Origin of the sequence: Streptomyces sp. NPDC020996 (assembly GCF_040641355.1) — a bacterium.
Taxonomy (GTDB): Bacteria; Actinomycetota; Actinomycetes; order Streptomycetales; family Streptomycetaceae; genus Streptomyces.
Map to the genome: position 1 here is coordinate 1 of NZ_JBFADM010000060.1, position 51060 is coordinate 51060.

At 70.6% G+C, this 51060-nt stretch carries 48 protein-coding genes; 19 read left to right on the forward strand and 29 right to left on the reverse strand.

Translation table 11 applies throughout. The annotated features are described in order from the left end of the window. Window positions 1-690: non-reducing end alpha-L-arabinofuranosidase family hydrolase (locus AB0G63_RS30975; RefSeq protein ID WP_360756969.1), on the reverse strand; the 690-nt coding region annotated here is incomplete at its 3' end. 616 nt (window positions 691-1306) lie between these two features. Between AB0G63_RS30975 and AB0G63_RS30980 the strand changes: the two genes are divergently transcribed. The 3 genes from AB0G63_RS30980 to AB0G63_RS30990 all read left to right on the forward strand — a co-directional run bounded on the left by AB0G63_RS30980 (window position 1307) and on the right by AB0G63_RS30990 (window position 6860). Beyond that, the gene (locus AB0G63_RS30980) at window positions 1307-2740 is read left to right on the forward strand and encodes an endo-1,4-beta-xylanase (RefSeq protein ID WP_360756970.1); all 1434 of its coding nucleotides are present in this window, start codon (window positions 1307-1309) and stop codon (window positions 2738-2740) included. Between the two features lie 712 nt (window positions 2741-3452). Continuing rightward, the gene (locus AB0G63_RS30985; RefSeq protein ID WP_360756973.1) at window positions 3453-5870 is read left to right on the forward strand and encodes an SdrD B-like domain-containing protein; all 2418 of its coding nucleotides are present in this window, start codon (window positions 3453-3455) and stop codon (window positions 5868-5870) included. A 279-nt stretch (window positions 5871-6149) separates the two neighbouring features. Then, window positions 6150-6860 (forward strand): hypothetical protein, encoded by a 711-nt coding sequence (locus AB0G63_RS30990; protein WP_360756975.1) that lies wholly within the window; start codon window positions 6150-6152, stop codon window positions 6858-6860. Window positions 6861-6867: 7 nt separating this feature from the next. On the opposite strand, the gene AB0G63_RS30995 is transcribed toward AB0G63_RS30990, so the two are convergent. Next, window positions 6868-8205 (reverse strand): right-handed parallel beta-helix repeat-containing protein, encoded by a 1338-nt coding sequence (locus AB0G63_RS30995; protein ID WP_360756977.1) that lies wholly within the window; start codon window positions 8203-8205, stop codon window positions 6868-6870. A gap of 87 nt (window positions 8206-8292) precedes the next feature. Here AB0G63_RS30995 and AB0G63_RS31000 point away from each other — a divergent pair, with 87 nt between their 5' ends. Beyond that, a complete protein-coding gene (locus AB0G63_RS31000) occupies window positions 8293-9450 on the forward strand; it encodes a Dyp-type peroxidase (RefSeq protein WP_360756980.1) in 1158 nt (385 codons plus the stop codon). 622 nt (window positions 9451-10072) lie between these two features. Here AB0G63_RS31000 and snpA read toward each other — a convergent pair. Continuing rightward, window positions 10073-10765, reverse strand: coding sequence for a snapalysin (gene snpA / locus AB0G63_RS31005; protein ID WP_360756982.1), 693 nt, complete (start codon window positions 10763-10765; stop codon window positions 10073-10075). A gap of 182 nt (window positions 10766-10947) precedes the next feature. Between snpA and AB0G63_RS31010 the strand changes: the two genes are divergently transcribed. Then, window positions 10948-11973: a LysR family transcriptional regulator gene (locus tag AB0G63_RS31010; protein WP_360756984.1), complete on the forward strand. Its 1026-nt coding sequence runs from the start codon at window positions 10948-10950 to the stop codon at window positions 11971-11973. A 205-nt stretch (window positions 11974-12178) separates the two neighbouring features. Here the strand turns inward: AB0G63_RS31010 and AB0G63_RS31015 are convergent, their stop codons facing one another. Genes AB0G63_RS31015 through AB0G63_RS31035 form a run of 5 tightly spaced genes read right to left on the reverse strand, consistent with a single transcriptional unit; the run spans window position 12179 to window position 16089 of the window. Next, on the reverse strand, window positions 12179-13021 hold the full coding sequence (locus AB0G63_RS31015) for a siderophore-interacting protein (RefSeq protein WP_360756986.1): 843 nt from the start codon (window positions 13019-13021) through the stop codon (window positions 12179-12181). A gap of 11 nt (window positions 13022-13032) precedes the next feature. Next, complete coding sequence (locus AB0G63_RS31020; protein WP_360756988.1) at window positions 13033-13839, reverse strand: HpcH/HpaI aldolase/citrate lyase family protein; 807 nt, start codon at window positions 13837-13839, stop codon at window positions 13033-13035. Beyond that, complete coding sequence (locus AB0G63_RS31025; protein WP_360756991.1) at window positions 13824-14609, reverse strand: 2-oxo-hepta-3-ene-1,7-dioate hydratase; 786 nt, start codon at window positions 14607-14609, stop codon at window positions 13824-13826. Before AB0G63_RS31025 ends, AB0G63_RS31020 begins: the two co-directional genes overlap by 16 nt. Window positions 14610-14611: 2 nt before the next feature. Continuing rightward, window positions 14612-15337: a GntR family transcriptional regulator gene (locus AB0G63_RS31030; protein ID WP_360756994.1), complete on the reverse strand. Its 726-nt coding sequence runs from the start codon at window positions 15335-15337 to the stop codon at window positions 14612-14614. Continuing rightward, window positions 15334-16089 carry a hypothetical protein gene (locus tag AB0G63_RS31035; protein WP_360756996.1) on the reverse strand — a complete coding sequence of 252 codons (756 nt, stop codon included), beginning with the start codon at window positions 16087-16089 and terminating at the stop codon, window positions 15334-15336. Before AB0G63_RS31035 ends, AB0G63_RS31030 begins: the two co-directional genes overlap by 4 nt. A gap of 50 nt (window positions 16090-16139) precedes the next feature. Here AB0G63_RS31035 and AB0G63_RS31040 point away from each other — a divergent pair, with 50 nt between their 5' ends. Continuing rightward, window positions 16140-16799 (forward strand): GntR family transcriptional regulator, encoded by a 660-nt coding sequence (locus tag AB0G63_RS31040; RefSeq protein ID WP_360756998.1) that lies wholly within the window; start codon window positions 16140-16142, stop codon window positions 16797-16799. 12 nt (window positions 16800-16811) lie between these two features. Here AB0G63_RS31040 and AB0G63_RS31045 read toward each other — a convergent pair whose 3' ends face one another. The 5 genes from AB0G63_RS31045 to AB0G63_RS31065 form a co-directional block, all read right to left on the reverse strand. Continuing rightward, window positions 16812-18131, reverse strand: coding sequence for a DUF3500 domain-containing protein (locus AB0G63_RS31045; RefSeq protein WP_360757001.1), 1320 nt, complete (start codon window positions 18129-18131; stop codon window positions 16812-16814). Window positions 18132-18156: 25 nt separating this feature from the next. After that, on the reverse strand, window positions 18157-19203 hold the full coding sequence (locus AB0G63_RS31050) for an amidohydrolase family protein (RefSeq protein WP_360757003.1): 1047 nt from the start codon (window positions 19201-19203) through the stop codon (window positions 18157-18159). Next, window positions 19200-20738 carry a sugar ABC transporter ATP-binding protein gene (locus tag AB0G63_RS31055; protein ID WP_360757005.1) on the reverse strand — a complete coding sequence of 513 codons (1539 nt, stop codon included), beginning with the start codon at window positions 20736-20738 and terminating at the stop codon, window positions 19200-19202. Before AB0G63_RS31055 ends, AB0G63_RS31050 begins: the two co-directional genes overlap by 4 nt. A gap of 77 nt (window positions 20739-20815) precedes the next feature. Continuing rightward, the gene (locus AB0G63_RS31060; protein WP_360757008.1) at window positions 20816-21979 is read right to left on the reverse strand and encodes a substrate-binding domain-containing protein; all 1164 of its coding nucleotides are present in this window, start codon (window positions 21977-21979) and stop codon (window positions 20816-20818) included. Between the two features lie 82 nt (window positions 21980-22061). Next, the gene (locus tag AB0G63_RS31065; RefSeq protein WP_360757011.1) at window positions 22062-23105 is read right to left on the reverse strand and encodes an ABC transporter permease; all 1044 of its coding nucleotides are present in this window, start codon (window positions 23103-23105) and stop codon (window positions 22062-22064) included. 203 nt (window positions 23106-23308) lie between these two features. On the opposite strand from AB0G63_RS31065, the gene AB0G63_RS31070 reads away from it, so the two are divergent. Genes AB0G63_RS31070 through AB0G63_RS31095 form a run of 6 tightly spaced genes read left to right on the forward strand, consistent with a single transcriptional unit; the run spans window position 23309 to window position 28319 of the window. Then, entirely contained in the window at window positions 23309-24055 is a 747-nt protein-coding gene (locus tag AB0G63_RS31070) for a dienelactone hydrolase family protein (protein WP_360757014.1), read from the forward strand. A gap of 39 nt (window positions 24056-24094) precedes the next feature. Next, window positions 24095-25393: an FAD-dependent monooxygenase gene (locus AB0G63_RS31075; protein ID WP_360757016.1), complete on the forward strand. Its 1299-nt coding sequence runs from the start codon at window positions 24095-24097 to the stop codon at window positions 25391-25393. Continuing rightward, window positions 25390-25860: a nuclear transport factor 2 family protein gene (locus tag AB0G63_RS31080; RefSeq protein WP_360757019.1), complete on the forward strand. Its 471-nt coding sequence runs from the start codon at window positions 25390-25392 to the stop codon at window positions 25858-25860. Before AB0G63_RS31075 ends, AB0G63_RS31080 begins: the two co-directional genes overlap by 4 nt. Next, the gene (locus AB0G63_RS31085) at window positions 25857-26717 is read left to right on the forward strand and encodes a fumarylacetoacetate hydrolase family protein (protein WP_360757022.1); all 861 of its coding nucleotides are present in this window, start codon (window positions 25857-25859) and stop codon (window positions 26715-26717) included. The genes AB0G63_RS31080 and AB0G63_RS31085 overlap by 4 nt, the downstream gene beginning before the upstream one ends. Next, window positions 26714-27100, forward strand: coding sequence for a RidA family protein (locus AB0G63_RS31090; RefSeq protein WP_360757025.1), 387 nt, complete (start codon window positions 26714-26716; stop codon window positions 27098-27100). Before AB0G63_RS31085 ends, AB0G63_RS31090 begins: the two co-directional genes overlap by 4 nt. Window positions 27101-27110: 10 nt before the next feature. Beyond that, window positions 27111-28319: a DUF3500 domain-containing protein gene (locus AB0G63_RS31095; RefSeq protein ID WP_360757027.1), complete on the forward strand. Its 1209-nt coding sequence runs from the start codon at window positions 27111-27113 to the stop codon at window positions 28317-28319. A gap of 494 nt (window positions 28320-28813) precedes the next feature. Here the strand turns inward: AB0G63_RS31095 and AB0G63_RS31100 are convergent, their stop codons facing one another. Together AB0G63_RS31100 and AB0G63_RS31105 are read right to left on the reverse strand one after the other, a co-directional pair. Next, window positions 28814-29290: a MarR family transcriptional regulator gene (locus tag AB0G63_RS31100; protein WP_360757030.1), complete on the reverse strand. Its 477-nt coding sequence runs from the start codon at window positions 29288-29290 to the stop codon at window positions 28814-28816. Between the two features lie 40 nt (window positions 29291-29330). Next, window positions 29331-30464: an FAD-dependent monooxygenase gene (locus tag AB0G63_RS31105; RefSeq protein WP_360757031.1), complete on the reverse strand. Its 1134-nt coding sequence runs from the start codon at window positions 30462-30464 to the stop codon at window positions 29331-29333. A 679-nt stretch (window positions 30465-31143) separates the two neighbouring features. Between AB0G63_RS31105 and AB0G63_RS31110 the strand changes: the two genes are divergently transcribed. Continuing rightward, window positions 31144-31653, forward strand: a complete 510-nt coding sequence (locus AB0G63_RS31110) for a hypothetical protein (RefSeq protein WP_360757033.1) — start codon at window positions 31144-31146, stop codon at window positions 31651-31653. Window positions 31654-31780: 127 nt separating this feature from the next. Here AB0G63_RS31110 and AB0G63_RS31115 read toward each other — a convergent pair whose 3' ends face one another. Continuing rightward, on the reverse strand, window positions 31781-33142 hold the full coding sequence (locus tag AB0G63_RS31115; RefSeq protein ID WP_360757036.1) for a class I SAM-dependent RNA methyltransferase: 1362 nt from the start codon (window positions 33140-33142) through the stop codon (window positions 31781-31783). Window positions 33143-33196: 54 nt separating this feature from the next. Beyond that, the gene (locus AB0G63_RS31120) at window positions 33197-35245 is read right to left on the reverse strand and encodes an APC family permease (protein WP_360757037.1); all 2049 of its coding nucleotides are present in this window, start codon (window positions 35243-35245) and stop codon (window positions 33197-33199) included. Between the two features lie 392 nt (window positions 35246-35637). Here AB0G63_RS31120 and AB0G63_RS31125 point away from each other — a divergent pair, with 392 nt between their 5' ends. Together AB0G63_RS31125 and AB0G63_RS31130 are read left to right on the forward strand one after the other, a co-directional pair. Beyond that, entirely contained in the window at window positions 35638-36309 is a 672-nt protein-coding gene (locus AB0G63_RS31125; protein ID WP_360757074.1) for a TrkA family potassium uptake protein, read from the forward strand. Further along, entirely contained in the window at window positions 36309-36986 is a 678-nt protein-coding gene (locus AB0G63_RS31130; protein ID WP_360757039.1) for a TrkA family potassium uptake protein, read from the forward strand. The genes AB0G63_RS31125 and AB0G63_RS31130 overlap by 1 nt, the downstream gene beginning before the upstream one ends. A 91-nt stretch (window positions 36987-37077) precedes the next feature. Here AB0G63_RS31130 and AB0G63_RS31135 read toward each other — a convergent pair whose 3' ends face one another. The 6 genes from AB0G63_RS31135 to AB0G63_RS31160 form a co-directional block, all read right to left on the reverse strand. Beyond that, a complete protein-coding gene (locus tag AB0G63_RS31135; protein ID WP_360757041.1) occupies window positions 37078-37857 on the reverse strand; it encodes a DUF3159 domain-containing protein in 780 nt (259 codons plus the stop codon). A 3-nt stretch (window positions 37858-37860) separates the two neighbouring features. Beyond that, entirely contained in the window at window positions 37861-38259 is a 399-nt protein-coding gene (locus AB0G63_RS31140) for an OB-fold nucleic acid binding domain-containing protein (protein WP_360757043.1), read from the reverse strand. Window positions 38260-38471: 212 nt separating this feature from the next. Next, the gene (locus tag AB0G63_RS31145) at window positions 38472-39203 is read right to left on the reverse strand and encodes an ABC transporter ATP-binding protein (RefSeq protein WP_360757046.1); all 732 of its coding nucleotides are present in this window, start codon (window positions 39201-39203) and stop codon (window positions 38472-38474) included. A gap of 125 nt (window positions 39204-39328) precedes the next feature. After that, entirely contained in the window at window positions 39329-40087 is a 759-nt protein-coding gene (locus AB0G63_RS31150; protein WP_360757049.1) for a DUF3710 domain-containing protein, read from the reverse strand. Between the two features lies 1 nt (window position 40088). Further along, entirely contained in the window at window positions 40089-40640 is a 552-nt protein-coding gene (gene dut, locus AB0G63_RS31155) for a dUTP diphosphatase (RefSeq protein ID WP_360757077.1), read from the reverse strand. A 26-nt stretch (window positions 40641-40666) separates the two neighbouring features. After that, complete coding sequence (locus AB0G63_RS31160) at window positions 40667-41251, reverse strand: PaaI family thioesterase (protein ID WP_360757051.1); 585 nt, start codon at window positions 41249-41251, stop codon at window positions 40667-40669. Window positions 41252-41309: 58 nt separating this feature from the next. Between AB0G63_RS31160 and AB0G63_RS31165 the strand changes: the two genes are divergently transcribed. Next, the gene (locus AB0G63_RS31165) at window positions 41310-41774 is read left to right on the forward strand and encodes a DUF3093 domain-containing protein (protein ID WP_360757054.1); all 465 of its coding nucleotides are present in this window, start codon (window positions 41310-41312) and stop codon (window positions 41772-41774) included. A gap of 226 nt (window positions 41775-42000) precedes the next feature. On the opposite strand, the gene AB0G63_RS31170 is transcribed toward AB0G63_RS31165, so the two are convergent. The 4 genes from AB0G63_RS31170 to AB0G63_RS31185 form a co-directional block, all read right to left on the reverse strand. Then, window positions 42001-42918: a hypothetical protein gene (locus tag AB0G63_RS31170; RefSeq protein ID WP_360757056.1), complete on the reverse strand. Its 918-nt coding sequence runs from the start codon at window positions 42916-42918 to the stop codon at window positions 42001-42003. A 13-nt stretch (window positions 42919-42931) separates the two neighbouring features. Then, window positions 42932-43228, reverse strand: a complete 297-nt coding sequence (locus tag AB0G63_RS31175) for a DUF4193 domain-containing protein (RefSeq protein ID WP_003997302.1) — start codon at window positions 43226-43228, stop codon at window positions 42932-42934. A gap of 404 nt (window positions 43229-43632) precedes the next feature. Continuing rightward, on the reverse strand, window positions 43633-44865 hold the full coding sequence (locus tag AB0G63_RS31180; protein WP_360757060.1) for a HAMP domain-containing sensor histidine kinase: 1233 nt from the start codon (window positions 44863-44865) through the stop codon (window positions 43633-43635). 6 nt (window positions 44866-44871) lie between these two features. Continuing rightward, a complete protein-coding gene (locus tag AB0G63_RS31185; protein ID WP_010353034.1) occupies window positions 44872-45525 on the reverse strand; it encodes a response regulator transcription factor in 654 nt (217 codons plus the stop codon). A 415-nt stretch (window positions 45526-45940) separates the two neighbouring features. Between AB0G63_RS31185 and AB0G63_RS31190 the strand changes: the two genes are divergently transcribed. Continuing rightward, on the forward strand, window positions 45941-46105 hold the full coding sequence (locus tag AB0G63_RS31190) for a hypothetical protein (RefSeq protein ID WP_360757062.1): 165 nt from the start codon (window positions 45941-45943) through the stop codon (window positions 46103-46105). 205 nt (window positions 46106-46310) lie between these two features. On the opposite strand, the gene AB0G63_RS31195 is transcribed toward AB0G63_RS31190, so the two are convergent. Together AB0G63_RS31195 and AB0G63_RS31200 are read right to left on the reverse strand one after the other, a co-directional pair. Next, a complete protein-coding gene (locus AB0G63_RS31195; RefSeq protein ID WP_360757064.1) occupies window positions 46311-47126 on the reverse strand; it encodes an inositol monophosphatase family protein in 816 nt (271 codons plus the stop codon). An 8-nt stretch (window positions 47127-47134) separates the two neighbouring features. Beyond that, window positions 47135-48262: a ferrochelatase gene (locus tag AB0G63_RS31200; protein ID WP_360757067.1), complete on the reverse strand. Its 1128-nt coding sequence runs from the start codon at window positions 48260-48262 to the stop codon at window positions 47135-47137. A 184-nt stretch (window positions 48263-48446) separates the two neighbouring features. Between AB0G63_RS31200 and AB0G63_RS31205 the strand changes: the two genes are divergently transcribed. Together AB0G63_RS31205 and AB0G63_RS31210 are read left to right on the forward strand one after the other, a co-directional pair. Beyond that, a complete protein-coding gene (locus AB0G63_RS31205; RefSeq protein ID WP_360757069.1) occupies window positions 48447-49685 on the forward strand; it encodes an MFS transporter in 1239 nt (412 codons plus the stop codon). After that, the gene (locus AB0G63_RS31210) at window positions 49645-50964 is read left to right on the forward strand and encodes a D-arabinono-1,4-lactone oxidase (protein WP_360757071.1); all 1320 of its coding nucleotides are present in this window, start codon (window positions 49645-49647) and stop codon (window positions 50962-50964) included. Before AB0G63_RS31205 ends, AB0G63_RS31210 begins: the two co-directional genes overlap by 41 nt. Window positions 50965-51060 lie beyond the last annotated feature (96 nt).

Sequence of the window (51060 nt, forward strand, 5' to 3'; positions counted from 1 at the left end):
GGGGCTGAACATCATCGAGCCGTACGACGATCCCGACACGTTCGACGCGTAGACCAGGTGCTTGCCGTTGTAGACCACGTCGGTGAAGTCCTTCACCGAGACCCACCCGTTCGCCGGCTGCGCCAGCGCACCCGTCGACGACCACCGGTACGTCGACGGGAGAGAGCACGTGCCCGGCGGGGGCGTCGTACCGGAGAGGCCGGTCCACTTCTGGTTGCTGCCGCCGTTGCACGTCCCGATCTGCGCTGCCGTGCCGTTGGCCGTACCGGCGCCCGCGGCCTCCAGGCACAGCCCGGACTCCACCCCGACGACCGTGCCGTCGGAGTTCACCCGCCACTGCTGGTTCGCCCCGCCGGAACAGGACCAGATCTGCACCCGGGTGCCGGCCGTGGTGGCGTGGCCGGGGACGTCCAGGCACTTGTTGCCGTACACGGTCAGCTGATTGGCGTCCGTCAGCGTCCACTGCTGGTTGGTCCCGCCCCAGCAGTCGTAGATCTGCAGGTACGTGCCGTCGTCCTGGCCGGCGCCAATCACATCGAGGCACCGGTTCGAACCGGCACCGCGCAGGGCGCCGCTGGTGGCCGCCTGAGCCGGGGCGGCGACGAGCATCGCCGCCAACGCGGCCAGGACCGCAACCGCGGCGGCGAGCACCGCAGACGTACGCCTGCGGCCGAGACTTCCTCTGTGCATGGGGACTTCCTCAACCTTCAGTGGGCGGTTCCGGTCGGCCTCGTCAGAGGTTGTCCGGACTGTCAGTACCAGACCGCTGCGAGGCTGGCGCGGCCATGACATGCGACTGTTCGCAATATCGAACAAAGCTCGAAGAGTCGAGCAACCTGAATGGTAAGGAACCGGTGAACGGCGTCAACACCCCTCGCATGTATCGCTGTCCACGCCGAAACATTGCGGGAACGGGTGCCGCCAAGCGTCGCACATCACACTCGACGAATGACCGAGCCGGACCACGCTTGACATCGGAACAGAGGAAGCGCCCGGCACACTCGCCCCGACCTCGCCCCTTACCCTGCGACATCCACGCCGACGGCGACACCGGGGGCTCACCGCTCAGCGGAGGGTCTCGAAACATTCGAACAAGAAGCAGAAACTTTTGTGCGCGGAGTATTGACGATGCATCGTCAATACCTCAATCATCCCTGCCTGAGAAGCCGACCGCAGTTCGACATGTCGAACCTTCCGTGCTGCCCGGGCTCCGGCCCGCCCCGTCCGTCCGTCTGCCGCCCGGCAGCGGGCGATGCAAGACCCCGCGCTTCGGTCCTTCCGTGATTTCTACCTTGGAGGCACAGTCATGGGCTCGTATGCCCTTCCCAGACCCGTTGTCCGCCGGAAGATCCACGGCCTGCTGTTGACGCTGGTCGCCGGCGTCCTCGGTGTGGTCGCCGCTCTGATCACACCGCCGACCGCACACGCCGCCGAGAGCACGCTCGGCGCCGCGGCGGCGCAGAGCGGCCGCTACTTCGGCACCGCCATCGCCTCGGGCAAGCTGGGCGACTCGGCGTACACGACGATCGCGGGCCGTGAGTTCAACATGGTGACGGCCGAGAACGAGATGAAGATCGACGCCACCGAACCGCAGCGGGGCCAGTTCAACTTCACCGCCGGTGACCGCGTCTACAACTGGGCGGTGCAGAACGGCAAGCAGGTGCGCGGCCACACCCTGGCCTGGCACTCCCAGCAGCCCGGCTGGATGCAGAGCCTCAGCGGCAGCACCCTGCGCCAGGCCATGATCGACCACATCAACGGCGTGATGGCCCACTACAAGGGCAAGATCGCCCAGTGGGACGTCGTGAACGAGGCCTTCGCCGACGGCAGTTCGGGAGCCCGGCGCGACTCCAACCTGCAGCGCACCGGCAACGACTGGATCGAGGTGGCCTTCCGCACCGCGCGCGCCGCCGACCCGGCGGCCAAGCTCTGCTACAACGACTACAACATCGAGGACTGGACCTGGGCCAAGACCCAGGCCGTGTACTCCATGGTCCGGGACTTCAAGCAGCGCGGTGTGCCGATCGACTGCGTCGGCTTCCAGTCGCACTTCAACAGCGGCAGCCCCTACAACAGCAACTTCCGCACCACCCTGCAGAACTTCGCCGCCCTCGGCGTCGACGTGGCCATCACCGAACTCGACATCCAGGGCGCCTCGGCCTCGACCTACGCCAACGTGACCAACGACTGCCTGGCCGTCCCGCGCTGCCTCGGCATCACCGTCTGGGGGGTGCGCGACACCGACTCCTGGCGATCCGGGGACACGCCGCTGCTGTTCAACGGCGACGGCAGCAAGAAGCCCGCCTACACCGCCGTCCTCAACGCACTCAACGGCGGCTCCACCACCCCGCCCCCTTCGGACGGCGGACAGCTCAAGGGCGTCGGTTCGGGCCGCTGCCTGGACGTGCCCAACGCCGCCACCACCGACGGTACCCAGCTCCAGCTGTGGGACTGCCACAGCGGCACCAACCAGCAGTGGACCTACACCGACGCCGGCGAGCTCAGGGTCTACGGCAACAAGTGCCTGGACGCCGCCGGCACCGGCAACGGCTCCAAAGTCCAGATCTACAGCTGCTGGGGCGGCGACAACCAGAAATGGCGCCTCAACTCCGACGGATCCATCGTCGGCGTCCAGTCCGGCCTCTGCCTGGACGCGGTCGGAGGCGGAACCGCCAACGGCACCCTGATCCAGCTCTACTCCTGCGCGAACGGCAGCAACCAACGCTGGACCCGCACCTGACGGTCCCCGCAAGACATCGTTGAAGGTCCCGGGTCGCCGCCGTGATGGCGGCGACCCTCGCGATCGCATGCCCGCAGCGATGAATCCGGCGCCCGCCGAGACAAGAGCACCCCGACCGCGGCGGCCGGGTCCGCCTCAGCCACTTCACCCAGGCCACGCAGCCGCTCCGGCTCAGCGCAATTCGGCCATCATTTCACAGCCGAACATTCTTCCGGTCGCCGTTCTCCGGGCGGTCGCCCGCTATCGCGGATCCCGATGAATGTGAGGGGTTCTTGTGGTGACGGCGAGACCCCAGGGATACGATATCGCGCGCTGCTCGCGATGGCGGTCGGCGAGGTCGGGGATGAGGGTGACGTACCGTGATTGAGCTGCGAGAACACGTAATCCGAGGCGGTCCTGCCCGAGGTCGTGAAGGCGTGTTCACCTTTCAGGCTCGCGACACTCACAATTTATCCTCATATGATCATCATAATTCGGCCCACGCAACAGCGGTGGGCCCTTTTCATTCCCTGACGTTCGCCGACCGGCGTCCGCGCCCGGAGTCATGAAGTGGGCGTGCGGCGAAAAGCGAGTGCTTCGTTCTCACCACAAGAGAAGTGTGGAGTGTGATGCCATGAATCGACTCGGCAGAGATTCGCGCCGGTTGGCCTGGCGGCTTGCGGAGCCGCCGGCGCGCGTCGCGTTATCTGTTCTATTGCTGGCAGGGGGCGCCGTGGGAGCGACGGCCGGACCGGCTGCCGCCTCGACCGCCGACGGCACGCTGACGGTCGAGGTGCTGCGCGACTTCTTCGGCACCGGAGTGGTCAACGCGACGATGGACGTGCCGCAGCGGGGCATGAAGGTGAAGATCTCCGACCCCGCCGGGCACAGTGTCACCGGCGTCACGGATGCCACCGGAAAGGTCGTGACGCCGGGCTCGACGGCGCTGAGCGGCGGCCGGTACCGCGTCGACGTCAGCATCCCGGCGCCGTACAGCGACTATCTCCGGGCGGCGCCCGCGTCGACGAAGGAGGACCACTTCGACAGCTTCACGTCGTTCGTGGACGTGTCGGACGGAAAGAACGCCTCGGTGGTGACGGGGGTGTGGAATCCGGCCGACTACGCGCTGCCGGACTCGCGGTACTTCGTGCCGGTCCACAACGGCGCCAACGGGACGGACAATCGGGCGTTGGTGGCGTTCGGGACGAAGGTCCGGGGCACGTGTCCCACCGATGTGGCGTGCCCGACCACGCTGGCCACGCAGGACCAGGTGGGCACGACGTTCGGGCTGGCGTACGACAAGTACAGGACCCGGCTGTTCCAGAGCGCGTTCGCCCGCCGCTACGCCCCGTACGGGCCGCAGGGCGGGGGCGCGATCTACACGGTGCCGGTCGACGGCTCCGGTACGCCACGGCTGTTCGCGCGGGTACCGGACGCCGCGGTGACGCGGCACGACACCGCAAACATGATCAAGGATGCCGGGTTCACCGACGTGCCGGGCAAGGAGAGCATCGGTGGCCTGGCCCTGTCGGAGGACGGCTCCACGCTGTACGCGGTGAACCTGCGGACCCGCAGCCTGGTGAGCTTCGACGCGACAGGGGCCACGGCCGCGGCGCCCAAGTCGACGGTCCCCATCCCGGATCCGGGGTGCGCGAGCCCCGGGGACTGGCGGCCGTTCGGTCTCCAGGCCCACGACAACACCCTGTATGTCGGCGGCGTGTGCAGCGCGGAGAGCACGCAGCAGCGCGCGGACCTGAAGGCCTTCGTATCCGCCTACGACGGCAAGCGGTTCACCACGGTGCTGAGCCACCCGCTCACGTACGAACGCGGCACCGTCTTCGGTTCCGGCGACAAGGCCACCCACTGGAACCCGTGGAACACCAGCCTCGACACGTGGGACGACCGCAAGTCGGGCAACGTCTACATCGATCCGCAACCGGAGCTGGCCTCCCTCGCCTTCGCCCGCGACGGCTCGATGGTCCTGGGATTCCGCGACCGGTTCATGGACGTGCTCAGCTGGGGAGGGCTGGACCCACGCCCGGGGAACGACACGGCCGAGAACGGCATGTCCGGCGGTGACATCACCATGGTCTGCGCCACTCCCACCGGTGAGTACCAGTGGGAAGGCACGGGGAACTGCCCCAACCACGCCACCCCCGCCAACAACGGCGGCCAGCCCGCCGATGTCGTCGAGTACTTCCCGGGCGACTTCTACGCCAACGCGCACCGGGAGACCGCGCTGGGGTCGGTGGCCTACATCCCGCAGCAGCAATGGGTCGTCAGCACGGAGTTCGACCCGGTCGTCAACGTCGCGACATCGGGGACCGGGTACTTCGACATCGCGACCGGTGAGGGCCCGGGCAACAACCCGACCGCCAACGGGTTCCAGTTCGTCAGCCGGGAACAGGGCGGGTTCGGCAAGGCCGGCGGACTCGGTGACATCGCGTACGCGGCGGCGAACGCGCCGATCCAGATCGGCAACGTCGTGTGGTTCGACGGCGATCACAACGGGATCCAGGACCCGGGGCACGTGCTGCTGCCGGGGGCGACGGTCAACCTGCTGGACGCGGACGGCAAACAGGTCGACACGACCAGGACCGATGCCGCCGGCGAATACTACTTCGGTGGTGTCGGCGCCGCGTACGAGCTCACGCCGGGCGCGAAGTACACGGTGCAGTTCGACGTGTGCACCGCGGACACCAGCCAGGTGCCCGAGCAGCCCCCGGCGAGCGAGCTGAGGTTCACGCTCCCGCGAGCCGGCGCCGACCGTGCGCACGACTCCAATGTGACCCCGCCGGCCACCGGGCCGTTGTGCAACGGCTACGCGCCCGTCACGGCGCCGGACAAGCCGGGCGGGGTCGATCACACGATCGACGCCGGGGTGTACATCCCGAAAGACACACCGACGCCGACACCGACTCCCACACCTACACCGACACCGACACCGACACCGACACCGCCCGCGGCCTCCACGGCGCCGTCGCCCGCGCCGCCCGCCAACCATCCGGCCCCGGCCGGTGGCGGCGAGGGTTCGCTGGCGAACACCGGTACGTCCGGGCTGGCGGAGATGATCGGCATCGTCGGTCTGCTGGTGGGTGCGGGCCTGGTCATCGCGTTCGTGACCCGGAACCGTCGCGCCCGGCAACACTGAACGAACCGCACAGCGCTGATCCGCCCGTCCGTGATCCGGACGGCGCGGACGGGCGGATCACGTCCCGGCCGGTCCACGAGGGCCGGCCTCGGCGTGATCCGTCACCGGACTGCCGAGGGCCGCCGCGAACCGCGGCGGCCGGACGGCGTGGTGACCGAAAGGATGAATCGCAGAGTGTCAGCGTCGAGCCGTGTGCGAAGCATGAGAACCCGGCAAGCCCCACCGGGTCGTCCGGCTGACCGGCGCCGATGGTCGCGGTCGCGCCGGGCGGCGGCCGTCATGGGCATCGCGGCCGCCGCGGTGGCCGGGGTGGCCGCGTTCCTGATCACCGACGGCGACTCCGGCGCCGGCGGTCCACGCCCGCTGACGACGGACGAAACGAGCCGGCTGGCGATCACGCGCTTCCGCAACTACCAGGCCCAGGGCCGTGCGGTGACGATCACCGTGCCGGGCACCGCCGGCGGGCTGACCGTCACCGGGTCCGTCGACTATCGGCACAAGGTCGGGTACGGCGTGGTGCACGGCACCGGGCGCGGCAAGTCCAGCGACGGGCTGATCCGGTGGACGCCCACGGCGGTGCACGTCCGCCCGATGACGGACGCCCCGGCGCAGGCACCCGCGTCGCCGCCCCGTTCGGGCTGGTACGACCGTCCGCTGCTGTCGTCCGGCAGCGCGCTGGACACCTCCCTGTCCATCACGCTCGGACTCGGCCGCGACCGGCCGGACAACGCCGAACTGCTGCCGCAGAACGGCGCCGCGTGGTTGGGACGGGACCATGTGGACGGGCGCCGGGTGGACGTCATGACCGGACCGTCCTCCCCGGACCGCTCCGGCACGGCGGGCAACGTCCGCTACTGGATCGGCTCCGACGGCACCATGTACCGGGTCCGGGTCAGGGTGGGTTCGCAGCCGGAGCCGGTGGTCATCGATTTCGACACCCACAAGTACGTCCCGGTCGAGCCGGTACCCGGAACCACCCCGACCCGGTGACCGCCGTTCAGGACGTCCGCACCCGCGCGTTCGCGGCGAGCAGGGACACGGGCGGCAGCCGGACGCCCTCCAGCTTCGGCAGGGCCGGGACGGGCGGGACAGCGGTGGCGCCCGCGGTCGCGGCGTGCGGGAACTGCGGCTGCGGAGCGGGCGCCGCGACCTCGGTGAACGGGATGCCACCGGGTGCCGTCGGCACCGTCCACCTGCCGGCCGGCGAGGACACCCCGGCCGGAACCGGGCAGGCCGCGGTCGTCGCGAGCCGGGCGGGCACGGTGGTGCGCAGATCGTTGCCCCGCAGGCAGTTGCCCCGTCCCCGCGTGGCGGTGGGAAACGTCCAGCCGACGTCGACGCCATTGCCGGTGAACGTGTTGTCCAGGATCTGGTTGCCGACCGGAGGCATGTCGGTGGTCGCCGTGATCACCAACCCGGCGTTGCGGTTGCCGGCGATGCGATTGCGGACGAACCGGTTGTCGCTGCCGCCGTCGATGCCGACGCCGATGCCCCACCCGCCGTCCGCCTGCTCCGGAGTGGCCGTCCGCTGGTTGCCGGCGATGAGATTGCCCGCGATCACGGAGCCCCTCTGCGGGACCAGTTTCTCCTGGTGGTCGGAGTTGGTGGTGAGTCCGACCCGGTTGCCGACCAGGCGGTTGCCGACGACGTACATGTCCTCGCTGGCGTTGGTGCCTTCGTAACCGACCGCGTTGAGTTCGGCGACGTTGTCCCGCACCACGATGTTGCAGGGCTTGCACTGGCCGACATAGATCCCCGAGTCGGCGCCGCCCGACGCGTACGAGTGCTCGATGACACCGTTCTGGGCGGAGAACGCGTAGATGCCGTACAGACCGTTTCGCGTCGCGGTCACGTGGGAGACCAGGAACGACTTCAGGAAGGTGACGGGCTCGTCGCCGGTGTCGTAGCCGCCGCTTCCCCCCGGCAGGCCGGCGGCCGCCTTCGCCGAACCGGTGACCAGGACTCCGTTCTGCGTGTTGTTCTCCACGGTCAGGTTCTCCACGGCCACCCCTGGCGCCGAGACGACGACGCCGTTCGGCTGCTGCAACCGCCCGTCGATGACAACCTTGTCCCGGGACAGACCGCGAAGAGTGATGCGCGCCGTGCCGATCCTCACCGACTCGTGGTAGACGCCCGGCGCGACCAGCACCAGGTCACCGGGCCGGGCCAGGGACACCGCATCCGAGATCGTGGGGGCATCGGCAGGTACTCGGATCGTCACATGCGCACCGGCAGGGCGCCGGCCTCTTTCCGATCCGCCATCGCCGCCGCAGCCTGCCACCAGTGTCAGCGTGCCCACTACCGCCGCCAGCACGCGAAGAGCTAATCGAGGCATGATCCCAGTCTGGCATGACTCCCAACCCCGGGCCGGAATCGCGAGATTGACCGGCTTTCGCGATGCGGGTGTGGCACTCTGCACCCCATGCGCCGAGCCGATCGCCCCCTGTCGCGCCGCACGTTCCTCGATGTCGCCGGCGCCATGACGGCCACCGGCCTGACCGCCGGGTGCACACCGGGCTCCGCCCAGCCAGGCCGGCACGCCCCTGCCCGGGGGGCTACGCCTGTGCCGATTCCGGCGACGGGCCGCCATCAGGCAGGCATCACGCTCCCCCGGCCGGCCCAGCCCAATCTGCTCGCCGTGGTGGCCGACCTCGGCGCCACCGTGGCACCCGGTCCGTTACTGGCCGAACTCGGCCGAGCCATCAGCGCACTCACAGCGGGCACCGACGCCCGGCTGCTGGGCCTGCCGCCGGGCGACCTCACCGTGACCATCGGTGTGGGGCCCCGGCTGGTGCGCACGGCCGGTGCCTCGCTGCCCGGCACGGCCGACCTCCCACGATTCTCCCGCGAGCGGATCGCCCCGCAGGCACGCGGCGGTGATCTGCTGATGCAGATCTGCGCCAGCGACGCGCTGCTCCTACCGGTCGTCGCCGCCGCGCTCCTGGACCACGCCGGTGACCGCATCCACGTACGCTGGCGCCAGTCCGCACGCCGCGGTACGAACGTGCCCGTCGGCAACGGCCTTACCGCGCCACGCAACCCGCTCGGTTTCATCGACGGCATCGTGGGCCCGCACACGACCGCCGAACAACAACGCGACCTGTGGCTGGCCGGGCCCCCTGCGGTCGCCGGCGGCACCCTCGCCGTACTGCGGCGTATGGAACTCGACCTGCCGCGGTTCGCCGCCCTGTCCGTCGCCGAACAGGAAGCTGTCTTCGGGCGACGCCGGGCCAGCGGCGTCCCCCTCTCCGGCGGCACCGCAGCCTCGGGCCCGGCACTCGGAGCCAAGACACCGGACGGGCGCTATCTCGTCCCCGCGGACGCCCACGTGCGCAGAGCGCACGCCACCGTCGTCGGGGTCGGCCTCATGCTCCGCCGTTCCTACAGCACCGACCAGCCCGCGCCCGGCCTGCTCTTCATCAGCTTCCAGAACGACCTGCGGACCTTCACCGCCACCCTCACCCACATGGACACCTCCGACGCACTGCTGCCCTTCACCACCACGACCGCCAGCGCGACATTCCTGATCCTCCCCGGCTTCGACCGGCAGCATCCGCTCGGTTCCCAGCTGTTCGGCTGATCACGAGCGACTTGAGGCCGGCAGACCGCAATCGCTCACACCACCCGTCGACTTACCCATGACGACGCACAACCGCCGTCCTCGTACAGCCAGTCGCCCGCCCCGCAAGGGCTCGTTCCCGGCTGTCCGGTGGCCGCCCCGGGGACCGTCGTGGCGAAAGTGGCCGTGTCGCGTGGATACTGCGCCCACTTGTCTGACAGACGCGCACATGCACGCGGTCCGGCCGACCGGGGTTCCCATCACGGCCTCCGCCGGAAGGCCCATCAGAGAGCTCACCTGACGGGCCGGCTTCCCGGTCCCTCCGCGCACCCCGCTCCGCTCTGCCGGTCTCTCTCTCGCAGGGCGGAGTGCTCCTACCGGGACGCGGCCGAGGCCGGAGGCACACCCGGGCGGCCGGGCCGACGGCGACGGGCGACGGGCGACGTCGATCAGTGCCCACGGCGATCGAGGCCTGATCTGCCACTGCCGACTCAGCAGACGTATCTGCAAGAGGTCAGTCGGATGCGGCGGAAGTCCTGCCGGCCCGACCCGGCACAGATGTACGGACCGCGGTGGGAGCCGCGGTCCGTACACGTGTGGTGAGATCAGGGCCCGCAGGCCGGTCCGCTGGTGGCGCGGTCGGTCAGCGCTGCACACCGGCCTTGGCGAGGGCCTTGGCCAGACCGTTGGCCCACAGTTGGTTGACGCGGGACCTCTCGGTCGCGTTCGGGTAGCGGTTGGTGCAGGACGTGCCGGGGCCACCGCCCGACATGAGCTCACTGCACGGGCCGCTGTAGTGGTCGGGCAGGCCCAGCACGTGGCCCGTCTCGTGGGCGGCCACCCGGATCGAGTCGTACTGCTGGTTCTGCGCGTAGTCCAGGAAGATGTAGCCGCTGCCGTGGCCGTCGGTGGACGCGTACGACCCGCGTGAGTCGTTGCCCTCGTAGTAGGCGAAGTCAGCGCTGCCCGACGTCGCCTGGAGCTTCACGTTCGACACGGAGCTGTTCCAGATCGAGGCGGCGCTCGATATCTGCGAGCGGAAGCTGGGTGCCTGGGAGGCGTTGTAGTAGACGGTCACCGTCTGGAGGGAGGGCTGCTTGGCCTGCCGCTGGGCGACGGACTTCAGTACCGCGTCGAAGAAGGCCTTGTTGCCGGCGTTCTCAGCGGAACCGACGTAGCCGGCGGCGCTACGGGCCTGGGCCCGGTCGGCGCCCTGGGGCTGGGCGCCCGCCGGGGCCGCGGTGCCCAGGGCCGCCGCGGCCAGTCCGAGACCGAGCGCGAGAGCCGTGAGTCTCCTGGAGTTCTTCTTCCTGGCGCTGGTGCGCAACGACGCCATGTGGGGGCTCCTGTTCGTTCTGTGGGGTGGAACGATCGGTTGCCAGGAAGTCTCGGACACCTGAACGGGTCCCGGGATGATGGCAAATGGGGATAGCGCCGGGCTATCAGGGTCCAACTCATCCGGATTCGCTGGCACTTGGGCACCTGGTGTCACACGGAGCCCCGCTCTACGCTCCCCCCATGGAGCTGGAGGTCAGGCACCTGCGCGTGCTCTGCGTCATCGCCGACACTGGCAGTCTGCACAAGGCGGCGCGGGAACTCGGCATGACGCAGCCCTCGTTGAGCACCCAGCTGCGGCGCATCGAGAACACCCTCGGCGCCCAGCTGTTCCTACGCAGCCGCACCGGCTGCCGCCCCACGCCGCTGGGCCTGGCGGTGCTCAGCCGGGCCCGGCCGCTGATGACGGAGTTCTCGGCGATGGTGACGGAGACCCGGGCCGAAGCCGCCCGCGCCGCCTGCGGCTTCCAGCTTCGCATCGGCGCCACGGCGAACCGCGCCATCCCGGGCTGGCTGTACCGGCTGCGGGCCGGGGTGGCGCGGATCGAGCCGACGCTCCAGATGAGCGTTTCCGCCAACTCGCTGCTGGCCATGGTCGCCGCCGGCAAGCTCGACATGGCGTTCGTGCACGAGGTCGAGGGCAGCCCGCTGCGGATGCCGCCCGGACTCTGCGTCCGCGTCCTCGTCGAACGCGAGCCGCAGTTCGTCACGCTTGCCGCGAACCACCCGGCGGCCTCGCGAGGCCGGGTGCGGATGGCCGACCTGGCCGGTGACCGCTGGATGGTCGATGCCACCGTCGACGGCGAGTGGGATGCGCTGTGCCGGGCCCTGCGGTCGGCGGGCCTGCGGCCGGAGATGCTGCACGGCGACTACCTCACCGCGTACTCGCTGGCCGCGATCGGTGAGGTCGTCACCGTCAGCCAGCCCACCGCCCACCCTCGCCCCGATCTGGCCATCCGCCCGCTGGAGGGCGACCCCATCGGCGTGCGGCTGCTGCTGGCCGCCCGCACCGAGGCCGAAGTTGACGAGGTCTACCCGTACCTGGAGGAGTCCTACTGGGCCGTGGCCCGGGAGGCACCGGCCTACGTGGAGTGGCTGGAGAGCGCCGGCACACCGGCCGCCCCGCCGCCCGTCGGCGCGCCCGACCCACCCGACGGCCGACGCCGGCCGGACGGGCTCGCGAACACGCCGCCCAGAACACCGGCCTGAGCCCCTGCGCGGTCAGCGTGCGCGAATACGCCCGGCGCAAGGGCCGCATCCGCGGAACTCCGCTCGTCGACGTCGAGACCCGGCGCCCGATCGATCTCCTGCCGGACCGGGCGGCGAACAAGCTTGCGGCCGGCGTGCCGAGCTCGCCGGGAGGCCGGGGGCGGGGCCGGACGGCCTGACCCGCCGGCCCAGACGAGCCCGTCCGTCAGTCCTCGCCGAAGTCGTGGTCGGGGTGGTTGGCTTCGCCCACGCGCCAGTAGCCGCGCGTGGTCACCTGCGGGTGCGGCAGCGCCCGGTCGTCCAAGAGGTACGAGCGGGCCTTGCGGACCGCCGAGGCCTCGCAGGCGATCCAGACGTGCGTGTCGTCCCCGAGGGCGGCCCGGCACAGCGCGTCGACGAGGGCGGCGCCCGGCTCGCCCGCCCGGTCGTGCCAGGTCACCTCGACACCGGCGGGCGCCGGCAGGGCGATGCGGGCCTCGGGGCTCTCGATCTCCAGGTGTACCTGGCCGGTGCCGTCGTCCGGCAGCGCCTCGAGCAGCGTGGCGATCGCGGGCAGGGCGCTCTCGTCGCCGCCGATCCACCATGGGGCCGCCGTCGGGTCGACGGAGAAGCGGCCCCCTGGGCCGCCGATGGCCGCACGGCTGCCGGGTTGGACCTGCGCGGCCCACCGCGCGGCCGGGCCGTCGCCGTGCAGCACGAACCAGACCTCCAAGGTGCGGGCCTCGGCGTCGAAGCGCCGGGGTGTGTACGTCCGCATCGTCGGGCGGCCGTCGGGCCATCGAAGGCGGCCGTCCGGGCCGACCAACGGCCGCGCGACGTTGCCCTCGGCGTCGGGCAGGAAGAGCTTGATGTGCGCCGTCGGGGCGGGCTCGGCGAAGCCGGCGAGGGACTCCCCGGCGAACACCACCGCCACCATGCGCGGGGTCAGCGGTGTGACGTCGACGACCTCGACCTCGCGCGGCGGTCGGCGGCGCGGGCCGCCGGGACGGCCCAGGCCATCGGGACCGCCCCGGCCGCCGGGGCGGCCGGAGTCCGGGGGGAGGGACAAGGGGTGCTCCTTCACTTGCCTGCGCGGCCCTGGCCGGGCGCGCCGATGAACCGTTCGGCCAGGGCTTCGGAGCCCCGGGCGAGCAGGGCGACGTCGGCGCCGACGAGGACGAACGACGCGCCCTGGTCGAGATAGGCCGACGCGACGGCCGGGTCGAAGGCGTTGACGCCGACGGGCTTGCCCGCGCCGCGGACGGCCTCGACGGCGCGCTCGACCGCGGCCACCACGTCGGGGTGGGTCTGCTTGCCGAGCAGGCCCATCGACGCGGCGAGGTCGGACGGGCCGACGAAGACACCGTCGACGCCGTCGACCGCGGCTATCCCGGCGGCGTTCCCGACGCCGGTGGCCGACTCGATCTGGACGAAGAGCGAGACGTGTTCGTCCGCGTTGGCCAGGTAGTCGCCGACGCGGTTCCAGCGGGCCGAGCGCGCGAGGGCCGAGCCGACCCCGCGGTTGCCGCGCGGCGGGTAGCGCACCGCCCGCACGGCCGCCTCCGCCTGCTCCGGGGTGTCGATCATCGGCATCAGGATGTTCTGGGCGCCGAGGTCGAGGATCTGCTTGATCACGACCGGCAGCAGGCCCGGCGCACGGACGAGCGGGGTGACCGGGTAGGCGGCGACCGCCTGGAGCTGCGCGAGCACCGACTCGAGCTGGTTGGGTCCGTGCTCCATGTCGATCAGCAGCCAGTCGAGGCCGCCGCCCGCGCAGACCTCGGCGACGAGCGGGCTGCCGCTGCACACCCACATGCCGATCAGGGGGCGGTCGGAGGCGGTGAGGGCCTCGCGGAAGGTCGCCGGGATGTTTACCGGAAGCTGCACGAGATCGTTCCCATCGTTCTGTAGTCGCAGAGCACCGAGTCGTCGCGCGACACCCACATCGGCCGGGTGAAGGATCCGGCGAGGATCAGCTCGCCGGCGTCGAGGCCGGTGCCGTGCTGGTGGAGTTTGTTGGCGAGCCACGCGACGCCCGTGGCGGGGTGGTTGAGCACACCGGCGGCGACGCCGGTCTCCTCGATCGTCTCGTTGCGGTAGAGCAGCGCGGAGATCCAGCGCAGGTCGACCGTGTCGGGTGCGACGGGGGTGCCGCCGAGCACCAGGCCGCCGTAGGCGGCGTTGTCGGCGATGGTGTCGACGATCGTGCGTCCTTCGAGTTCCAGGTGCGAGTTGAGGATCTCCATCGCCGGGACGACGTACTCCGTCGCACGGAGCACGTCGAAGAGGGTGCAGTGGGGGCCCCTGAGCGGTGCCTTGAGCAGGAAGGCGAGCTCGGCCTCGATACGGACGTTGGAGAACTCCTCGAACGGCACGACGGCGCCGTTCTCCCAGACGGTGTCGTCGAACATCACGCCGTAGTCCGGCTCGGAGATGCCCGTCGCCGCCTGCATGGCCCTGGACGTCAGACCGATCTTGCGGCCGACGAGGCGGCGGCCGACCGCGATCCGCCGGTCACGCCACAGCCCCTGGATGGCGTACGCGTCCTCCACCGTCGCCTCGGGGTACCGGGCGGTGATGCGCGGCAGCACGGCGCGCTCGGCGTGTGCCCGTTCGAGTTCGGCGGCGAGTTCGGCGCGGGTCTGGTCGGGAAGCATCGTCAGGCTCCTTGGTCGACGCGGTCGCCATGGGCGTCGTTGGTGTTGTGGATGTTGCGGGTGTTGCGGGTGTTGCGGGTGCGGAAGGCGTCGAGGGAGCCGGTGCGGTGCCGGTGCACCGCCTGCTCGATCCGGTCGGGCGTTCCGTCCCCCTCGATGAGGTCGAGCAGGTCGTCGTGCTCGCACACTGACTCCTGGGGCCGGTGCGGGACGAACCCGAAGATCGAGTCGCGCAGGTGGCCCAGCCGGGCCCACTCCGCGTCGACCATCTCCAGCAGCCGGGGGTTGGGGCACCTGGCGTAGAGGGTGCGGTGGAACTCCTGGTTGAGCGCGCTGAAGCCCCGGAGGTCGAAGTCGCCGAGCGCCTCGCGCATCGCCGCGTTGAGTTCCCGGGCGTGGGCCAGGTCCCGCCGGGTGAGGTGGGGCGTCGAGAGTGCGGTCGCCGCGCTCTCGAGCACGGTGATGACCTCCATCGTGTGGATGTAGCGGTCCGGGTCGGCCATGGCGACGCTCGCGCCGACGTTGGGTTCGAAGGTCACCAGGCCCTCGGCCGTGAGGTGTTGGATGGCCTCGCGGACCGGCACCACGCTCATGCCGAGCCGGCCGGCGAGCGTCGTCAGGACGAGGCGGTGGCCGGGACCGAAGGCCCCGGACGTGATCCGCTCACGGATCCACTCGTAGGCGATCCGCGACTTGCTGGTGGCCGGGGCCCGCCGGGTCCGGGTCACGAGCCGGCCCGCGCCGGGTCCGACGGCGCCGCCTCCGGCCCCGCGGCGCGTTCGGCCTCGTACCGCGCCCGCCATGCGGCGTTCATCGGGAAGAGCCCCTCGACGCGGTGGCCCTCGGCGACCTTCCGGGCGATCCAGCCGTCCTCCTCCTCCTGGGCGAGGGCGGCGTCGGCGATCTCCTCCGCGATCCCCGGCGGGATCACGACGACCCCGTCGGTGTCGCCGACGAGGATGTCACCGGGCTGCACGGTGGCACCGCCGCACGCGATGGTGAGGTCGGCGTCCCAGGGAACGTGCTTGCGGCCGAGCACGGCGGGGTGCGGCCCCGCCGTGAAGACGGGGATGCCCACGGCGGCGACGGCTTCGGCGTCGCGCACCCCGCCGTCGGTCACGATGGCCGCGGCACCGCGGGCGTGGGCGCGTATCGCGAGGATGTCGCCGAGCGTGGCCGATCCCTTCTCGCCGCGCGCCTCGATGACGAGGACCTCGCCCTCCGCCACGGAGTCGAAGGCGCGCTTCTGTGCGTTGTAGCCGCCGCCACGGCCGGCGAACAGGTCCTCACGGAAGGGGACGAAACGCAGCGTGCGGGCCGTGCCGACGAATTTCTGTCCCGCCACCACGGGACGGACGCCGTCGATGAACACGCCCTCGAGGCCCCGGCGGCGCAGCTGGGCCGAGAGTCCGGCGACGGGCGCCGACGCGAGCTTCGCCCGCAGCTCCGGGGTCAGAGGGGAAGCGGGTGTGGGGTTCAAGGCAGGACTCGCTTCAATATCGTGTACGGAATTGTGGTTGGATCTGCTGCATGGCGACCAAGACCGAACAGGCATTCATGATCCTCAAGGAACGGATCATGAACGGCACTTATGGACCTGGGCACCGTCTGGTCATCGACCAGTTGGTGCGCGAGCACGGCATCAGCTCGGTGCCGTGGCGCGAGTCGCTGCGCCGGCTCCAGGCCGAGGGCTGGGTGGAGATGGTGCCCAACGTCGGCGCGCTGGTGGCGACGTTCGACACCGACGCGTGGCAGCGGGGCCTGCAGATCGTGGCGCGCCTCGGCGGCTACGCGACGGCGCTGTCGGCGCCCCACCTGACCGAGGCCGACCTGACGGCGGCCCACACACTCGACCGGCAGATGAAGGAGGCGCTGGCCGACTTCGACCCGGCCCGCTTCGGCCGGCTCAACCGGGAGTTCCACCGGTTGCTCGCCTGCCGCTGCCCCGACCGCCGTCTCGTCGACATGGTCGACAACGAGTGGGCCCGGCTCGAAGTCGTCCGCAGGTCGGCCTTCTGGTACGCCCCCGGCCGCGCCCAGGCCGCCATCGCCGAGCACGAGGGCATCCTGCAGCTCATCGAGTCGGGCGCGTCGGCCGAGGCCATCGAGGCAGCCGCGAAGCAGCACGAGATCAACACCATCGAGGCGGTGACGAAGTACGAGGCCGGCCTGCCGGACCAGCGGTTCTGAAGCGGGCACGGATCACTCGCCCCGCTCGCGCCACAGGGCGATGAGCGCCTTGGCGTAGTCGTTGCCGTTGGGGTGCCTCAGCGTCGTGTGCACGTGGAACCGCGCGGGCAGCTTGTTGTTCAGCCACACCCCGGCGTGGTCGTCGAACTCGGCGATCAGCACCGGGCTGTGCGCCCGGAAGTAGAACGGCTGGGAGCCGTCCGTGGCGCCGTACCAGGAGAACCACGTCTCGTCGGCGTGCTCGTCGTACTCCGCCAGCGCCAGCTCGCGCTGCCCCTCGACCAGCAGGTGCAGGCAGTCGGCGACAATGCGGCGGAGCAGGTCGCGCTGGGCGTCGTCGAGTTCGTCCGCCGGAATTCCCTCGTAAGGGATCACCCGGTTGTCACGGAACGCGCCCGCGACGTGCCGCTCGTCGGCGGGGTGCAGCCGTCCCTCCGGCATCTCCGGGTCGAGGACGGACTCGTAGACGACCGCCCGGGCGCGCTGGGCGGCCGTGAAGGAAGCGGCCAGTTCGAGGGCGAGCCTTTCCCGCTCCGCGAAGAGCGGCTCGTGGCCGCCGTCGTCCATGAGCGCGGGCTCGGCGCCGAGGAAGACCGGGGCGATGACATGCCGGCCCCCCACGGAGACGAAGTTGAGGGCCACATGATGCCCGAAGAGCTGCCAGCCCCACGGCTCGCCCCGCGCGCCCGCCGACGGGTCGCCGAAGATGGAGAACCAGTAGCTGTGCCGGTTCATGACCGTGGGCAGGCCGACCAGCTCGCCGAGCCGGCCGTTGAGTTCCATGGCGCCCGAGACCCGGGCGTAGCCCTCGGGGCTGAGCGATGCGCGGAGGATGCCGTGGATCGCTGACGTCTTGTCGCCGGTGAGCACCTCCATCCTCAGTCCCACGCGGTAGACCATGAACTCGGGGTTGCTCCAGGACCGCCACTCGGGGGCGTCGATGTCGTGGCGCACCGCGTCCAGTTCGCCGGGGGTGAGCATGCCGAGGAAGCGGACGGCGGCTTCGGCGGGCGCGCTCCCGGTGTCCGGCGGCGCGGCGGACGGCAGGGCGTACAGCCCCTCGCGCACCGTGCCGTCGGAGGTGATCCCGACGAACGGCTCGCGGTAGAGGCCGTCCCAGTAGGCGAGGAGGTCGCGCAGGAAGGGCGCCTGGTAGCGGTTCTGGGCGAACTCCTCGTAGGTCATCCCGCGGACCTCGGTGAGCCTGGGGTCGTCGAGGTCGGGCAGGAAGGTGCGGTAGCTGTCGTCGGTCAGCTCGACCGCCTCTTCACGGCCCGTCGTGCGGGAGGTCGTGAAGAAGCCGTCGATGTCCTCGTCCGGTAGGGCACTCATCGGTCTCGCTCTGCTCGGGTGCGGGTCAGATCGGGAGGTTGAACATCTTCTTGGCGTTGCCGTGGAACACGGCCTCGCGGTCGGCGTCGCTGATGTCCAGCTCGTTCTTGACGAACTCGACGCCCTGGCTCATCCAGGAGCGGAAGACGGGGAACGAGGAGCCGAACATGTAGTGGTCGGCACCGTTGATCTTCAGCGCCGCCTCGACCTGGATCTTGCCCCAGGAGTGCGGGTGGGTGAGGTCGAAGAAGATGTTGTTCTCGAGGTACTGCTTGATCTTGTCGCCACCGGACGTCGACAGACGCTGCATCGCCTCGCCGGCCTTGGGGGCGTGCGGGGTGAGCAGATCCGTGACCCCGAACCAGTTGCCGCCGAGCATCGTGTGGATGAACTTGAGGTCGGGGAACTCGTCGAACATGCCGCTGAACAGCTCGCGCCCGACCGCGATGCCCTGGTCCATGATGCGGCCGTACTCACGGCGGAAGTTCTGGTAGTCGATGACCGACTTCCACTCCACCGGCAGCGGCGTGTGGTGGACGATGACCGGGACCTTCTTGTCGTTCAGCACCTTCAGGTACGGCTTGAACGCCTCGTCGTCGAGGTACAGCTGGCCGTAGTGGCAGGCGAGCTGGACGCCCACGGCGCCATTGTTGAGGCAGCGCTCGAGCTCGTAGATGTTCTCCTTGCCGCCCCACGGAGGGACGCAGGCGGTCGAGAACAGCCGGCCGTCGGACTCGGCGACGATCTTGGCGGCGTTGTCGTTGACCGCCTTGCAGGTCTCCAGGCCCAGCCACTCCTGCCAGACCGGGACGCGCATGACGCCGTAGTCGACGCCGGCATCGTCCATCGCCTTCAGCTTCGCCTCGGTCGAGTAATCGCCCTCGACGTAGTTGAGGTTGGGGTAGCCCTTCGGCTTCTCCAGGACCAGCTGCTTCTTGCCGTCCTCCATGGTGATGACGCCGGCGATCTCGCCGAAGCCGCGCGGAGCGCTGTTCAGGAAGCCGTTGAGGATCTTCTCGTTGGTGAACAGGTCCTCGGGCAGGTGGTGGATGTTGATGTCGACGACGGTCATGACGCTGCTCCTTGCGGGGTGCGCTCGCGCAGCTTGGTGCGCGAGGTGTCGGTGTAGATGCTCTGGACGATGTCATGCGGGGTGAACTCACCCGTGAGCTCCCGCTCGACGACACCGTCGCTGAAGACGAGTACGCGATCGCACAGCAGCGCGAGCTCGTTCTCGTCGGAGCTGGCGACGAGAACGGCGCGGCCCTCGTGGGCGGCCCCGCGGACCGCTTCGACGATGGTCTTGCGCGCGCCCACGTCGACGGCCTGGGTGGGCTCGTGGAGCACCAGCAGCGCCGGGTCGGTCGCGAGCCACTTGGCCAAGAACACCTTCTGCTGGTTGCCCCCGCTCATGTTCCTGAGCACGGCGTGCGGCCACGGGGGTCGCACGTCGAGGCGCTCGATCCAGTCGGTCGCCAGCTGCCTCTCGGCTGCGTTCCGTAGCGGCCGCACCTTGGCGGAGGCGGTCGCGGTGCAGGTCTGCGGGAACGCGATGTTCTCCGTCACGGTCATCCCGCCGACGAGACCGGCCGACTCACGGCCCTCCGGGACGAGCGCGATGCCGCTCTTGATCGCCGAGGCCGGCGACAGGCCGCTCAGCGCGAACTGCCCTGCGGGAAGGGTTACGGTGCCGCCGTCCGCCTTGCTGACACCGCTGATCAGGTAGGGGACGTCCTCGTGGCCCGCCCCGCTGAGTCCCGTGACGCCGACGACCTCGCCGGGCCGGATCCGCAGGGTCAGCTCGCGGAGGTTGCCCCCCGTGAGGCCGTCGACCACGACGGGGGCGGCGTCGGTCACTGCGTCGGCCGCCGTACGATGCTCCAGGCCCTCGACCTCGCGCCCGAGCATGAGGTGGGCGAGGTCGGACTTCGTCATGCCCTCGACCTCCTGGCCGGCCACGACGATCTCGCCGTCGCGGAGCACGGTGACCCGGTCGGCGGCCTCCACGACCTCCTCCAGGCGGTGTGTGATGAGCAGGGCCGAGGTGCCGGTCGCGACGATGCGGTCGAGCAGGGCGTAGAACCGCTCGAGCGACTCGCGGCCGAGAGCACGCGTCGACTCGTCGAAGATGATGACTCCGCTGCCGTCCTCGAGGTCCTGCACGGCACGGGCGATCGCGACGACCGCCTTCTCGTCCTCGTGCAGGTCCGCGACCCTGGCGTCGAGCGGGATGCGGCGCGGGCCGAGCCGCTCGAAGACGGCCTGCGTCGCCGCGGCCTCGGCCTTCCAGTCGATCCGGCGCAGGAAGCGCGAGCCCTTGAACCGGCCGAGCCGGGTGTTCTCCAGCACGGTGGCGTCCGGCACCAGGCCGAGGTTCTGGTGCACCACCGCGACGCCCGCGGCACGGGACTCGTCGGGCCGGACCGGCAGCCGCAGGTCGGTGCCATCGACCGTGACCCGGCTGCCCGCGTCGGGGCGGTAGAGGCCGGTGAGGATCTTGGCGAGGGTGGACTTGCCGGACCCGTTCTGCCCGATGAGGGCGTGGATCTCGCCGGGACGCACGTCCATGGCGACGTCGCGCAGGACCGTGGCGCTGCCGAAGGTCATCGTGACCCCTTCGACGACGAGCCGAGGGACCGGCGGGAGAGCGGTCTCCGTAGCCGGGGCCTTGTCCTGGAGCCCGCTCACGCGACGCCCCACAGCTTCTTGAAGTCGTCGGTGTAGGTGGCCGGGCCGAACCACTCGCCGGACAGCTCGGCCTCCTCGGTGAGCTTGACGTCGCCGATGTTGTCCTTCGTGAACAGTCGCGTCGGGATGGTGTACTCCGGCACCGGCCGGCCGAGGATCAGGCGCAACGCCGCGTCGGTGTCGACCCAGCCCTGGAAGGCCGCGGCCTGGGCGGTGACGGCCGCCAGCGAACCGGACTTGAGTGCCTTCATGCCGCCGAGGGATGCGGAGCCGGTGACGACCTTGACGTCCGTGCGCGACGTCTGCTGGACACCGCCCTGGGTCGGCTGCAGGAACTGCTCGAACTGTGCGTCGACGTAGTTGATGGTCGGGTCCTTGAGCAGCACGGCGCTGGTCGAAGAGGGAACGAGCGCGAAGTTGGAGGACGAGACCTTGTTGATCGTCAGCTTGCAGTCGGGGCAGCTCTTCTTCAGCGCGGCCTTGCCGTCGGCGACGAAGTCGGCGGGCGACGGGCTGTCGGAGCTCTGGTTGACCAGGATGTCGGCCTTGCCCTTGGAGTCCGAGACGATCCACTCGAAGAGGCGGATCTGCTGCTCGCTGCCGGGGACCTGCACCCAGGTGAGCGTCTTGGAGGCCGGGTGGGACGGGTCGGGCACCTGGTTGCTGAGGACGACCGGGATGCCGGCCTTCTGCGCGGCGTCGAAGCCGTTGGCCGCCAGCGTGTACGGGATGGCATCCGCGATGATGGCCGCGGCCTTGGCGTCCGTCGCCTGGCCGACGCAGCCGCCGATGTCGGTCGGCGTTCCCTTGCCGTCGCAGACCTGGAGGCGCAGGCCCACGGCCTTCGCGGCGGCGGCGAGGGTCTTTTCGGTGGTGGTGAACTGCGGCGCCTGCTTGGTGATCGGGACGTAGAAGATCGTCTTTCCGGCGACGGAGTCGACGTCGTCGAGCTTCTCCGTCGGGACGGGGTAGGCGTCCAGCGGCTTCATCGCCGTGGCCAGCTTGTCGTCGGCCGCGGAGGTCGAGCCGGCGGCGCCGGCGGACGTGGTGTCCCCCGCGTCACCGCCGCAGGCGGCGAGGGAACCGGCGAGGAGGGCGATGCCGGCGGCCGCGGCCCAGGTGCGGGTGCGTCGACGGGAGGTGTGACGTGCGGGTCTCATGGCGAACTCCGTTGTTTGCTGAGAATGACGCGGGGGGCGGGGTGGCGGGGGTGGCTGGTCCGGGAGGGCGACCGGCGGGTGATCAGCGCGAACGGCCGCGCAGCACGGTCGAGATGGTGACGGCGACGACGAGGACGCCGCCGTAGAAGACGCTGGTGACCCAAGAGGTCGCGCCCAGGAGCTGGAGTCCGAGCACGCCGGTCGCGAGGAAGAAGACGGCGATGAGGGTGCCGAGCGGGTTGAACCGCCCCGGCTGGAGGATCGCCGTGCCGAGGAAGGTCGCCGCGAAGATCGGCAGCAGGTAGCTCTGCGACACGTTGGGGTCGAAGCCGCCGGTGGCCGCGGCGGAGAGCACGCCTCCCACGCCGGCGATGAGGCCCGCGGTGGTGAAGGCCCCGATACGGACCCGTGTCACGCGCACCCCGGCCAGCCGGCTGACCTCACGGCTCTCACCGACGAAGCGCATGGTGCGGCCCAGCGGTGTGAAGTGCAGGACGTAGGCGAACCCGAGCATGAGCGCGAGCCCGTAGAAGAAGCTGACCGGAAGGCCGGCGACCGGCTGGAGCGCGATGTCCTTGAAGTCCGTGGGGAGGCCGCTGACCGGCATCAGGTCGGAGACCCAGAGGGCGATGCCGAGGAGGAAGGTGCCCATGCCGAGCGTCACCACGATGGTGTTGACGCCGACCTTGACCACCAGCCAGCCGTTCACGGCGCCCACTGCGGTGGACAGGACGACCGAGGCGAGCACCGCCGCCCACACGTTCCACCCGTGGTTGACGTTGAGGATCGTCAGCATGATGGCGGCGAGCCCGAAGTTGGAGGCGACCGACATGTCGACGAACTCGCCGACGATGATCGTGCAGAGCAGGGCGGCGGTCAGGAAGACGAGCGCCGACTGGTTCTGACTGCCGAAGATCACCTTGAGGCTGCCCGACGTCATGAAGGTGTCGGGGCGCAGGGCCGAGAAGAGGACCGCGAGCGCGATCCAGACGCCGATGACGGCGAAGCGGGAGGCGAACCAGGGCCCGCCGCCGCTGTGCTTCACAGGGGCTGCCGGGGCGGAGGCCGGTGCGGGCGGTGACGTCACGCCGGTGGTCGGCTCGGCGGCCGTGGGCATATCTGACATGGGATCGGGCGCTCCCTGGCTGGTACGTGCGGGCTGTGGTGCCGAACACTTCAGAATCGTGTGCGAAACCATATACAGAATCGCCTGCAATGCAAGACCTGCTGCCACCGTGAATCGTGGTTGAAATCGTACATGATCTCGCCTACGGTTTCGGATCAATGTGTGGCACAGGCCATATCCCAACGCGAAGAGGCAGGGAAAACGTGACCCAGGCAGCCTGCCGTGACGTCGAGTACCAGCACGAGGGGACCCGGATGCTGGGTCTGGTCGTGGCGCATCAAGGCGAAGCCGGCGCCTCCTCCTCCGCCGCCGCGGTCCTGCTCCTCCACGACGCCTTCGGCGTCGGCGAGGAGATGATCAGCCACGCGACACGGCTCGCCGCGGCCGGACATCCGGTGTTCCTGGCCGACGTGTGGGGCGAGCGCGCCACGCCGGTCTCGGTCGACGAGATCGGCCCGCTGATCGGCGCCATGGCCCAGGACCGCAAGCGCTGGATGGGGCGCGTCGCCGCAGCTCACGCGGCACTCGACGCGCAGCCGGAGTTCGCCGGCCGTCCCCTGGCCCTCCTCGGTTACTGCTTCGGTGGCTCCTCGGCGCTGGAGTACCTGCGCACCGGGGCCGATGTCGCCGGGGTCGCCGCCGTGCACCCCGGGCTCGACCTGCTCGAACAGGACTGGAGCACTCCGGGCTCGGCCTCCGTGCTGCTGGTGATCGGCGCCGACGACCCGATGGCGACGCCTGCCATGCGACAGCGGCTCGCAAAACACCTGAGCGCCGCCGGGCTGGACCACCAGCTCCACCTCTACAGCGGCACCACCCACGCCTTCACCAGCCCGAAGGCCGCCGACTCCCCCGATCCCGCGGTGTTCGCCCACCACCCGCGCAGTGCCGCGCGCGCCTGGGCGGCCACCACCGGCTTCCTCGCCGAGCTCTCCGCTCCGGCCTCCTGACCACCCGCCTGTCCCCCCTCACCTGACGAGGACACCCACATGACCACCACTGATCCCGACATCGCGATCATCGGTGCCGGTCCGGCCGGCCTGCTCACCGCGCTCCGCATGCACCAGAAGGGCTTCCGCCCGGTCGTCTACGAGGTCGTGCCCGAGCTCAAGCCGCTCGGCGTCGGCGTCGACATCAAGACCGTCGGCACGGCCGAGATCGACGACCTCGGGCTGCTGGAGGAGTTCCGCGCGATCTCCGTCGACGCGGAGGACTCGATCTTCTACAACCACTTCGGCCAGGAGATCTACGCCGAGAAGTGCGGCGTGCACATGGGCTACCTGCACGAGCAGCGCTTCGTGCACCGCGGCACGCTCCAGATGCTGTTCTACGAGGTCGCGCTCGAACGGCTCGGCGCGGACGCGATCCATCTCGGCACCGGCGTCACCGGATACTCGCAGGACGACACCGGCGTGACGCTCGACCTCCGGCACGACGACGGCCGTACGGAGCAGGTGCGCCATGCGGCGGTCATCGCCTGCGACGGCATCAAGTCCGCCATCCGCAAGCAGATGTTCCCCGATCTCTCCGAGCCGCACTTCTCCGGCATCACCATGTGGCGCGGCACCACGGTCATGGAACCGTTCCGCAACGGCCACACGATCCTGCACATCGGCGACCCCGACATCGCCTCGATGATCGTCTACCCCATCGCCGACAACTTCGAGGGCACCGGCAGGACCCTGGTCAACTGGGTCGCCGAGACCAACGGTGAGGAGACCATCGAGGACTGGAACCAGGTCGGCGACATCAGCGAGGTCATCCCGCTCTTCGACACCGTCGACCTGCCCTTCCTCGACGTCCGGCGGATGATGCGCGAGGCCCGCGAGGTCTACCTCTTCCCCCTGATCCGCCACGACCCGCTCGACAACTGGGTCGACGGCCGGGTCGTCCTGCTCGGCGACGCCGCCCACGCGATGTACCCCCGCGGCGGCAACGGCATCACCCAGGCGATGCTCGACGCCCGCGTCGTCGTGGACAAGCTCGCCGAGACCCCGGACGACCCGCACGCGGCCTTCGTCGCGTACGACGCGGCCCGCCGCGAGGGCGTCAACCGGATCGTGATGAACATGCGCGGCGAGGGATACGAGGTCATCCGCCGCATGGTCGCCGAGCGCACCGGGGGCGCTCCCGTCAAGGACATCGAGGAGGTCCTCCCGCTCGCGGAGGCCGACCAGATCTTCAGCAAGTACCACGCGCTGGTCGGTTCGCCCCGTCCCGGCTTCGAGGCCGGCGAGGCGACCGGCTACCGCACCAATGACCTCGACGAGTACGGAGCCACGGCATGACCGTCGCCCCGGTGGTTCTCGCCGACGAGGCCACGCGCGCAGCGATCCTCGACGTGGAGGAGCGCCGTCAGCAGGCGCTGCTGGAGATCGACCTCGACACGCTGCGTGACCTGTACGACGACTCGCTGATCCACACCCACGCGCCCGGCCTGACCCACACGAAGGCCCAGCTCCTGGAGCACGTCGCCACCCGCGCGCCCTACAAGGGCGCCACCCGGGGCGACCTCACCGTCCGTGTGATCGGCGACGTCGCGATCATGACGGGCCGTCTGATCAACCGCCTCGGCAGTCCGGACGGCTCCGAGCGCACGGTCGCCGGCCAGGTGATCCAGGTGCTGCGGCGCTGCGAGGACGGCGCCTGGCGCTTCGTCAGCTTCCAGATGACCCCGGACGGCGAGCACGTCTGGACCCCCACCGCCGAGGAGAAGGCCGGCCTCGACAGAATCGCGCAGGAGGAGCAGCAGTGAAGATCGCACGCTTCCACACCCCGGAGGGGCCGACGCGGCTGGGCCGGGTCGACGGTGACCGGGTCACCGACATCTCGGACGTCGTCGGGGGCACGTCGCTGCGGTCGATCCTGCCCCTGCTGCCATCGCTGAAGCAGGAGATCCTCGCGGCCGACGGCCCGTCGCACGCGCTGGCCGACGTGGTCCTCGAGGCCCCGATCGACAACCCGCAGAAGTACCTCGGCATCGGCATGAACTACAAGGAGCACGCCGAGGAGGCGCGCGCCGCGGGCATCCCGATCCCCGAGAACCAGATGTGGTTCAACAAGCAGGTCTCCTGCATCACCGGCCCCTACGACGGCATCGTGAAGCCCCACCTCTCCGACGCCCTCGACTACGAGATCGAGCTCGGCGTGGTGATCGGCCGGCGCTGCAAGCACGTAACCGTCGAGGACGCCCGCTCGGTCATCGCCGGGTACCTCGTCGCCAACGACGTGTCGGTCCGCGACTGGCTGCAGAAGAAGTCGCCGACGTTCACGCTCGGCAAGTCCTTCGACACCCACGGCCCGATCGGCCCGTGGCTGACCACCGACGACGAGATCGCCGACCCGCACGACCTGCGGATGACCCTCAGCGTCAACGGCGAGATCCGCCAGGACTGGGCGACGAACGACATGGTCCACAACATCTACGAGCAGATCGCCTATCTCTCGCAGGTCTTCACCCTGATGCCCGGCGACATCCTCGCCACGGGCACGCCCGCGGGCATCGGCGCGATGCAGGGCAGGTTCCTCAAGGTCGGCGACGTCGTCCGCGCGAAGATCGAGGGCCTCGGCCACATCGAGAACCGCGTCGTCGCCGAGGGCTCAGCGCCATGAGCACCCGTACCAGCATCGATCTCCCCGGGTTCCGCCACGTCAACCCGATCCCGGCCGCCAGCCGGATCGGCCCGTTCGTCGCGACGGGCGCCCTCACCGGCCGCGACCCGGTGACCGGCGAGATGGCGCCCGACGCCGACCAGCAGTTCGCGCACGTCTTCACCCACGTCCGCACCCTGATGGCCGAGCTCGGCGGCACGACGGACGACATCCTGAAGATGACGTTCCACCTCACCGACCCCAACGACCGCGAGGCACTCAACCGTGAGTGGCAGGCGATGTTCCCCGACCCTGCCAACCGCCCCGCCCGGCAGGCGATCGCGGCCCGGCTCGACCGCGGCGCCGTCGTCCACTGCGACCTGCTCGCGGTGCTCAACGACTGAGGAAGGAATCATGACGCACCTGCCCGACCCCGGCGGCTCCTCGCCCGGACCCATGACCTACGAGGCACCCGTCACCATCAAGCGGATGCTCTTCGCCACCTGGGCGCTGCTCGACTCGCTCCGCCCCGAGCTCAAGGCCGCGGCGATCGTGCCCGACATGAGCGCTCCGGGCCGTGTCGACTGGGACTTCATTCCCAAGCCCGACCGGGCCGGCATCCCGATGCACGCGCTCGACCGGCACCAGAAGGTCATCGCGCAGTCGCTGCTCAAGGCCGGCCTCAGCATGCGCGGCTACAGCCAGGCGCTGTCCGTGATGGCCACGGAGAACATGCTGCGCGAACTCGAGGTGGTCGAGCGCGGCTTCGGCGTCCTCGCCGGCGACTTCCGCGACCCCGAGGGCTACTGGTTCAGCTTCTGGGGACGGCCCGGCTTCGAGGACACGTGGGGCTGGCGGGTCATCGGCCACCACCTCTCCCTCAACTACACGATCGTCGCGCAGCGCCACCTCACCGTCACACCGCTCGCGATGGGCGCTCAGCCCGTCGGCGCCGGCGTGCTGGACGCGCTCGGTGAGAACGAGCGCCGGGCTCTGGCGATCCTGCACTCGCTGTCCCCCGACGCACAGGAGCAGGCCGTCGTCCACGATGTCGCGCCCGCCGACTTCGTCACCCGTCAGGTGCCCCGCGTCGGCGCCGAAGAATGGCCCGACTGGGTCGACCTCGGGATCGTCGGCTACGAGACGACCGACGAGGACCGCGAGCGCCTGCGCTTCGTGAAGTCCGACCCGTCGGGCATCAACGGCGCCGACCTGACCGGCGATCAGCTCGATGCCGTACGCGGCCTTCTCCTCTACTACGTGGAGACCGGTCCCGACGAGCTGTCCCGGCAGTACCGCGAGCAGGTTCTCGCGGCCGACCCGCGCGACCTCCGTTTCGCCTGGGCGGGCGGACGCGAGGCGAACACCGCCCACTACTACCGGATCTCCACGCGTGACCTGCTCGTCGAGGCCGACAACGCGGTCGCCGCGGGCCAGCACGTCCACGCGGTCTGGCGCGACCTCAACAACGACCTCGGTCACGACCTGCTGCTCGACCACTACGCGCAGCACGGCCCGGACGGCCGGCACCTGCGCCGCCGACTGGTGTCGAACCGGCCGGCCGAGGACTTCCCGCTCGAGACCGGCGGATGGTACGTCCCGGAGGTCTACACGAAGCACTGACCCACCCGTGGAGCACGTCGGTCGCCGGGCCACCCGCGTGGGCAGCCCGGCGATCGGCACACCACCATGATCAACCATCAGAGGCTCGACACCTCACCGCCTGTCGTGCACGAGCTCGTCAGCCGCCGTCCCGCACGCGGGAACGCGTCTCGTGCAGCGGTCACCAGCGACCGGAGGATCAGGTGCCTGTCGGCCGACGTGATCGCTGAACTCGTCGCGGAGACGAGCACGTTGCGGGTGTACGGCACCGAGATCCGGGTCCGCCGGCCGGCCGCAAGGACCGGGACGGGTTCCTCTCCGGCAAGAACAGGCAGAACGCCGGCGGGCCCCGGCCCGCCGCCTCGGCCGCCGCGAGCGCATGAGCGACACCGTCCAGGCCGTCGCCGGACTGCTGTCCCGCCGACAGACCGCGGACCTGACATCGGCGCGGCCGACAGGGACCTCAAGTCCCGCCGACATCCTCGGCACCTTCCTGCCTGCCGAGCACGAGCTCGTCAGACCGGGGCCCCGATATGCGCCTCGCCCGGCTCTATGACCCGGAGGCGTTCATGGAGCGCCGCCAGCGCCTCCGCGGCCTGCTCGATCGCCGTCCGATGCTCCGCGCTCAGCCCCTCAAGGGCCTGCCGTATCGGCACCGCCCAGCTTTCCGCGATCGCCTCGTGCTCCGAGCACCCGAGCGGGGTGGGTCTGACCAGCGTGATGCGGCGATCCGTGGGGCTCCTCTCCTTGATCACGAAGCCGCGATCGGCCAGGACCCGGATCGCCGCACTCACGTTCGGCTGACGCAGTCCCAGTGCCTGCGCCAGCTCGCCGACCGTGGACCCCGGCGCGTCGATCACTTGTTTCAGCAACGCCAGCTCAGTGGTCGGGATCGGGCCGACGCCTGCCCGCTCGGGCGTCCGCCGGTGGACGGTCCACCCGAGCTCGCGCAGGACGTCGGCCAGTTCACGCTTGTCCGGGGAGAGGCTCATCCCGCCTATCGTAGTCAACGACCCCGCGGGAAGGCACAGCTCAGAGGGGCTGGGCCATGACCTCCAGGACATGGTCGGTGGCGTCGATGTTGTCGAAGCCCGGCTTGCGGCCCATCTCCCACTCCGCGATGTCGAGCGAGGTGTCGACGACGAGCTTGCAGCGCTCGAAACGGCGGTCGGTGTACTCCGCGAAGGCCCCCTCGAGGTCGTCGTGCCTGTCGAGGCAGTCGGCGAGCACCACGCCGTCCTCGATCGCCTGGGCGGCGCCCTGGCCGAGGTGCGGTGTGATCGCGTGGACGGCATCGCCCATCAGGACGATGCGGCCCTTGTGCCACGGGGCGTCCACGATCAGGGATTCCTCGGGCCGCAGCACGATGTCGCAGTCGTCGGTGATGAACTCGTCCCGGATACGGCCCATGAAGCCACCGAACGGAGCGAGGTACTCGCGCAGCTTCTCGGCGCTGTCCATGCCCGAGTCAGGGGTCTGCTTCTCCATGTGGGCGTTGTAGAAGAGGTAGGCCAGGTCCTTGCCGATCGGGACGAGACCGGCCATTCCCTCGGTACTGGCCTGCAGGATGATGCTGTCGATCTCCGGCAGGAGCGGGATGTTGACGCGGTAGGCCGACTGTCCGATGTAGTAGGGCGCGACCTCGCCCTCGACGACGTAGCCGCGGGTCTTGGAGTAGACGCCGTCGGCACCGACGACGATGTCGAAGCGGCCGGTGGAGCCGTCGGTGAAAGCGACGTCCACGCCGGCGCCGTCGTCCTCGAGCTCCGTGAAGGTCGTCGAGTAGCGGATGGTCACGCCCGCTTCGAGGGCGTGGGAGGTCAGGATCTCGTGCAGCTTCGGACGGGTGAGGCCGTTCATCGGAGGCAGGTCGACACCGGGGACGGGCGTGCCCGGCATCTCCTTGACGAAGGTCCCGTCCGTGGAGTAGAGGCCACCCCAGCGCTTGGCCGGGTAGCCGGCCGCGATGCAGTCCTGGGCACAACCGATCATGTCGAGAGCCCGCAGGGCGTTCATCGGCTGGATGATGCCGACGCCGTAGACGGACGAGTGCGCGTCGGAGTGGAGCTCGACGACCGTCGTGTCGAAGCCCTTCTGCTGAACGGCGATGGCCGTCGCGAGACCGCCGATGCCTCCACCGACGACCAGGATCGAACCTCGACTCATAACAAGTCCCCTTTGACTCAGCGGAGTTGATCCGCAATCAGGTGCGTTGTGGCGTCCACCACAGCCGGAAGATACGAACACATATATATATGTGTCAATACTTCTGACAGCGCGGGTCCCGAACCCCTCCGCGGGACCGCCTCCACTCCGCGCCGTCGCGATCCCCGCCCGCATTCACGCACCGCAAGAAGCAAGGGACGCCGGCCAGGAAGCCCGGGGCCCCGCCGGCAAGGTGCGGTGGGGGCGCGCGACAGGCGCTCGCCGCTGCGAGCAACCCCGGGGGGGGGCCGGCCCGTGGATGGGCCGAGGCCGCTCTCGGGCGACGGCTGGTCAGGGGGCGCGTCACGTCGGCAAGGCGACCGGGGCGACACCTCCGGCGCCGGGACCACGATCAGAAAGTGCGGCTGCCACCCGCCGTACCGCTGCCACAGAGGCGCCGGCGGCGGCGCCATGCTGCCGAGCAGCCCTGCAAACCTCCAGGTCCGAGCCCTGCCACAGGAATGAGCAGAGACCGCGCCTCCCCGTCCTCGTCCGAGACAGACGCTGTGGGCGTGTACTCTTGGCTGCGAAGTCCGGCGCGTACAAGCATTCCGAAACAGCGCCCGTCTCCCGAGTCGACTCGGGAGACGGGCGCTGTTTTTGTTGCCGGTCTCCGTATCGAGCGATGAGGAGCTGCACTGTGAGCGACAACCCCTTTCACACCCACCTGCCGCGCAACCCGAAGGAATTCGTCACGTTCATGCTGGTCATCGCCGTGATCTCGGTGAACGTCATCCCGGTGGTGATCGGCGGTCTGACCGCCGGCTTCACCCTGGCCATGTGGACCGATCTGCTGGAGGTGATGCCGGCCCTGCTGGTCGCGGTCATGGCCGTCGTCCTGCTGACGATGAAGCCCGCCGAACTGCTCACCGCACGGCTCGTGCGCCCGGGCGACAGCTTCCGCGCCCATATGATCTTGAACGCCCTGTGCAGCGTGCTGTTGATCTCCCTCGTGATGACGGTGGTCGGCACGTGGATCGGCACGCGGCAGGTCTCCACCGAGCCCCTGAAGCAGTTCGCACACCTGTGGCCGCGGAACTGCACCATCGCGTTCCTCGTCGAGGTGCTGCTCGCCCAGCCGGTCGCCCGGCAGGTCATGCGCCTCCATCACCAGCGCGTCGACGCCCGCGCCGCGCTCGCAGTGGCCTGACAGCTGGGCGTGATCCGGCCGGGTGCGACAAGCGGTCGCGTCTGCGGCAGCAGAACGCTGGAGACGGCACGAGAGCGTTGCGTGGGAGAAAACGGGTCAGACCACCGGCGTCACCGAGAACCGCGGGTCAGCGACCCTTCGCCACGGGTTCGAGAATCGCCACGCACTCCACGTGGTGGGTCATCGGGAACAGGTCGAACGCCCGCAGCGTGCGCACCCGGTAGCCGCCGTCCCGGAAGTACGCCAGGTCACGTGCCAGGGCGGCCGGGTCGCAGGCGACGTAGGCGATGCGGCGGGCGCCCAGGGAGGACAGGTGCTCCACCGTCCGGCGGCCCGCTCCGGCCCGCGGCGGGTCCAGGACGATCAGGTCGACCTCGGTGATGCCGGTGCGCGGCAGGACCGACTCGACCTTGCCGTGCTCGACGCGGACGCGGTCGAAACCGGCGAGGTTGTGCCGGGCGTCCTCGACCGCCCGCTTGCCGGACTCGATGCCGAGCACCGCGCCCTGGTCGCCGAGCCGGTCGGCGAGGGCGCCCGCGAACAGGCCGACGCCGCAGTACAGGTCGAGCGCCGTCTCGCCCTTGCGCGGCAGCAGGCCCTGCATGACCGCGGTCACCAGGGTGTCCGCGGCCTTCGGGTGGACCTGCCAGAAGCCACCGCTGCCGACGCGGTAGGTGCGGCCGTCGGCGCGTTCGCGGACGAAGGGGCGGCCGTGGACGCGGTGCACGCCGCCGTCCTTCTCCCCGACCCGCATCACGGACACCGGCCGGTCCAGCTCCACGATCGGAAGGCGGGCGCCGGGCTTCGGGGTGAGGATCACCTGCCGGTCCTGCGAGCCGGTCGCCGCGATCGCGTCCACGGACTCCATGCCGCTCCAGTCCCGCTTCTCGATGCCCAGCTCGCTGACGCCCTCGGCGGCGATCATGCAGTGGTCGATCGGTTCCACCTCGTGCGAGCGGTGCCGGCGCAGACCCGCGTGCCCGTCGGCGTCGACCGCGTACTGCACGCGCGTGCGCCACCGCGGCACCTGCCCGGCGGGCAGTTTGTCGCCCTCGGCCGGCACCACCGTGCCGTCCCAGCCGGCCTCCTCGGGGGTGAGACCGGCCAGGCGCCGGAGCTGCTCCTCGACGACCTCGCCCTTGAGCCTGCGCTGCGCCCCCGGCTTGGCGTGCTGCCAGTCGCAGCCGCCGCAGCGGCCGGGACCGGCGTAGGGGCAGGGCGCCTCGATGCGGTCCTTGGACGCCGACAGCACCCGCACGGCGTCCGCGCGCAGGAACCGGGCCCCCTCCTCGCCCTCGGTGACCCTGGCCACGACCCGCTCACCGGGCAGCGTGTGCCGGACGAACAGCACCTGTCCCTCGGACGTGCGGGCGATGCAGTGGCCGCCGTGGGCGACGGGGCCGACCTCGACCTCGTACTCCTCCCCCACGAGGGAGCCGAGCGAGCCGGCCGGCGACCCCGCCTGCGAATTCTTCGGTTCTGCCTGCATGGCGGGGTGACTCCAGTAGCGAGAGGGGGAACGGGCGGACAACAGCCCACCAGTCTACTTCGGCGCCGGTGCCTCCTTGGCCCGTTCCTGGGCCGGGCCGCGGCGCACCGAACCCGGCGCGTTCCACTCCTGCCGCCTGCGGGCCCGGAGCTTGGCCGCCTCGGAGGACTGCAGCTGGTAGGGGACGGAGGTGACCATCACGCCCGGCGTGAACAGCAGCCGGCCCTTCAGTCTGAGGGCGCTCTGGTTGTGCAGCAGGTGCTCGTACCAGTGGCCGACGACGTACTCGGGGATGATCACGGACACCGCGTCGCGCGGCGACTCCTTGCGCAGGCTCTTGACGTAGTCGATGACCGGGCGGGTGATCTCGCGGTAGGGCGAGTCGAGGACCTTCAGCGGTACGTCGATGCCGCGCTCCTCCCACTCCTCGCGCAGCGCCTTGGTCTCCAGCGGGTCGACGTTGACGCTGAGCGCCTCCAGGGTGTCCGAGCGCATCAGCTTGGCGTACGCCAGCGCCCGCAGCGTCGGCCGGTGGATCTTGGAGATCAGGACGACGGAGTGGACCCGGGACGGCCGGACGCTGTCGTCGCTCGGTCCCTCGGGGGCCGCGAGCTCCTCGGCCACCCGGTCGTAGTGCTTGCGGATGGCGGTCATCGTCACGTAGAAGATCACCATGCCGAGCAGGGCGACCCAGGCGCCGTGGGTGAACTTGGTGACCAGCACGACGACCAGCACCAGGCCGGTGAAGAAGGCGCCGAAGGTGTTGATCGCGCGCGAGCGCACCATGTGGCTGCGCCGGGCGGGGTCCTTCTCCACGGCCAGGTGGCGGTTCCAGTGGCGGACCATGCCGGTCTGGCTGAGCGTGAAGGACACGAACACGCCGACGATGTACAGCTGGATCAGCCGGGTGGAGTCGGCGCCGTAGATGATGACGAGCAGCATCGCCGCGCCCGCGAGGAGCACGATTCCGTTGGAGAAGGCGAGGCGGTCGCCGCGGGTGTGCAGCTGGCGGGGCAGGTAGCGGTCCTGGGCGAGGATGGAGCCGAGCACCGGGAAGCCGTTGTAGGCGGTGTTGGCGGCCAGGAACAGCACCAGGGCGGTGGCCGCGGCGAGCACCACGAACAGGAAGCTGCCCTTGCCGAAGACGGCCTCGGCAACCTGGGTGATCACCGGGTTCTGCACGTAGCCGGCGCCGACCCCGACGCCGTTCTTCAGCAGGTCGGTCGCCGGGTTCTCGGCCATCCTGACCTTGGTGGTCAGGGCGAGGACGATGATGCCGCAGAACATGGTCACCGCCAGCAGGCCCATCATCGCGAGCGTGGTCGCCGCGTTCCTCGACTTGGGCTTGCGGAAGGCGGGGACGCCGTTGGAGATCGCCTCGACACCGGTGAGCGCGGCGCAGCCGGAGGAGAAGGCGCGCAGCAGCAGGAAGACCAGCGCGAACCCGGCGAGGCCCTGGTGCTCGGCCCGGATCGTGTACTGGGCCGTCGGCGCCCGCATGGTGTCGTTCAGGACGAGTCCGCGGAACGCGCCCCACACGATCATGATGAAGACGCCCGCGACGAAGACGTACGTCGGGATCGCGAAGAGCTTGCCGGACTCCTTCACGCCGCGCAGGTTCATCAGTGTCAGCAGCACGATCACGGCGACCGCGCAGGCCACCTTGTGCTCGACGACGAACGGGATCGCGGAGCCGAGGTTCTCGATGCCGGAGGCGATCGAGACGGCGACGGTGAGGACGTAGTCGACGAGCAGGGCGCTGGCGACGGTCAGGCCCGCGCGGGGGCCGAGGTTGGTGGTGGCCACCTCGTAGTCGCCGCCGCCGCTCGGGTAGGCGTGCACGTTCTGGCGGTAGGAGGCGACCACCGTGAACATGAGCACGACGACCGCGAGCGCGATCCAGGGGCTGAAGTGGTACGCCGACACGCCCGCGATGGACAGGACCAGCAGCACCTCGCCGGGGGCGTACGCCACGGAGGACAACGGGTCGGAGGCGAAAACGGGCAGGGCGATGCGCTTCGGCAGGAGGGTTTCCCCCAGCCGGTCGCTGCGCAGTGCGCGCCCGATGAGAATCCGCTTGGGCACGTCGGTCAGTTTGGACACAACAGAGCATCGTAGGCGTTCGAACGAGTGCCCAGCCACCTGCCACCCCGCATCTGCCCACCGGGTGAAAACGGAGCCCTCCGAGCTGCGGATTCCGCAGCCGACGGCATCGGCATGCCTATATGACAAACCCCCGCTCGTTTCCCGGCCCTTGCCGCCATCAGGAGGTCCCATGCACAGCACCGCAGAGCTGATCGGCGCCGCGACGGCCCTCCTCGGCCTCGGAATCCTGACACTTGCGAGCGTCCGCAGCATCAGCCGCCGCTGATCTTCACCGGCCCGCGGGGCAACCGCGCACGGGGGTGCCGTCGTCCTACCGCGCGTGTGTAGCTTGGGCCTCGGTCTGAGAACCTGATGTGACCGAGCAGTATCTGGAAACCGGAAGGACGGTCGTGCACATCGTCATCATGGGCTGCGGAAGAGTGGGGTCCGCTCTCGCCCATACGCTGGAGCAACAGGGGCACACGGTCGCCGTCATCGACCAGGACCCCACCGCCTTCCGTCGTCTCGGCCCCGGCTTCGGCGGCCGCCGGGTGACCGGGGTCGGCTTCGACCAGGACACCCTGCGCGAGGCAGGCATCGAGGAGGCCGGCGCGTTCGCCGCCGTCTCCAGCGGCGACAACTCCAACATCATCTCGGCGCGCGTGGCCCGCGAGATGTTCGGCGTGGAGAACGTCGCCGCCCGGATCTACGACCCCCGCCGCGCCGAGGTCTACCAGCGCCTGGGCATCCCCACGGTGGCGACCGTCCGCTGGACGGCCGACCAGATGCTGCGCCGGCTGCTCCCCTCGGGCGCCGAGCCGCTGTGGCGCGACCCCACCGGGGGCGTCCAGCTCGCCGAGGTGCACACCTCCGCCGCCTGGGTCGGTCACAAGATCAGCAAGCTGCAGGAGGAGACGGGCGTCCGGGTGGCGTTCCTGACCCGCCTCGGCGAGGCGATACTGCCTTCCTCGCAGACGGTGCTGCAGGACGGCGACCTGGTGCACGTGATGATGCGCACCGACGATGTCCACAAGGTCGAGGCGGCGTTCGCCAAGGGTCCCGAAGAGGAGGGCGGTCACTGATGCGGGTCGCCATTGCCGGTGCCGGCGCGGTCGGCCGCTCGATCGCGGGCGAGCTGCTGGAGAACGGCCACGAGGTCCTGCTCGTCGACAAGGCGCCGACCGCCATCTCGGTCGAGCGCGTCCCGCGGGCGGAGTGGCTGCTCGCCGACGCCTGCGAGATCACGGCCCTGGACGAGGCGGCCCTCCAGCGCTGCAACGTCGTGATCGCCGCGACCGGAGACGACAAGGTCAACCTGGTCGTCTCGCTGCTGGCGAAGACGGAGTACGGCGTGCCGCGGGTGGTCGCCCGCGTGAACAATCCGAAGAACGAGTGGCTGTTCAACGAGGCGTGGGGCGTGGACGTCGCCGTGTCGACCCCGCGTCTGATGTCGGCGCTGGTCGAGGAGGCGGTGAGCGTCGGCGACCTGGTCCGCCTGCTCCGTTTCAGCCACGGCGACGCCAACCTGGTCGAGCTGACCCTGCCGGAGGAGTCGGCGCTGGCCGGCACGCAGGTCGGCGACGTGGAGTGGCCCGAGGACACCTCCCTGGTGACCATCATCCGCGGCACCCGCGTGCTGACCCCGTCCCGCGAGGATTCGCTGGAGCCGGGCGACGAGCTGCTGTTCGTCGCCGCGCAGGCCCGGGAGGAGCAGCTCGAGGACCTGCTGTCGGTGCGGCGGGAGGACGCCGCGGGCTGAGCGCCGCAGCCGGCAGGTGTACGTGAGGGGCGCCCGGAGATCCGGGCGCCCCTCACACACGTCGTGCGCGTACGCGTACACGTACCGGTGTCTACGTCTCCCTGCGGTGCCGTCCACCCGTGGACTCGCCGCGCTCCGGCGCCCCGGCGTCGCCCTCCTGCGCGGCCTTCCGCTCCTGCTCGGCCTTCTCCTCCGCCTCCATCTCGGCGAAGACGTCGATGGGAGCGGGCGCCTTGGCGAGGAACACCCAGGTCAGCCATACGGCGAGCAGGAACGGCGGGATCTTCAGCGCGACCAGGACCCAGCCCAGCTGGGTGGTGTCGGCCCACCAGTACAGCGGGAAGAGGATGGCGCACTTGGCGAGCAGGATCAGCCCCCAGGCCCAGCTCGCCTTCGCGTAGGCGGCCTTGCGGCCCGGGTTGCGGGTGCGCCAGGAGAGGTTCTCCTTGAAGACCGGGCCGAGCATGAGGCCGATCAGCGGCACGCCGGCCAGCGTCGTGACGATGTACGTCAGCGCCAGGCCCAGGGTGTACAGCATGCCGGGCAGGTAGAAGTCCTTCGCGTTGCCCGTCATCATCGCGAAGACGACGCCGAAGACCACGCCGAAGACGCCGCTGAAGGCGTGCTTGACGGTGTCCCGCATGGCCAGGCGGACCACCACGAGCAGCAGGGACACGGCGAGGGCGGCGATGGCCGACCAGTGCAGGTCCTTGTTGATCGTGAAGATGGTGACGAAGAGGAGGCCGGGCAGCACCGTCTCGACCATGCCCCGGATACCGCCGAACGCCTCGAAAAGCGCGGCCTCGGTCACCGCCCGGGCGTCGTCCTGCTGAGTGGTGTCTTCGGTCGTCGGCTTGTCGAGTGACGTCACCGGCTACTCCCGTCCGAGGGGTCTCAGTTCGTATTTGGGGTTGAACAGCACCCGGCGGCCCCGGCTCATCGAGATCCGGCCCGATGCGATCAGCCTGCGCCCCGGCTCTATCCCCACTATGGAACGCCTGCCGAGCCACACCACGTCCAGCGAGCCGGTGCCGTCGAACAGCTCGGCCTCCAGGGCCGGCACTCCGGCCCGCGGGCGCAGCGTGACCGTGCGCAAGGTACCAGTAACCGTGACGACCTGTCGGTCGCCGCAGTCACCGATCCGGATGCAACCCGCCGTCTCGGCGTCCTCCCGCAGCTCCTCCGACTCCAGGTCCTCCTGGGACGAGGAGAGCCGGTCGAGCATGCGCCGGAACCGGCCCACCGGCTTTTCGGAACGAGGAACAGCACTCATGTCTGAAGCCTACCGGGGTGCACTGACGGTTACGTACCCGCCGTGCGCCGCCCCGAACCGGCGCGTACGGGCCTGACGGGCCTCACGGGCCGTAGGCTGCCGCTTCCCGAACCGGTAGCCCTGCCCTGCTCTGTAGGGAAATGCCGGGAACGTAACGAATCAGACTCCAGCCTACGGGCCGGCCGCGTCACGCACATCCGCTGGGCGGCCCGTCAGCGTTCGACGATCTCGCCGTCGCTCAGTTCCAGCACCCGGTCGGCCAGGTCGAGCAGGTTGGCGTCGTGGGTGGCGACGAGCACGCAGGGCGGTCCCTCCGCCCGGCCGAAGCCGAGTGCGGCGGACCGTTCGCTGTGGACGACGGCCCGCAGCAGTTCCATGACGTGGTGACCGGTCTCGGCGTCCAGCTGGCCGGTGGGCTCGTCGGCGACGATCAGGGCGGGGCCGTTGGCGAGCGCGCGGGCGATGGCGACGCGCTGCTGCTGGCCGCCGGACAGCTCGCCGGGGCGCTGTGCCGCGTGGTCGGCGAGACCGACCAGGGACAGCAGCAGTTCCACGCGCTCCTCGCGTTCGCGCGGGTCGGTCCGGCGCAGCCGCATGGGGACGCCGACGTTCTCGGCGGCGGTGAGGATCGGGATGAGCCCGAAGGACTGGAAGACGAAGCCGACGCGGTCGCGGCGCAGGGCGAGCAGCCCGTCCTCGTCCAGCCCGGCCAGGTCCAGCCCGTCGACCTCGACGCGTCCGGCGTCCGGCGCGTCGAGTCCGCCGACGATGTTCAGCAGCGTCGTCTTCCCGGATCCGGACCGGCCCTTGAGGGCGACGAGCTCGCCGCGCGCCACCTCGAAGGAGACCCCGCGCAGGGCGTGCACGGCGGCGGCTCCGTGGCCGTAGGACTTGTGGACGTCCTCGACGCGCACCATGGTCCCGGTGAGCACCCGGCTGCTCATGTCGCCTCCCCCGTCGGCCGGGCGCCAGTATCGCCGCCCGGCACCCGCCCGTTCAACGGCCGCGCGCACGAAGAGACGCAGAAAGGCCGCACCCGGCCACGGGTGCGGCCCTCGAAGGCTTACGGCTACCGGACCTCGGTGATCTCCGGTCCGCGCTGGAGCTGCCCCATGCCGCCGGCGAAGCGGGAGCCCTCTTCCTGCTGGACGCCCTCGGGCACCATCTGGGCGTCGTTCGGCAGCTTCAGGACGATCGGGTCGCGGGGCGCCATCGGGCCGTCGCCGCGGACCACGACCGTGTCCCGGAAGATCTGCTCGAGCAGGCCGGCCGCCTGCGGCTGCACCGCGCCCTGGCCCGAGATCACCCCGCGCAGGAACCAGCGGGGACCGTCCACGCCGACGAACCGCACGACCTGGAAGCCGCCCGTGCCGTCCGGCAGCTGCACCGGGACCTGGGCGCGCAGCTCCCAGCCCAGCGGCCCCTCGGTCTCGTCGACGATGCCGCCCTGCTGGGTGATGCCGGTGGCGATCTCCTCGCGCACCTCGCCCCAGATGCCCTCGCGCTTCGGCGCGGCGAAGGCCTGGAGCTGGATGGCGCTGTCGCGCAGCACGACGGTCGCCGCGACGATCGCGTCGCCGGCGACCTCGACCCGCAGCTCCATGCCGTCCACGCCCGGCACGAACAGCCCGCCGAGGTCCACCCGGCCCTCGCCGGGCCGGCTGACCTCGGAGCTGTCCCAGGGCCCTTCGGGCCGCGGTCCCGGCGCGAGCCTCACCCGCTCGCGCTCGACCTCGTCGTCCGCCTCAGCGTCGGCACTGTCGACGACCTGCTCGGCCTCGCCGGCCGCGTCCTCGGCGGCATCCCTCTTCTTGCGACGTCCGAACACGTCACTGTCCTTCCCGGTCGGATACGACCGAAGCGTATCGATTCCCACCCGCCTGGCCGCCCACGGCGGCCTGACCGCTTGTGCCGCTCTTCCCGCCCACCGCGGCGTGACCGCCCGTGGACCCGAAGCCCCCTTCGGCCCGCGCCGAGCCGGGAAGCTCCGCCACCTCTTGGAAGCGGACCCTCTCGACCTGCTGGACCACCAGTTGGGCGATCCGGTCGAAGCGCTCGAACCGCACGGGCTCGTGCGGGTCGAGATTCACCACGATCACCTTGATCTCCCCACGGTACCCGGCATCAACCGTCCCCGGGGCATTCACGAGGGCGACACCGCAGCGGGCGGCGAGACCGGATCGCGGGTGCACGAAGGCCGCGTACCCATCCGGGAGGGCGATGGACACACCCGTGGGCAGCACGGCCCGCTCTCCCGGCCGCAGTTCCCGGGCGACGGTGGTGCGCAGATCGGCTCCCGCGTCACCGGGGTGCTCGTACGCCGGAAGCGGTACGTCCGGTTCGACGCGCCGGATCAGTACGTTCACCGGGTCACGGCGCACGGAGTCACCGCTCCGGGGTTCACCGCTCACGGGTTCACCTCGAAGGCGCGGGCCCGCCGGAGCTGGTCCGGGTCGTCCATGGCCGCCTGGATCTCCTCCTTGCGGCCGTGGTCGACGAAGTGGTCCACCTTCACCTCGATGAAGAGGGCGTCGGCGCGGACGGCGACGGGTCCGTCGGGGCCGCCGATCCGCCCGGTGGCGGTCGAGTAGATCTTGCGGCCCGCCACCGCCGTGACCTCGGCCTCCAGGTACAGCACCGTGCCCACCGGGACGGGGCGCACGAAGTCGGTCTCCAGCCGCCCGGTCACCGCGATCGTCCGCAGCAGCCAGTTCAGCGAGCCGAGGGTCTCGTCGAGCGCGGTGGCCAGCACCCCGCCGTGCGCGAGGCCGGGCGCGCCCTGGTGGGCCGGCTGCACGGTGAACTCGGCGGTGATGCGGACGCCCTCGCCGGCCCGGGCCGCCAGGTGCAGCCCGTGGGGCTGGTCGCCGCCACAGCCGAAACACTGTCCGTAATGGGCGCCGAGAAGCTCACCGGGCGCGGGGGCGTCGGGATGGCGCACGGGTGTCACCGCGTCGGCGGGAGGCTTCAGAGCTGCGGAAGTACCACTCACAGCCGCAGACCTTACCCGCGCGTCGGCTGGTTCCGGACACCGTGCCAAGCTTGGCTCCATGCAGCTCTCCGCCGCCCCTTACGAAGAACGCCTCACCGCCCCCCGCGCCTGGTGGCTGGTCTCGGTCCTGGCCGGGTGCTCCCTGGCCCTGATCCTGCTGCCGTTCGGCACGCTGCCGATGCTGGGCGGCCTGGTGGGCGGCACCGCCGCGGCGGCGGTCGTGGCGAGCTCCTACGGTTCGGTCCGCGTCCGCGTGGTGGGCGGTTCGCTGATCGCGGGCGAGGCGAAGATCCCGGTGACGGCGCTGGGCGAGGCGGAGGTCCTGGACGCGGAGCAGGCCCGGGCCTGGCGTACCCACAAGGCGGACACCCGCGCCTTCATGCTGCTGCGCGCCTACATCCCCACGGCGCTGCGCGTGGAGGTCACCGACCCCGAGGACCCGACGCCCTACCTGTACCTGTCGACGCGGGAGCCGGAGCGGCTGGCGCGGGCCCTGAAGGCGGCCCAGGAGGCCGCGCGGTAGGCCCTGTCGTCTGGATCAGGTCGGGTGTGAGGTACGGCGCCTTGTAGCCGACCCGAGCGGAGTCCGGTGCGTGCAGCTGCAAGGCGGAGGAGGGAGTCGACGCGACGGGGGTGCCCCCGCGCGAGCGCAGCCGAGCGTGAGGGAGTCGGCGACCGACGACAACGCGGCAGATGCGCGTGCCAGACCCCGCGACGCCGGGATGATCCAAACGACAGGGCCTACGCGCTCAGCGCCCGAGTCCCTTCCCGAGCTCCTCCGGCGTCAGCGGGTCCGCCGGCTGCTCCAGGGGCGGCAGTTCGGGCAGCGCGTCCCAGGGCACCTGGAGGCGTCTGAGGTCGGCGCGGATGCGGGCCGCGAGCTTTCTGGTGTCCCGGCGGTTCATCAGGGCCCCGACGGCGGCTCCCACCATGAAGGGCATCAGGTTCGGCAGGTCGCGCACCAGGCGCCGCATGATCTGCTGCCGCAGCCGCTGCTTCAGGCTGCTGTTGACCGCGCTGCCGTAGGTCGACGGCCTGGTCACGTCGATCCCGCGCTCTCCCGACCAGGAGTCGAGGTAGGCGGCGGTGCGCTGGGTCAGGTTCCCCGGCGGCCGCACGCCGTACACCTCGTGCAGCTCGGCGATCAGCTTCAGTTCGATGGCCGCGACGCCGGTGATCTCCGCGGCCAGCTCGGTCGGCATCGCGGGCGGGACGGGCAGCATCGCCGCGGCTCCGACGCCCGCTCCGACCGTGGACGTGCCCAGCACCGCGCCCGCGACGAGCTTGTCGGCGAGTTGTTCGGGCCCCAGGTCGGGGAACTGCTTGCGGAGGGTCGCGAGGTCCCGTACGGGGATCCGCGGGGCGTTCTCGACGACCCGGTCGGTGAGGTACGCGAGGGCCGCCCTGGCGCGGCTGCCGCCCTTGCGGACGCCTTCCCGGGCCGTGTCCCGTATCGCCGCGGCCCGCCGCCGTGCGACGGGCGGGGGGCCGGTCGGCGACGCCGGGGATACGGCGTGGTCGGCCGGTTCGAGCGAGGCCCCCGCGGTCCCTGGGGAACCGGACGGGCCTCGCTCGTGGTCACGCGCGCCGTGTGGACCGTCGGACGGTCCGTGGTCCGCTCCCGGCAGGGGGGAGCGGCGCTTCCGAGGAGGGGTCGAGCCGGTCACGGCCGACCCGTCCTCAGTCGCAGTCGCGGCAGATCGGCTGACCGTTCTTCTCCCGGGCCAGCTGGCTGCGGTGGTGCACCAGGAAGCAGCTCATGCAGGTGAACTCGTCCTGCTGCTTGGGCAGCACCCGGACGGCCAGTTCCTCGTTCGAGAGGTCCGCGCCGGGCAGCTCCAGGCCTTCCGCGGCCTCGAACTCGTCGACGTCCACCGAGGAGGTCGACTTGTCGTTCCGCCGGGCCTTGAGTTCTTCAAGGCTGTCCGAGTCGACGTCGTCGTCGGTCTTGCGTGGGGTGTCGTAATCCGTTGCCATGTCGCTCTCCCCCTCTGGGTGTCTGTGGTGTCTCCAGCGCACGTAACGCGTGAGAGGCCGGACTTGTGCCCGACCTGAGGCGGAGATTTTGCCTCACATCAAGGTCTGTTACTCAATCGACACCCAACCGGACTCCTCAAGAGTGATCGGCTTGGATGGCGAACCGGACCGTACACGGTCCCTGTGCCGCTCTTCAAAGGCGTCTCACCCTGTACTTCCCGTGATCACGACCCCCGAAAACCCGGATTTTCCAGGCTTTCCGGCACCCGATGAGATCACTGAGAGTAGATGGCCGGAAATTCGCCCTTGTGATCGATCACACACGGTACCGCCGGGTGAACGCCCGGGAAATTCCGCGCAAAGCGAACATCCCCGGGTCGTGGCGGCGTGCCGGCGGCATGATCTCAGACCGGCAGGGTGACGCGCATCACGAGACCACCGCCCTCGCGCGGCTGCGCCGAGATGTGCCCGCCGTGCGCCCGGGCCACGGAGCGGGCGATGGACAGGCCCAGGCCGACGCCCTTGTCGCTGCCGGTGCGGTCCGTCCGCAGCCGTCTGAAGGGCTCGAAGAGGTTGTCGATCTCGTACGCGGGCACCACCGGGCCGGTGTTCGCCACCACGAGGACCGCCTGGCCGTGCTGCACATCGGTCGTCACGTCGACCCAGCCGCCCTCCGGCACGTTGTACCGCACGGCGTTCTGCACCAGGTTCAGCGCGATGCGCTCCAGCAGTACGCCGTTGCCCTGGACGACCGCCGGCTTCTGCTCGCCGCGGATCACCACGCCCTTGGCCTCCGCCTCGGCGTGCACCTGGTCGATGGCCTGCCCGGCGACCTCGGCGAGGTCGACCGGTTTGCGCTCGACGATCTGGTTGTCGCTGCGGGCGAGCAGCAGCAGCCCCTCGACGAGCTGTTCGCTGCGCTCGTTGGTCGCCAGCAGCGTCTTGCCGAGCTGCTGCAGCTCCACCGGCGCGTTCGGGTCGGACAGGTGCACCTCGAGGAGGGTGCGGTTGATCGCGAGCGGGGTTCTCAGCTCGTGCGAGGCGTTGCCGACGAAACGCTGCTGCGCCGTGAAGGCCCGCTGCAGGCGCTCCAGCATGTCGTCGAAGGTGTCGGCCAGCTCCTTCAGCTCGTCGTCCGGGCCGTCCAGCTCGATACGGCGGGACAGGTCCGAGCCGGCCACCGCGCGCGCGGTCCGGGTGATCCGGCCGAGCGGCGACAGGACACGGCCGGCCATGGCGTAGCCGAAGGCGAAGGCGATCACCGCCAGGCCCAGCAGAGCCAGCAGGGACCGGCTGAGCAGGTCGTCGAGGGCGTGCTGGCGCTGCTGGTTGACGCACTGGTTCATCGCGGTGTTGAGCTCGGCCGCCGACGGCTGAGCCGGGAAGTTGCAGGTGCTGCTGCCCACCGACCCGAAGAGGATCTTGAAGGGCAGCTCGCTGCCCACTTTCAACGCGTGTGCGGCCAGCAAGTAGATGATCGACAGCAGCATGATGCCCGCGATCAGGAACATGCCGCCGTACAGCAGCGTGAGCCGTATGCGGATGGTCGGGCGCAGCCACGGGAAGGGGAGCTGCGGTGTTCTCGGGTCCCAGGTGGGCTTCGGTGGCGCCTGGGGCGGCGCGGGTGTCGTGGCCATCGCGGATCAGATCCGGTATCCGGAGCCGGGCACGGTGACGATGACGGGCGGCTCGCCCAGCTTGCGGCGCAGGGTCATGACGGTCACCCGCACCACGTTGGTGAACGGGTCGGTGTTCTCGTCCCAGGCCTTCTCCAGGAGCTGCTCCGCGGAGACGACCGCGCCCTCGCTGCGCATCAGCACCTCCAGGACGGCGAACTCCTTGGGGGCGAGCTGGACCTCCCTGCCGTCGCGGAAGACCTCACGGCGGTTGGGGTCGAGCTTGATCCCGGCGCGCTCCAGGACCGGCGGCAGGGGCACGCTGGTGCGCCGGCCGAGGGCCCGCACGCGCGCGATGAGCTCGCTGAAGGCGAACGGCTTCGGCAGGTAGTCGTCGGCGCCGATCTCCAGTCCCTCGACCCGGTCGCTGACGTCGCCGGACGCGGTGAGCATCAGCACGCGCGTGGGCATGCCCAGCTCGACGATCTTCCGGCAGACGTCGTCTCCGTGGACCAGGGGGAGGTCGCGGTCGAGAACGACCACGTCGTAGTCGTTGACGCCGATGCGCTCCAGGGCGGCCGCACCGTCGTACACGACGTCGACGGCCATGGCCTCCCGGCGCAGTCCGGTGGCCACCGCATCGGCGAGCAGCTGCTCGTCCTCGACGACGAGTACGCGCACGTCGCTGTCCTTCCTGTGTCCACCCGCGTAGCGCCTGGCGGGCGCGCGCGGGCCGGGGTCTTCATGGGTGTGTGCCTCCATCCTGCCCTTTTCGGCCATAAGTCGGCTGTAAGGCGGGTGGCACGGAAACGAAGGGCGAGTGATCGACCCGGGAATGCGAGATTTTCTCGTCGGGTTGAGGTTTCCGCGGGAGAAACGGCGGGGAGGACGGTTCATACCCCGCGATCACGCTCTGCTAGTGCCGCAACACCATGCGGCACGGCGTCAATCCGCTTTCCGCAGAGCGGGCGTGGGTGTCCGGCACCGTAGCCGCCCAGCTGGGGCAGCGCTGGGCATCCACCGCAGACGTGATCGTCCCTTCCGAACGGCACACCCCCGTGCCACCGACCCACGACCCAGGACGAGGGGGCGCAGCATGGACGCATTCACCGCAGGACTTCTGCAGCGCATAAAGGCGACCGAGTCCGACCTCACGCGGGCTCGCAACGAGGGCGACGACTTCCTCGTCGAGGTTGAGCAGGGCGAACTCGACGACCTGCGCCGCCTCGCCGCCGAGCACGGTGTGGAGGTCGGCGCCTAGCGTCTGATCGCTTCGTGAGCACGACTCACTTCGTGAACATGACTCGCTTCGTGAGCATGACAAGAAGCCGCTTCGTGAGCACAGGCAAGAAGCACGAACGAGCCCCCGGCGAATCCAGCGCCGGGGGCTCGTTCGTGTGCGGGTACCCCGTGAGTGCGGCTCGCAGTCGGTCCCCCGGCCGACGGCGGGGGTCCGCCGGCCCGGTTCAGTCGTGCCAGGCGCCGAAGTCCTCCAGGAGCTGCTGGAGGGGCTCGAAGACGCCCGGGGTGGCCGCTACCGCCAGGTCGCGCGCGGGGGGCTCTCCGGGGCGTCCACCGGTCAGGGCGCCCGCTTCCCGGGCGATGAGGTCGCCCGCCGCGATGTCCCACGCGTTGAGGCCGCGTTCGTAGTAGCCGTCGAGGCGGCCGGCCGCCAGGTCGCACAGGTCGACCGCGGCCGATCCGCCGCGCCGGATGTCACGCAGCAGCGGGATCAGCCGGTGCGCCACCTCGGCCTGGTGCGTGCGGACCTCGGTGACGTAGTTGAAGCCGGTGGACACCAGGGCCTGGTCCAGGGGCGGCGCCGGGCGGCAGGACAGGCGGCGCTCGCCCTCCCAGGCGCCCGTGGCCCAGGCTCCGCCGCCGCGCACCGCGTGGAACGTCTCGCCGCGCATCGGGACGGCGACGACGCCGACGACGGTCTCGCCGTCCTGCTCGGCGGCGATGGAGACGGACCAGGTGGGCAGTCCGTAGAGGTAGTTGACGGTGCCGTCGAGCGGGTCGATCACCCAGCGGACGCCGCTGGTGCCGTCGGTGGAGGCGCCCTCCTCGCCGAGGAAGCCGTCGTCCGGGCGCTGTGCGGAGATCAGGTCGGTGATCAGCTTCTCGGCCGCGATGTCCATCTCGGTGACGACGTCGATCGGGCTGGACTTGGTGGCGGCGACCGCGAGGTCGGCCGGGCGGCCGTCCCGCAGCAGCTCACCGGCGCGGCGGGCGGCGTCCTGGGCGCACCGCAGGAGTTCTTCGTGCAGGGGGTCGGTCACGGGGTTCCTCACGCGTAGGGGCTGTCGGCGCCCGCGGCGGCCGGGCGGGGTGCCCGGCCGGGGCAGCAGCCCACCGGGCAGACGTCGTGGCTCGCGCCGAGCCCGCCCAGGGCGCAGGGGGTGACCCGCTCGCCGCGTTCGGCGGACGCGCGCTCCAGGATCAGGTCGCGGATCGCGGCGGCGAAGCGCGGGTCGGCCCCCACCGTGGCCGAGCGGCGTACCGGCAGGCCCAGCTCGCGGGCCTTGGCCGTGGCTTCGGTGTCGAGGTCGTAGAGGACCTCCATGTGGTCGGAGACGAAGCCGATGGGAGCCATGACGACGGCGGGGACGCCGGCCGCGTGCCGTTCCTCGAGGTGGTCGCAGATGTCGGGCTCCAGCCACGGGATGTGCGGGGCGCCGGAACGGGACTGGTAGACCAGCTGCCAGGGGTGGTCGACGCCGGTGCGCTCGCGGACCGCGTCGGCGATCAGCCGTGCCACGTCCAGGTGCTGCCTGACGTACGCGCCGCCGTCGCCGTGCCCCTCGACGGGGCCGGAGGTGTCGGCCGAGGCGGTGGGGATGGAGTGGGTGGTGAAGGCGATGTGCGCGCCGTCCCGGACGTCCTCGGGGAGGTCGGCGAGGGAGCGCAGGACGCCGTCGATCATGGGCTCGACGAAGCCGGGGTGGTTGAAGTAGTGCCGCAGCTTGTCGATCCGCGGCAGATCGAGACCCTCGGCCTCCAGGGCGGCCAGCGCGTCCGCGAGGTTCTCCCGGTACTGGCGGCAGCCCGAGTAGGAGGCGTAGGCGCTGGTGGCCAGGACCAGGACGCGGCGGCGGCCGTCGGCGGCCATCTCGCGCAGGGTGTCCGTCAGGTACGGCGCCCAGTTGCGGTTGCCCCAGTAGACCGGCAGGTCCAGGCCGTGCCCGGCGAAGTCCTCACGGAGGGCGGCCAGCAGGGCGCGGTTCTGGGCGTTGATGGGGCTGACCCCGCCGAACTGGAAGTAGTGCTGCCCGACTTCCTTGAGGCGTTCCTTGGGGATGCCCCGTCCGCGCGTCACGTTCTCCAGGAACGGGACCACGTCGTCCGGCCCTTCCGGGCCGCCGAAGGAGAGCAGGAGCAGGGCGTCGTAGGGGGTGACATCGAGCGCGTCTGGCATGAGTCGATCCTGCCACCCGGCACCGACAATGCCGCCACCCGGCACCGACCCCGGGAAACGGTGGGGGGCCGGTGCGTCAGGACGCCATGACTCGTAAGCTGTATCGACTGTAGTCGCACCTTACTGAGCCACCCTCGTCCACGCCGCGCCTTCGCCGCGGGTGGCCGGACCCACCGGAGTTCCCGTGCCCAGCCCTTACCGCGCCCTGTTCGCCGCCCCCGGCTCCCTGGGTTTCTCCGCCGCGGGTCTCGTCGGACGGATGCCGCTGTCGATGATGGGCATCGGCGTCGTCACGATGATCTCCCAGATCACCGGGCGCTACGGGCTGGCCGGCGCCCTGTCGGCCACCATCGCGCTGGCCGCGGCGGCGATCGGGCCGCAGATCTCCCGGCTGGTGGACCTGCACGGCCAGCGCAGGGTGCTGCGCCCGGCGACGCTGGTGGCGCTGACGGCGGCGGCCGGGCTGCTGCTTGCCGCGTACTTCGGCTGGCCCGACTGGGTGCTGTTCGTGTGCGCCGCCGGCATCGGCTCGGTGCCGAGCCTCGGCGCGATGGTCCGCGCCCGCTGGGCGGCCCTGTACCGGGGCACCCCGCAACTGCACACCGCCTACTCGTTCGAGTCGGTGGTGGACGAGCTGTGCTTCATCATCGGGCCGGTCATCTCCATCGGCCTGTCCACGGCCTGGTTCCCCGAGGCCGGTCCGCTGCTCGCCGCCTGTTTCCTGGCGGTCGGCGTCTTCTGGCTGACCGCGCAACGGGCCACCGAGCCCGCGCCGCACCCGCGTGAGCAGCACGGCGGCGGCACCGCCCTGCGCTCCCCCGCCCTTCAGGTGCTGGTGGCCACCTTCGTGGCGACCGGGGCGATCTTCGGCGCGGTCGACGTGGTCACCGTGGCCTTCGCCGACGAGCGGGGCCACAAGGGCGCCGCGAGCGTCGTGCTGGCGCTGTACGCGGCCGGTTCCTGCGTCGCGGGGATCGTGTTCGGGCTGCTCCGCTTCAAGGGAGCCGCCGCTCGGCGCTGGCTGCTGGGCGTGTGTGCGACGGCCGTGAGTATGATCCCCCTCCTACTGGTCGGGAACTTGCCGTTTCTGGCCGTGGCGCTCTTCGTCTCGGGTCTGTCCATCGCTCCCACGATGATCACGACGATGTCCCTGGTCGAAGAGCACGTACCACGCGCACAATCGACCGAGGGCATGACCTGGGTGAGCACCGGGCTCGCGGTCGGCGTCGCGCTCGGCTCCTCGGTGGCCGGCTGGGTCATCGACGCGGCCGGGGCGCGGGCCGGGTACGGGGTTCCGGCGGTGTCCGGGGCCGTCGCGGTCACGGTCGGTTTCCTGGGGTACCGCCGGCTCAGCAGGCCGGCTCCGCGTCGGGGAGGCACCGTTGAGCAGCACAGCGAGCGGCAGGAACGGCACGTGGCGTAACTGGGGCGGCAACGTCGCCGCGCGTCCCGCGCGGGAGGTCACCCCGGCTTCCGTCGAGGAGCTGGCCGCCGCCGTGCGGGAGGCGGCCGAGGACGGCCTGACGGTGAAGGCGGTCGGCACCGGGCACTCCTTCACCTCCATCGCCGCCACCGACGGCGTGTTGATCCGCCCTCAACTGTTGACCGGTATCCGCAAGATCGACCGGGACGCCATGACGGTCACGGTCGAGGCCGGCACCCCGCTCAAGAGACTCAACATGGCTCTCGCCCGCGAGGGCCTGTCGCTCACCAACATGGGCGACATCATGGAGCAGACCGTCTCCGGGGCCACCAGCACCGGCACCCACGGCACCGGCCGCGAGTCCGCCTCGATCGCCGCCCAGATCAAGGGACTCGAACTGGTCACGGCCGACGGGTCGGTGCTCACCTGCTCCGAGAAGGAGAACCCGGACGTCTTCGCGGCCGCCCGCATCGGCCTGGGCGCCCTCGGCATCGTCACCGCGATCACCTTCGCCGTGGAGCCGGTCTTCCTGCTCACCGCGCGCGAGGAGCCGATGCCCCTCGACCGGGTCCTCGCCGAGTTCGACCAGCACTGGGCGGAGAACGAGCACTTCGAGTTCTACTGGTTCCCGCACACCGGCAACACCAACACCAAGCGCAACAACCGCAGCGCGGGCCCGGAGCGGCCGGTGGGCCGGTTCGCCGGCTGGCTGGAGGACGAGTTCCTGTCCAACGGCGTCTTCCAGGTGGCCCAGTGGGTCGGCCGCGCGGCGCCGGCGACCGTCCCGGCGATCGCCCGGATCTCCAGCCGGGCGCTGTCGGCGCGCACGTACACCGACATCCCGTACAAGGTCTACACATCGCCGCGCCGGGTGCGGTTCGTGGAGATGGAGTACGCCGTCCCGCGCGAGGCCGTGACCGAGGTGCTGCGGGAACTGAGGACGATGGTCGACCGCTCCGGTCTCAGGATCAGCTTCCCGGTCGAGGTGCGCACGGCCCCGGCCGACGACATCACGCTGTCGACCGCGTCCGGCCGGGACAGCGCCTACGTCGCCGTACACATGTTCCGCGGCACGCCCTATCAGGCGTACTTCACCGCGGCCGAGCGGATCTTCACCGCGCACGAGGGCCGGCCGCACTGGGGCAAGCTGCACACGCGCGACGCGGAGTACCTCGCCGGCGTCTACCCGCGCTTCGGCGAGTTCACCGCGCTGCGGGACCGGCTCGACCCGGACCGCCGCTTCCAGAACGCCTACCTGCGCAGGGTGTTGGGAGCCTAGGCCCAATGCCGGTGACTTAGGTGGTGTGTGGTCTGGAGATCGTGAGGACTGCCGTGGCTGGTGGCGGCAGGTTGCGGTGTTCGGCTCGTTTGAGGG

Excerpts from the sequence above, each read along its gene's own strand:
- AB0G63_RS30980 (WP_360756970.1), top strand. The coding sequence starts at position 1,307 with ATGGGCTCGTATGCCCTTCCCAGACCCGTTGTCCGCCGGAAGATCCAC.
- AB0G63_RS30990 (WP_360756975.1), top strand. The coding sequence starts at position 6,150 with ATGGGCATCGCGGCCGCCGCGGTGGCCGGGGTGGCCGCGTTCCTGATC.
- AB0G63_RS30995 (WP_360756977.1), bottom strand. The coding sequence starts at position 8,205 with ATGCCTCGATTAGCTCTTCGCGTGCTGGCGGCGGTAGTGGGCACGCTG.
- AB0G63_RS31000 (WP_360756980.1), top strand. The coding sequence starts at position 8,293 with ATGCGCCGAGCCGATCGCCCCCTGTCGCGCCGCACGTTCCTCGATGTC.
- snpA (WP_360756982.1), bottom strand. The coding sequence starts at position 10,765 with ATGGCGTCGTTGCGCACCAGCGCCAGGAAGAAGAACTCCAGGAGACTC.
- AB0G63_RS31010 (WP_360756984.1), top strand. The coding sequence starts at position 10,948 with ATGGAGCTGGAGGTCAGGCACCTGCGCGTGCTCTGCGTCATCGCCGAC.
- AB0G63_RS31025 (WP_360756991.1), bottom strand. The coding sequence starts at position 14,609 with ATGCTTCCCGACCAGACCCGCGCCGAACTCGCCGCCGAACTCGAACGG.
- AB0G63_RS31040 (WP_360756998.1), top strand. The coding sequence starts at position 16,140 with ATGGCGACCAAGACCGAACAGGCATTCATGATCCTCAAGGAACGGATC.
- AB0G63_RS31045 (WP_360757001.1), bottom strand. The coding sequence starts at position 18,131 with ATGAGTGCCCTACCGGACGAGGACATCGACGGCTTCTTCACGACCTCC.
- AB0G63_RS31050 (WP_360757003.1), bottom strand. The coding sequence starts at position 19,203 with ATGACCGTCGTCGACATCAACATCCACCACCTGCCCGAGGACCTGTTC.
- AB0G63_RS31055 (WP_360757005.1), bottom strand. The coding sequence starts at position 20,738 with ATGACCTTCGGCAGCGCCACGGTCCTGCGCGACGTCGCCATGGACGTG.
- AB0G63_RS31060 (WP_360757008.1), bottom strand. The coding sequence starts at position 21,979 with ATGAGACCCGCACGTCACACCTCCCGTCGACGCACCCGCACCTGGGCC.
- AB0G63_RS31065 (WP_360757011.1), bottom strand. The coding sequence starts at position 23,105 with ATGTCAGATATGCCCACGGCCGCCGAGCCGACCACCGGCGTGACGTCA.
- AB0G63_RS31075 (WP_360757016.1), top strand. The coding sequence starts at position 24,095 with ATGACCACCACTGATCCCGACATCGCGATCATCGGTGCCGGTCCGGCC.
- AB0G63_RS31080 (WP_360757019.1), top strand. The coding sequence starts at position 25,390 with ATGACCGTCGCCCCGGTGGTTCTCGCCGACGAGGCCACGCGCGCAGCG.
- AB0G63_RS31090 (WP_360757025.1), top strand. The coding sequence starts at position 26,714 with ATGAGCACCCGTACCAGCATCGATCTCCCCGGGTTCCGCCACGTCAAC.
- AB0G63_RS31095 (WP_360757027.1), top strand. The coding sequence starts at position 27,111 with ATGACGCACCTGCCCGACCCCGGCGGCTCCTCGCCCGGACCCATGACC.
- AB0G63_RS31100 (WP_360757030.1), bottom strand. The coding sequence starts at position 29,290 with ATGAGCCTCTCCCCGGACAAGCGTGAACTGGCCGACGTCCTGCGCGAG.
- AB0G63_RS31105 (WP_360757031.1), bottom strand. The coding sequence starts at position 30,464 with ATGAGTCGAGGTTCGATCCTGGTCGTCGGTGGAGGCATCGGCGGTCTC.
- AB0G63_RS31115 (WP_360757036.1), bottom strand. The coding sequence starts at position 33,142 with ATGCAGGCAGAACCGAAGAATTCGCAGGCGGGGTCGCCGGCCGGCTCG.
- AB0G63_RS31130 (WP_360757039.1), top strand. The coding sequence starts at position 36,309 with ATGCGGGTCGCCATTGCCGGTGCCGGCGCGGTCGGCCGCTCGATCGCG.
- AB0G63_RS31140 (WP_360757043.1), bottom strand. The coding sequence starts at position 38,259 with ATGAGTGCTGTTCCTCGTTCCGAAAAGCCGGTGGGCCGGTTCCGGCGC.
- AB0G63_RS31145 (WP_360757046.1), bottom strand. The coding sequence starts at position 39,203 with ATGAGCAGCCGGGTGCTCACCGGGACCATGGTGCGCGTCGAGGACGTC.
- AB0G63_RS31165 (WP_360757054.1), top strand. The coding sequence starts at position 41,310 with ATGCAGCTCTCCGCCGCCCCTTACGAAGAACGCCTCACCGCCCCCCGC.
- AB0G63_RS31175 (WP_003997302.1), bottom strand. The coding sequence starts at position 43,228 with ATGGCAACGGATTACGACACCCCACGCAAGACCGACGACGACGTCGAC.
- AB0G63_RS31180 (WP_360757060.1), bottom strand. The coding sequence starts at position 44,865 with ATGGCCACGACACCCGCGCCGCCCCAGGCGCCACCGAAGCCCACCTGG.
- AB0G63_RS31190 (WP_360757062.1), top strand. The coding sequence starts at position 45,941 with ATGGACGCATTCACCGCAGGACTTCTGCAGCGCATAAAGGCGACCGAG.
- AB0G63_RS31200 (WP_360757067.1), bottom strand. The coding sequence starts at position 48,262 with ATGCCAGACGCGCTCGATGTCACCCCCTACGACGCCCTGCTCCTGCTC.